We start from the raw sequence: 57671 nt of genomic DNA, 5'->3' as shown, positions 1-57671 counted from the left end.
TTGGTATTGTGTATGGGGTATTAGGATATGTATCACAAGGAGATAATTTTAATTGATTAATTGCTGTAGCATATACAAACGGTTTAAACGTAGAACCCACTTGTCTTGATTGTTGTGCTACTGCATCATATTTAAAATGTTTGTTATCTATACCACCAACCCAAGCTTTTATGTGTCCAGATTGTGGAGCTATAGACAATAACCCAGATCGTAAAAAATGTTTGTAGTATTTTATAGAATCGTAAGGTGTAAGTAAGGTGTCTTTGTCTCCTTTCCAAGAAAAAACACGCATTTGTACCTTTGTTTTAAAAATGTTTTCAATTTCTTTTTCAGATTTTCCTGCGTTTTTTAGCCTTTTATAACGCACAGAATTTTTCTTAGCACGTTGATAGATATTATTAATTTGTTCTTTTTTAAGATCATAAAAAGGTGCTGTTTTGTTTTTTGCTTGCTCTTTAAAAAAATAAGATTGCAAGTTGGCCATGTGTTCTTGTACAGCTTCTTCTGCATATTTTTGCATGCGCGAATCTATAGTTACATAGATTTTTAGTCCGTCTCTAAAAATGTTGTATTGCTCTCCATTTGGTTTTGGATTGTTTTGCACCCATTTTCTTAAATATTTCTGTAAATACATTCTAAAATAAGTTGCATACCCATCTGAATGACTTTCTGGTGTATAATTAATTTTTAAAGGCAATTGCTGAAGCGAGTCTTTTTCTTTACTCGTAATTAGGTTATTTTTATGCATCTGGGCAAAAACAACGTTTCTTCTAAGAAATGATTTTTTCTTTGAAATACTTCTGTTTGGATTGTATTGTCTTGGATTTTTTAACATTGCTACCAAAATTGCCGATTCTTGAAGATCTAAATCTTTGGCTTCTTTACCAAAGTAAATTCTTGCTGCAGAACGAATACCAACCGCATTAAAAATAAAGTCTTGGGTATTTAAGTACATTGCAATAATTTCTTGCTTAGTGTACTGTCTTTCTAATTTTATAGCCACAATCCATTCTTTTGCTTTTTGTAATACCCTTTTAAAAATATTACTTGAAGCTCTTTTGGTAAATAAATTTTTTGCCAATTGCTGCGTTATGGTGCTTGCACCCCCACTTCCTGGTTTTAAAATTGCTCTGGCAGTACCTCTAAAATCTATCCCAGAATGTTCATAAAAACGTTCATCTTCTGTAGCTATTAAAGCATCTACAATATTTTGTGGTAGCTCTTTATAGTTAATTGGTGTTCTGTTTTCTGTAGCGTACTTACCAATGGTTTTACCATCTGCAGAAATTACCTCTGTAGCTAAATTTGTTTGTGGGTTTTCTAGTTCTTCAAAAGTTGGTAAAGTTCCAAAAACACCTACTGATGCTAAAAAAAATAACAGTAATACTGCCCCAAAGCCTCCTAAGACGACTCCCCAAAACCATTTGATGTATGTTTTAAAACTAGTGGTTTTTTTCTTTTTTGTCATGATAAAACTATATTCTATTCTATTTTTTCAATACTTAATCCCACGTCTTGAATTCCTTTCAAAAATTCTATAGGATTTATTGCTCCGTTTTTTCGCATTGCGTGACGCACGGAAAACTTATATTTTCCTGCAACAGAAAACGTTTTTTTTTCTTTATAAAATAACTTGTTGTCTTTAATTTCTGTGATACCAGTGCCCAAATATTGACCTGTTTCGTCTGCCATTTGATATTGCAAAGTATCAATAACAACAGTAGCATCTGGAAAATTTAATGCTGTAATAAGGTATAAGTTACTAAATTCATAATCACTATTATTTCTAATATTTATAAATAGATTTTTTTGAGAAATTGTGTCTGTTACTTCAAACTCGAAAAAAACGTTTTCATTTGCTTTCCAACCTTTAGCATTAATGGGTTTATATTGATTAAAATCTATTTTATCGTCACAAGAAAAGATTAAAAAAAGAAATCCGAAAAAAATAAAAAAGAGATTATTTTTCTGAACTGTTGCCATTTTTAGGATTGTTATTTTTACGGTTTCGGTTATTTCTTCTTGGTTTGGTGTTTTTTTTCACCTCTCCTTTTGGTACATTTTGGTTTTGTTGTTGTTTCTGTTGCGGGTTATGCTGTTTTTTTGCTGGTGGTTTTCTTTTCTGGTTTCTATTTGGTTGCTTTGTGTTTGTATCTGTACTTGCCGCTGCAGGTTTTTTCTTGTGTCTATTTCGGTTGTTTCTGTTTCTTTTACTCTTTTTTGGTGCATCAAAACGCGTTAAACTGTCTTGACCCACAGCGTCTTCAAAATCTACTTTTTCTGGAATAACTACATCAGACTCGTACTCTTCTAACGTTGCTGATTTCTCATTATTTTTATTGAGTTCTATTATTTCTAAAACTTGTTCTAATGTTAATCTAAACCATTTAAAACGTTCTTCTTTGTAGGTATACCAAAGATGTTGTTTAAAAATATCCATCTTTACAAAAACAGCGTCTCCTTTTTCGGTTTTTAAAACTACATCTTGTTTAGGAAAAGATTTTAGTGCATCTAAATACGTATCTAACTCAAAATTTAAACAACATTTTAATTTGCCACATTGACCCGCTAATTTTAGTGGATTTAAAGACAATTGCTGATAACGCGCTGCAGACGTAGTTACTTTTCTAAAATCTGTTAACCATGTAGAGCAACACAACTCTCTACCACAAGAACCTACCCCGCCTAAACGTGCAGCTTCTTGTCTTGCACCTACTTGTTTCATTTCTACACGAATAGAAAAAGCACTTGCCAAATCTCTAATTAATTGTCTAAAATCTACTCTAGCATCTGCAGTATAATAAAAAGTAGCTTTATTGCCATCTCCTTGATATTCTACATCAGAGAGTTTCATTTTAAGACCTAATTTTCCTAAAATTTCTCTACCTCTACGTTGCGTTTCTTCTTCTTTTGCTCTGGCCTGTTGCCAAATGTCAATATCTTTTTGGGTTGCTTTTCTATAGATTTTTTTAATCTCTTCGCTGTCTTGTGCAACTTTGTGCTTTTTCATTTGCACTTTCACCAATTCTCCTGCTAGAGAAACGGTACCAATATCGTGTCCTGGATTTCCTTCAACAGCAACAATATCTCCCATGGTTATGGGTAAATTATCTGGATTTTTAAAAAAATGCTTTCTTCCGTTTTTAAAACGAACTTCAAAAATATTGAACCGTTCTTGTCCGCTAGGTAGTGTCATGTTAGACAACCAATCAAAAACGGCTAATTTTTGACTACCGCTTCCGCAAGTTCCTGATCCACAATTACCGTTACTTTTACAACCTCTTGGTACACCATTTTCTGTTGTACCACAACTACCACATGCCATATATATCTAGACTTTAGTTATTGCAAACTTGTTTGTATACTACAAACTATGTGTTACTAAAGTTTTATTTAAAATTGATAATCAAATATTTACAATAAAAATAGATTTTATTGCTTAATCAGTAAATATATGAAATCTAGTTGAGCAATAAAATTTAAATTTTTGACAAAAAAAGTAATTCTTATTAGAAACTTGTAAAAACTTTCTTTTTAGGTTTAAGTGTAAAAAGAAAACAATCTTTTAAATTGCGAAATAAAGTTACCTTCTTTAAATTATATGAATAGGTATTATCTCATAATCATTTTTTTCTTGTTGTCTTGTTCAGAAAAAGAACAAAGCTTAGTTGGTAATTATCAGAGTAAAAATATTACTATATGGCAAAAAATATACTATTTAAACAATAGTAATATTAGCAACTTAAGAATTAACTTTATCTAAGGATAGTACCTTTCATTATAATGCTTGCGGTTTAATTTACGATGGTAAATGGTCTGTAAAACAACAAAAACTGTATTTAACTGTTGAAAAACATCAATGGAAAAGTGCTGAAATACAAAAATTCAACAAACCTTTTAAACAAGAAAATAGTCCTGGTTTTTTTATTTATGAAATACAAGATGATAATTTATTATCATTCATTGAAAAAGAAAATCGCACAGATATTATTCAACTAGTAAAACAGTAATAAAAAAGGTTCAAATAATTTTAAATTAATTTAAGCCTTTTCTACGAATAGTAATTGTAAATTTATAATTCGAAATTTAATTTTTAAACTTCAACTTTTCAGAACGTCCTTTTTTAAAGATTTTATTACTGTTGCCTTTTCCTTTGCGTAATGCTTTTTGCTCTTCATAAGACAAATGAATAATTTCTTGACAATCTGTAGAGCAAGTATTTTCCATTTTTTCTGCACAATCATCGCACTGAATAAACAATAAATGACATGCTTCATTAGCACAATTGGTATGTGTATCACAGGGCTTTCCGCATTGATGACAATTGGCGATTATATCATCAGAAATTTTTTCTGCCCTTCTATGGTCAAACACAAAATTTTTACCAATAAATTTATTTTCTATGCCTTCTTGTTTTACTTGACGTGTATATTCTATAATACCTCCTTCTAATTGAAAAACATTTTTAAACCCCTTGTGTTTGTAGTAAGCTGAGGCTTTTTCGCAACGGATTCCTCCTGTACAATACATCAACAAATTTTTATCTTCTTTATGGTCTTTTAAATCTTCTTCTATAATATCTAAAGAATCTCTAAAGGTATCTACATCTGGAGTTATAGCGCCATCAAAATGACCAATTTCACTTTCATAATGGTTACGCATATCTACACAAACTGTATCTGGGTTTGCCAACATTGCATTAAACTCTGCCGCATTTAAATGTACTCCTTTGTCTGTAACATCAAAAGTATCGTCATTTAAACCATCTGCTACAATTTTATTTCTAACCTTAACTTTTAGTTTTAAAAAAGATTTGTTGTCATGTTCTATGGCTACGTTTAATCGGATTCCTTCTAAAAAAGAAATACTATCTAATTGATTTTTTAGTGCCAAAAAATTTTCTGAGGGTACAGAAATTTGAGCATTTATGCCTTCGTAAGAAACATAAGTTCTTCCAAGAACTTCTAAATCATTCCATTCTAAGAATAATTTATCTCTAAAAATTTGTGGATTTTTTATACGATGGTACTGGTAAAAAGAAATTGTTATACGGTCTTTACCAGCCTCATCTATTAATGCAGCGCGTTCTTTTGCGCTTAACTTATTGTACAGTTGCATGCTATACCAATTAGGTTAAACTTATTTTTTGCAAAGCTAAAAAAATATAGCAAATCAGCTATGATTTCTTTATTTCTATCAAGTAAAATAAAATTTATATCAAGTTGTTATAAATTAAACAATACGAATTATTTTGGTAAATAATTCTAAAAATGATGTATACAATTATTTTTGTCTGCATCTTTGCACCTAGATTAAAATCATTAAATAATAAACTGATGAAAATAGCAGTAGTTGGTGCAACTGGAATGGTTGGCACAGTAATGTTAAAAGTATTAGAAGAGCGTAATTTACCTATCACAGAATTAATTCCTGTGGCGTCAGAAAGATCTGCAGGTAAAAAACTATCATATAAAGGAAAAGACTATACTGTAGTTACTTTACAAGATGCCGTAAATTTAAAACCAGACATAGCTTTGTTTTCTGCTGGAGGAGGAACTTCTTTAGAATGGGCTCCAAAATTTGCCGAAGTAGGCACAACTGTTATTGACAACTCTTCTGCTTGGAGGATGGATCCTGATAAAAAATTAGTGGTTCCTGAAATTAATGGTGATGTATTGACTGCTGATGATAAAATTATAGCTAACCCTAATTGTTCTACCATTCAATTGGTCATGGCTTTGGCTCCTTTACATGCTAAATACAAAATGAAACGTGTAGTAATTTCTACCTATCAATCTGTTTCTGGTACTGGTGTAAAAGCGGTACAACAATTAGATAATGAAGAGGCAGGTATTGAAGGTGAAATGGCATATCCTCATAAAATTGGTAGAAATGCATTGCCTCATTGTGATATTTTCTTAGAAAACGGATACACTAAAGAAGAGATGAAATTGGTTAAAGAACCAAAGAAAATTTTAAGAGATCAATCTTTTTCTGTAACTGCAACTGCAGTTCGTATTCCTACTGCTGGCGGACATTCTGAAGCCGTTAACGTTCAGTTTGAAAACGATTTTGATTTGGCAGAAGTACGTCAAATTTTAAGTGACACTCCAGGAGTTGTTGTACAAGATGATTTGGCTAACAACGTATATCCAATGCCAATACATGCAAATGATAAAGATGAAGTATTTGTGGGTAGAATTAGAAGAGACGAGTCTCAAGAAAATACCTTAAATTTGTGGATTGTTGCAGATAACTTACGTAAAGGTGCAGCTACAAACACAGTTCAAATAGCCGAATATTTAGTAGAAAATAATTTGGTATAAAATATTCTTAATGGCAACATTTCATAACGTTACAATTAAAGAAATACAACAAGAAACCGCAGATGCGGTTTCTGTTGTATTTGAGATTCCTGAAAACTTAAAATCAGATTTTCATTTTACAGCAGGTCAATACATAACTTTACAAAAAGAATTGAATGGTGAAGAAGTTAGAAGAGCATACTCCATTTGTTCTACACCTAAAAGCGGCGAAATTAGAGTAGCTATAAAAGCTGTAGAAAACGGAACTTTTTCTGTATATGCTACCTCTAAATTAAAGGTTGGTGATGCTATTGAAATTGCTGCTCCTGAAGGCCGTTTTTTACTAGAACCAGAGCCTCAAAAAAATTATATTGGTTTTGCTGCTGGTTCTGGTATTACACCTATTTTAGCCATGGTAAAAACGGTTTTAGAAAATGAACCTTCTTCTACTTTTACCTTGGTTTATGGTAACAAATCTGTTGCAGACACTATTTTTTATGACCAATTGTTAAGTTTACATGCTCAATACAAAAATTTTAACTTAGAATTTGTTTGCAGTAGAGAACGTCAAGAAAACATGTTATTTGGAAGAATTGATGGTTCTTATACCAATTTTTTCATCAAAAATAAATACAAAGACATTACTTTTGATGCTGCTTTTTTGTGTGGTCCTGAGACTATGATTGATATTGTTTCTAATACATTAAAAGAAACAGGATTTTTAGAAAAAAATATTCATTTCGAATTGTTTACTACTGCTGAGGATGAAGAGGCTCTATCAACAATTAAAGAAGGTACTACAGCAATTACTGTGCTTTTAGACGATGAGGAAACTACCTTTACTATGTCTCAAACAGATACTATTTTGGCAGCTACTTTGCGCAACGACTTGGATGCTCCATACTCATGTCAAGGTGGTGTATGTAGCTCTTGCATGGGTAAAGTAACCGAAGGTAAGGCAGTAATGACAAAAAATTCTATTTTAACAGATAGTGAGATAGCAGAAGGATTGATTTTAACCTGTCAAGCACATCCTGTAACTCCTAAAATTATGTTAGATTTTGATGATGTATAGGTAACTGTAAAGCCTGTATTAAGTTACATTCCTAATTCGTTTTTTCTTTTTTGTAAAAGATCCGCTATTGTTGGGTTTTGTGGACAGCTTTTAACTTGGGTAAATTGGCTACCTACATTTACATTTCCTGTTTGTAATACTTTAAAATAAACACCACAAAAGCTTGTGTTCCAAAATTGCTTTACAATTTTCATATCGTTAAAGCGAATACCTAATTTCATACAAGGACTTCTTTGCAAAGTAGCCTCTAAAATAGTTTCTCCTACTATAAAGGTATCGCCTACATGCGTAGTAGTTTCATCTATATGATCTAGCGTTAAATTTTCTCCAAAAATTCCGAATTGCCAATCTACATCAGGATATAAATTTTTCCAATATGAGTAATGCTTTAAAGAATAAGCATACACAGCTTGATCTATACCTCCATGATATTTTAAATCGCAAATAGCATCTCCTGTTACATTTTTAACATCCAAAAAAATGGGATGTTTTACTGGATATTTAAAAATTCCTGTAGCTACTTTTTTTCCTTTCCAATCTATTTCTTTACGTTCTCCTATGTTGGTAGAAATAATTTTCATAGTCTATTTTTTAAATTTTACCAATGCATTTTTGGTAAAATCAGACAATACCAATTCTCCAGTAATTGCAGCTCTTTCTGCTAGTAAGTCGTTCCAATTTTCAGTTCCTTTCCACAATACTTTTTTCATTTCCGATAATGCCTCTGGATTGTATGAGGCTAATTTTTCTGCAAAAATTTCAACTTCTTTATTCAACTCTTTTTGCGTTTCATAAACCTTTGCAAACAATCCTTTTTCTTTTGCCCAATATGCAGTTTTCCAAGAAGTTGCTTCTAAAGTTAGTGCTGCTGTTGCGGCAATTCCAACTTTTCTACTCACAGCAGGCTCTATAACAAAAGGTCCTATACCTATGGTAAATTCAGATAATTTGATGGATGCATGTTCTGTTGCCAAAACATAATCGCAGGCTGCAGCTAAGCCTACTCCGCCACCTACAGCTTTTCCTTGCACTTTACCAATAATCAATTTTCCACAAGTTCGCATTGCATTAATTACATTAGCAAAACCAGAAAAAAACCGTTTACCTTCTTCTAAATTAGAAATGGCTACCAATTCATCAAAAGAAGCACCTGCACAAAATGCTCTGTCTCCTTCCGACTTTAAAACAATAACAGCCACTTCTTTCTTCTTACCTACAAGAAGCAATTCTTTTTGTAACCTCTCTAACAATTCACTAGGAAAAGAATTGCTTGCAGGATGACCAAATTCTATGGTTGCAATTTTATTTTCTATATGCGTATATAAACTTCCGTTTTGTCTTGCTGTCATAAACGTTCTTTTTGTAAAAATAAAGTTTTCTGTGCTATATCTTGTTTCGCTTGTAGTTATTTATAACTATACATCCAAAAAACCTTGTACAATGCACATAAAAAGTAATTTAATTATTTTTTACAAGCGGTAAAAAATCGCTTCTAAACTTGAAAACCAGTGGTAAACCTCTAGCTAAAATCCAAAGAGTAAAGGCTATCCAAATTGCTACAAGTTTAAGATTATAATAATCAAATAATAATAAAGTAGGTATAAAAACCAATCCTGTAGAAAGAATAAGTAAATTTCTTAAATACTTCATTTTTCCCATCCCTTTAAACATTCCATCAAAAATAAATGTAATAGCACTAATAGGTTGTGTTAGTAAGACAATCCAAAAAACATGATTAAACTGTGCCAAAACATCTACTTCTTTGGTGAAAATTTGCCCAATAACATCATAAAAAACAAATCCGACAGTAGCAATTATACTTCCTGTAACTATTCCGTACTTAAACAATTTAGAGCTTAATTTGACTAAAGAATTATAATCTTTGGCTCCTAACAATTTTCCTGATAAAATATTGCCTGCACTAGAATATCCATCAATCATAAAAGCACCTAGCAACCAAATATTTACTCCTATCGTATAGGCGGCAATATACGCTGCTCCGTACTCTGTAGCATACGCTGTTGCAAAATACAATGCAGTATTTAGTGCTAAAGTTCTTACAAAAAGATTTGCTATCATACCTAAAAGTCTTGGGATTTCGTGATGAAAAGGCATTGTTAATTTTAAAGAAATAGCTGTCTTTTTAAGAAGTAAAATCACCGAAATTATTGCCATTGTAATTTGAGCTATAACACTTGCGTAAGCGGCTCCTTCTATATTCATTGCAGGTATAACACCTTCAATTCCATAAACAAAAATAAAGTCTAACACTATATTTAGTAAAGCTCCAATAATAGCAATAATCATAGGGTAGTATGTATTTTGTAACCCTCTAAAGGTGCCAAAAATTGCAAATACTAATAAGGAAAAAGGAAATCCAAAAATTCTGATTCTAAAATAAACAATGCACAATTCTAAAACATTACCAGAGGCATTGTAAAACTTAAAAATTTGTGCTGCAAACGGATATGAAATGAGTAAAACCAATACACTACCTACTACTATAATTGCAATGGCTTGTGCTGGTAAAGTTTTGATATTATCTAACTTATTTGCCCCTAAATATTGTGAAATAATTGAAGAGATTGCACTTCTTACTTGACCAAAAACCCAAACCAACATAGAAATAAAAGCACCTACAATACCCACAGCTGCTAAATTTTCTGTGGCGTTTTCATCAATATTTCCAATAATAGCAGTATCTGTAATAGATAATAAGGGTTCTGCAATACCCGCAATTAATGCAGGTATTGCTAACTTATTAATGCTTTTAAGACTTATATCTGTACTCAAAAAATATTTTTTACAAAGGTACATATCTAAAAACAGTAAAAAGAGTGGAATCTTTTAAAAATAACTAACTTTGCAGTATCTAAAACAAGTTGAAATGAAAAATATTTTAGTACCTATTGGATCTACAGAAACTGCACAAAACACATTGCAATATGCTATTGATTTTGCTTCAGATATTAACGCTAATGTTTTTGTTTTTAGAGCCTACAAAGCAAAATCTAAAGCAGGTACAATGATTAATGTAGATGCTATTATAGAGCGCGAAACCAACTTGTATTTGCGTACTATGGTAAATGCTGTAGATACAAAAAATGTTACTGTAAAATTGATTTCTGCTAGAGGTGGCGTTTTAGAGAGTGTAGAAGCTATTGATGAAGAGTTAGGTGTAGATTTAATTATTGTAAACACAAAAAGTAATTCTATTAAAGAAGAAATTTTTTTAGGAGCAACTGCGGGTAGTTTGGTTAAAAAAACCAACATAGCAGTATTAACTGTACCCCCTAGTTACCAATACAAAACTATTACAAATGTTTTGCTTGCTTTTAAATCTGGTATTGTTAGAAGTAAAACAGCACTTTTTCCTTTACAAGCCATTGCAAAACAATTTTCTCCAGAAGTAAATATGCTTTTGGTTAAAACTCCAAATCATAACGATAGTGATTTGGTTTTAGATAAAGATTTAGAAAATCTTAAAACCTCTTTAACTATTACAGAAAATGCAACTACTTTTCAAGGAGTTTTAGAACACTTTAAAACCTACGAGCCAGATTTATTGTGTGTTTTTAGACGTAAGCGTGGTTTTTTTACTAAACTTTGGGAAAAGAATACAGTTTTGAAGCAAGAGTTTCATACCTCTAGACCTTTATTGATTTTAAAAGGAGAATAAATTCTAGTACTTTAAATCTGCAGGTTCTGTAAACGGAACATTGTCATTGTAAATTTCTTTGATGTATTTTTTAATTTCATCAATAAAATCGGTTAATCTTTCTTGATTAATTGCTACATCTGGCTTTCTGTAATTAGCAGAAAAATTTACGGGTAAAAAACCACTATTTAGATTTTTGAAAGAGTAAATTCCGGCTTCTAAAGGTTGCTTAAAGTTATGTTGTTTACTTTCTGTGTATAAATATGCATATAACAATACTTGTATTGCTTTATGATGTTTTTCTTCTTTTAGATTTTCAAAATCTGTTACTTTTAAATTAGTACTATCAACCATACCTGTTTTGTAATCTATAATTCTGAGTATTCCGTTAAGTTCATCTACCCTATCTACTTGACCATGTATCTTTACAGGAAAATCTAACTCATCAACCTGAAGTTGTACTCCTAGCGTTTCTTCTGTCGCTATAATTTTTAACCTATTGTTTTCATCTTTTAATAACTTTTTTTCTTGAGTTAAGAAATTCTGAACAAAACGATTGGCAACCTCAAAAATTAATCGATTTCTACCTTTGGTAATGTCTCCATTTTTAAACTCTTTTTTAAAATGTTTGGTTATCAAATCTTTGCTTTTGGTTTCCATCCATTTTATGTTTTCTAAAGATAAATAGCAACCCACAAAAGGTGTATACAGCTCATCTAAGGTTTCATGAACTACAGTACCTAGGGTATTATAAGCTACTGTTTCTTCTACATCATCAAACTCTTTTATTCTTAAAACTTTTTGTTTGTAAAATGCTACAGGGTTGTATAGATAATTGGTTAATGCAGACGGAGAAATTCCTTTTTTAGCCAAATCTCTTAAAGTCTCTGCAATAATGTTATCTTTTTTAATTTCTTTTAATTCTATTTGTTGAGGTAATACTTTTGGAGAGATTATTTTATGTGTAATATCTGTTCTCATCATTTCTAACTGCGTAACAAACCTACTTTTTTCTCCACTTCCAAAAACATCATGTTCTGTATTGTAAATGATAAAAACATTTTTAGCTCTTTGCAACAATCTAAAAAAATGATACGAAAAAATAGCATCTTTTTCTCTATAGGTAGGCAATTCAAATTCTAATTTTACATCAAAAGGAATAAAAGAATTTTGCTGACTATTAACAGGTAACACGCCTTCATTTGTAGAAATTAAGATTATGTTTTCAAAATCTAAAACACGCGTTTCTAGCATACCCATTAGCTGTAAGCCTCTTAAAGGTTCTCCTTGAAACGATAAATTTTCTGATGCTATAAGTTGTCTAAAAAACTGTGCTAAAGTTCTTAAATCTGGAAAATATTGATATTCTTCTTGGAGCGATTTTAATTGAGTAAATGCGGTGTAAAAGCGAAACAATTGCTCTTTTTCTATCTCTGTAACTTCTTCTTTTAAAACAGCTATCAGATTTAAAATTCGGGTAATAAACTCACCTACAGAAGTAATTGGTTTAAAAATTGAAAAAATACTTTGTGTTATCTTTTTATCAACTTCTTGAAAAAAAGATAATAAGTATTCTTGATTTATAAATGTTTGATTTTGTTCTGCTACTTGTGTAGAAAAAGCATCTATATTGGGTAGTAATTTGTATATGGATTTATGTTTTATAAAGGAAATTACATCTTTATAATAGAATTGATTGGTCTCTTTTTTTTGTAATTTTTCTTGAGAAATAAATAACTTAAAAATAGTAAATAACAAGCTTGTAGTGGGTACATCTTTTAAAGGATACCCCATTGTTATATTAATAGCATTGATATTTTTAGGCAATGAATTTAATGTAATTGGCAACAATGTTTCATCTGCTAAAACCAGTGCTGTATTGGTAAAATCTTTAAAATTTGACAAAATTTCTCCTGCATATTTTACTTGTGTAGTATTCTTTGGAGCGCCAATTACGGTAATATTTTTCGTATTGGTAAAGGAATTTCCTATCGTTTTTAATGCTTTCTTTTCATAGTATTTCCATTCTTGAGCATACTTTCTTATGAATTTACCTGCTTGATGATTGCTGTTAAAAAAAACAGTATCTATATCCCAATAAATTTCGGAACTTCCTGTTGCTAATACTTTCTGAAACAAGAATTCTTCTGCTTTGTTTAAGGCGTTAAACCCTATAAAAAAGAATTTTGTGTTTTTGTTTTTATTTAAATATTTATCTATTTTAAAACATGCTTCTCTATAAATTAATCCTTGATAACCACTATTTTTTTCTTTTAAAAAACTATACAAAACAGTGTAGTACGTGTTCAGTTTTTCTAAAAAAAAGTAATGGTCTTGAATTAATTTTGTTTCTTTGAATTCTCCTTTAACAGACCATTTTCGCAATCTTTGAATATCTCTTAGGTAAATAAAAATATCTTTGGTGTTAACCAAATGCTGGTCTATTTCATTAAAATCTTGTAAAACAGTTACTGCCCAAGAAGCAAAAACATCAAAAGCAACTGGTTCTTTTTCTGTTTTTTTGTATACTGTATAAAAGTAAAACAACAATTGCAAGCTATCTGCTTTTTCTACTTCTGAAATTTGATTGATAAACTGCTCTACATTTAAAATTTCAGGTAAAAACCCAACATTTATTTTGTCTTTAAATGTTTGTTTTACAAAGATTTTTGCTCTTTGTGATGGTAAAACAAAAACTACATCTTTAAAACTAGTAGTTGTTTTTAAGATATCGTTTATAGTATCAGAAATAAAGGATTGCATCAATTTTTTGTCATCTATTTGGTTTTCTAAATTACAAAAACTTACCTTTAAACTTCTTTAATCTTAAAATTATTTTTGATGCAGAATGAATTGAACGTAGTTGGAATTCAGACAGATTTGGTATGGGAAAATCCTGAACAAAATCGTATTGTTTTTGAAGATAAAATACATACGTTACATAACATCGATTTGGTGATTTTACCAGAAATGTTTACCACTGGTTTTACCATGCATCCTGAAAAAATTGCAGAAAGTATGCAAGGAATTACCATTTCATGGATGCAAAAAATGGCTAAAAAACATGATTTTGCTATTTGTGGAAGTATTGTAATTGCTGATGATAAAAACTACTACAATCGGTTTGTTTTTGTGCATCCTTCAGGTAAAATCAATACTTACGATAAAAGACATTCTTTTACCTTAGCTGGTGAAGATAAAGTGTATACTTCTGGAAATAGTAAATTGATTGTAGACTATAAAGGATGGAAAATTTGTCCATTAATTTGTTATGATTTGCGTTTTCCTGTTTGGGCTAGAAATACTGAGAACTACGATTTATTGATTTATATGGCCAATTGGCCTGTTACCAGAATTAAAGCTTGGGATACGCTTTTAAAAGCAAGAGCTATTGAAAATATAAGCTACACTGTGGGCGTAAATAGAATTGGAAAAGATGCCAATGATTACGTGTATTCTGGTAATTCTTTAGTGGTTGATTACCTAGGTAATGAACTTTCTAGTTTAGCAAGCAATGAAATTGGTTTGGTAAAAGCTACTCTAGAGAAGGTTGCCCAAAATACCGTTCGTAAAAAGTTGGGATTTTTAAATGATAGGGATTCTTTTGATATTCAATAATGAGTGATTTAAAGTACGATCCAAAAAAAAGCTATCAAATTGAGTTGTTTTTAGAAGTGAAAAAGGATAAAAATTGTATCAAAATTACTCTTTTGTCTAAAAATTCATTCATTTTTAATAAAACTTTCTACTAAAAATTAACCTGACTTATGTCAATTTTCTCAAGTCCAACTTATGTATTTTATAAAAACAAAACAGACCTCATTACTATTTAGTATCTATGAAGTCTGTATTTTTTATACTATTTTGAGGCACAAAAAAATGCGAGTAGCAAAAGCAGAAAATAACTTTATATACTAACTTGGTTGTAGCATCCATTTGAATTTGAAATCTGTATCTGGTACTACAATTCTTTCTGTAATTCTGTACATTCTGTCAGGTAATTTCATTAAGAAATCTCGTGCTTTTTCTGCTTCTGGAGTTAAGTTATTAATTTTGTCTATTTCCCAGGCTTCATTAAGTTTTCTTAGAATATCTACATAATCAAACCCAGTGTATACGCCTACTCTTTGAGCTACTGTAGAGAAATCATCAAACAAAGTTCCTTTGGCATTAAAAGACTCTCTTAAATGCATTGCAGGCATTACAATTTTGTGTTTCATCATGTGATGAAAAGCTAGCATCATTTCACTAGGGTCTATCTTAAAAATTTCTCTTACAAACTCTGTGTATGCTTTGTGATGACGCATTTCATCTCCTGCAATAATTTTAGACATTTTAGCCAATGCCTTGTGTCCTTTTTTTCGTGCTATTTTGGCCACATTGTTATGAGAAATGTAGGTTGCTAGTTCTTGAAAACTGGTATATACAAAGTTTTTATAAGGATCTGTAGAGGTACCAATATCAAAACCGTCTGCAATTAAGTGTTGTGTAGAAATTTCTACTTCGCGCATGTTTACACGTCCTGATAAATATAAATATTTGTTTAAAACATCTCCGTGTCTATTTTCTTCTGCAGTCCAGGTTCTTACCCATCTTGCCCAAGAGTTGTCTGGGTCTTGAGAAACACCATCTAAATCTAATAACCATGATTCATAAGTTGGTAAAGCTTCTTCCGTAATGGTATCTCCTACTAAAACAATCCAGAAATCATCATGCAGTTCTTTAGATAATTCTCTAATTTCTTCTACTTCTGAGATGAAAGAATCTTTCTGAGAATTGGGTAAAAAATCTGTAGGTTGCCAAACTTTTTCTGGTGTAATTAAGTATTTATCTACAAAGTGTTGCATGTTCTTTTCTAGCGTCTGCATCACTTCGATTCTTATGTTTTTTATAGACATAATTGTTATTTTATATGTTCTTTAATGACTTTTTCTGTCTTTTCTAATAATTCTTCAAAGGGGAGACTGTCTATTTTTATGGGTTTGTGTGTTGTAATTGTCATTGGACTACCAATGCCTAAAGGAAATTTTCCATATTTAAATACTTTCCAAGAATTATTAATTGTTAAAGGTACAACGTAACCTTCTTTATTAAATTTTGCAATTACCTTTAATCCGTTAGAAGAAAAACGTTTTGGTGTGCCGTTTCTACTTCTTGTTCCTTCAGGAAAAATAATAGCTCCCCATTTGTTTTTATTAATATTTTTAGAAAATTTAACCAATTCACTAATAGCTTGTTTTGGGTCTTTTCTATCTATTAATGCTGCTCCTCCTTTTTTTAAATTGAAAGAAACACTAGGTATGCCTTTTCCTAACTCAATTTTTGCTACAAATTTTGGTTTGTGTTTTCTAAAAAACCATCCTATTGGAGCAATATCAAAAGTAGATTGATGATTGGATACAAAAATTAAAGAAGTATTTTCTGGCAATTTGTGTTTGTTGATTAAACGAACAGGTACTCCTATAATCAACATTGATTTTACTAAACAATAATTTAATGCATTAATTACTTTTTGATGTGCCTCTCTACCAAAGACATTAAAGCTAATCCATTGTAATGGATGAAAAATGACTAAAAATAAAAAAAACACCAATGCAAAGATTGGTGATAATATGTAGCTAAATATTTTCATATAGTTTAGAACCAGTTACTCCAAGGTATTCTAGAAAGTACTAAAAATAAGGCTGCTCCATAAAAAATTGCAAAAGTTTTAAATTTTGCAGCAGCTTCTGCTTTCTTTTTGTGTTTAGACCAACCAATTGTAATTAATACTATTGCTATAATCATTACTAAAGGATGTTCTAAAGCTAATAATCTTGCTTCACTAACCTTCATTGTTTCTGCTATATTAGCATATCTACCTTCATAAATATATAAAGCTACTCCTATTAAAAGTTGTATGTGAGATACAATTAAGGTAAATAAACCTAGTCTTAAATCTTTGTCTGTAAATTGTTTCTTTTTGCTTAACCCAATAATTGCATTAACAACTGTAAAAATTAAAATTGCTAAAACAATATATGCCCAATACGAGTGAATTTCTTTCATAATTCTAAATATATTTATACGTACAAAGTTACGTATTTTAAACCAAAAAAAACCACCTCAAATGAGGTGGTTTATAGATATTTATTTTTATATCCTTTTAAACGTATTAGTTAAAAGTATATCTGATTCCTAATTGAGCTTGCCATCTAGAAGATTGAATTCCTAAATCATCAATTAAGTTATCTGTTCTACTTACATCATTTGGATCAAAAATAAATTCTGGGTCTGCTGTACCGCCACCATTTTCTACTTGTAGAACACTAATGTCATCTGCAAAATATCTTACTCCCCAGTTTTTATTTAACAAGTTGGTAAAGTTAAAAACGTCTGCTGTTAATTGAAGTGTGTGGTTGTTTTTACCTGATTTTAATTTGATGTCTTGTACAACTCTTAAATCCACGATATGACTCCATCTTGCTCTATCTGCATTACGCTCTGCATACTGACCTCTTCTTGAACTTAAATAATCATTACCATCAATAAAGGCATCTAACGCAGCTTCTTGTTCTGCAACAGTAGAAGTTACAACGCCATTCCTATCGGTTATTGGAACCAAGTTTACATCTGAAGCACTTTCTGGAACAAAGAATAATGCATTATCTCTAGAATCATCATTTAAAAGTGTTCCATCATAGATATAAGAAAATGGTTGTCCTTGAAAACCGTCATAGAATAAACCTATTGTAGTTTTTAAAACATCATTCCATTTAAAATCTATGCTTGCATTAGCCAAAGCTCTATGCCCTTGAGCAAAATCTGATGTTGATAATCTTGGGCTATTTTTTCCATCTCTGGTAATAATATTTCTCCATTGAGAACTGTTTTGAGAGCTTGTACCATCAAAAATAGATGTTGCATCTCCGTAAGAATAACTCGCAGTAGAGAACACGTTTATAAATTCACTTCTGTAGTTTTTACGTAATGTAAATGTGGTATTCCAAGACTCTCCTTGACTAGTATTAGAAGCCAAAATAATTCTATCGTAAGTTCTATCTATTGGGTTTCTTCTATTATAAAATGGTCTATTATCTGCACCATTTAAGTTTCCTACAGGACCTCTAACATTTAAGTTTTCATAAAACACTTGGTTTATTGTGTTTTGGTACGTTGCATCTACTGTAAAAGAGAAACCGTTTTCTAACTTTTGATCCCAAATAAGATTGTATTTTGCTATTTGAGGTAATTTAAAATCTGGTGCAAACAAATCTACGTTTCCTCCTGTTTCTCCTGTTCCTGGAACAGCACCTACAGGTTGATTGTTGATATCTGGATTAAATGTAATACCATTAGTTCCTGAAAAGAAACCTCCTGTAACACCATTATTATTATAAGTAGCACCTGGCCAAACAAATGGTAGTCTAGAAGTAAATACACCTATACCACCTCTAATTTGTGTTTTAGACTCTCCATTAACGTTCCAGTTAAAACCTAATCTAGGAGAAAAATGAATTTGTGTATCTACACCTTTACCTACTCTAGCTCCTTGTAAATCTTTTCCTTCTGCTTCTAAACCAGCAATTGCTCTAGTATTAAAATCATCATTAGCTAAACCACCTTCCCAAACAGGAACATCAAAACGTAAACCTGCAGAAAGTTTAAAATTGTCTGTAACTTCATAATCATCTTGTACATAAAAACCTAATTGCATTGTATTAAATTCTGCTGCACCAGAAGAAGTATCTCCAACACCAGGAGCAAGTAAAGAATATCCTCTATCAAAATCTCTTAAATTTGTATTATTGATAAAATCGTCTATAGAATCATATCTATATTGGCCGAAGTTAAATGCAAAGAATAAGTTTTTAATACTTGCAAATTCGTTATGAGTTCCAAAAGTAAATGTGTGTTTACCAGAGTACACTTGAAAGTTATTTGTGATTGTTAAAATATCTGTATTTAATAAGTTTGCTGTAGAAAATGGTTCTGCACCAAATGTAATACCATCACTTCTAAATACGTTAAAACCATCTCCTATTTGTACAGAAGGAAAAGGATCTCCTGCAGGGTCTCTATCATCTCTAACACTTGTGTATCCTACTAATAAGCTATTAGATGTTTTGTCTCCTTGGTAGTTCCATTCTAAAGATAAAGAATTTGTTGTTGTTTTAAACAATTCTGCTCCGTTAGAAAAACCTAAGTCATTAAAATCTGAAGTTCTAGCCTCTAGGTTGTCTCCTGTTACTAAGCTATATCTTCCTGTAAACTTATGTTGTTGGTTAAGGTTGTAATCTAATCTTGTTGTAAATTTTTGACCTTCTAAACTACTTAGCGCATTGTCAAATCTACCAATATCGTAATTAAACGTATTTAGTACATGGTTTCTTAATCTGTCTATGTCTGCTGCATTAGAGTTACCCCCATAGCTTGCCAAATCAAAAGGAGCAGGAATTTCATCATTTTGTCTTTCGTAGTTTACAAAGAAAAATAATTTATCTTCTATAATAGGGCCTCCTACTCTTACTCCATAAGTTAGTGCAGAAAAATCATCTAATTTTTCTCTAGTATCTGTATTTAAATCTACAGGTGTTCTACCTGCTAAAGATTCATTTCTTAAAAAAGAATATACAGAAGCTTCTATGTTATTAGTACCTGATCTTGTAATTGCACTAATTGCACCACCAGTAAAACCTGATATTTTTACATCAAAAGGAGCAATGTTAACTTGAAACTGCTCTATAGCATCTACAGAAAAAGGGCTAATACCTGTTTGACCACCGTTTGTACCTGAACCTGCTAAACCAAAAACATCATTATTTACAGCTCCATCAATATAAATGGCATTATACCTATTGTTTTGACCTCCTATAGAAATAGAAAAACCATCATTTCCTTCAGAAATTTGAGTTTGTGGAGTTAGTCTTACAAAATCTGCAATAGATCTAGATGCTGCTGGCGTAGAATTTATTTGTCTAAGATTAATTGTTGTTTCTGATCCTGTTTTATTACCGTCTATGATACCATCTGAAGGTGCAGTTATTACAATTTCATCTAGTTGACTTGCAGATTCTTGCAATACAACATTGATTTTTTGTGTTTGCCCTAATGTTAAAAAGATATTCGATTTTTCAAAACTTTTAAATCCTACATAAGAAACGGTAATACTATAAGGACCACCTACTCTCATGTTAGAAATTCTGTAAAAACCATCGAAATCTGTAGAAATTCCGTACTTAGTTCCTGTAGGAGTATGAATTGCTAAAACAGAAGCTTGAGGAAGTGATTCTCCAGATTTGTCTACAACTTTACCACTAATTGAGGATGTTGTAACCCCTTGCGCAAAAACGGAAGCAGCAACAAAGAATATTGCAACTACCAATAAATTTTTAAAATTTTTCATTAATTTGAATTGAGTTATTAGATCTTTTGCAAAATTCTAATATTTAACAATCTCAAATGTTAATTCAATGTTAAGTTTCGAAAAACTAATTAACATATAATTAACTGATTAACAGTTAATTAAAAAAATTTAATTATTAAGAAAAAGAATAAAAAAAAGTTAAAATTTTAGTATTTTAACAATTCCGTTACTTACTGTTGTTTATTTAACAATTTCTTCGCTAATTCTTTTCCTAATTCTACACCAAATTGGTCATAACTATAAATATTCCATAAAATTCCTTGCGTGAAAATTTTATGCTCGTACAACGCTATGAGTTTTCCTAAAGAGTGAGGTGTTAATTTATCAAAAAGGATAGCATTACTTGGTCTGTTACCTTCAAACACCTTAAATGGTAGTAATTGATTGATTTTATCTTCGTCTCCAGAAAACTTAAGTTCTAAATGAACTTCTTCTTTTGTTTTACCAAAAGCTAAAGCATCTATTTGCCCATAATAATTTGCCATTAATTTTTTGTGATGCTCTGTTAAACCGTACAAGGACTCTTTATAACCAATAAAATCTGCAGGAATTAACTTTGTACCTTGATGTACTAACTGCATAAAGGCATGTTGCATATTTGTACCTGTACTACCCCAAACAATTGTTCCTGTTTGGTACGCTATTGTATTGCCATTTCTATCTACACCTTTACCATTACTTTCCATAATAGCTTGTTGTAAATATGCAGGAAGCTTAGATAAATATTGAGAATAGGGTAAAACAGCTTCTGTTTCTGCTTTGTAAAAATTGTTATACCAAACACTTAATAGAGCTAAAATAACAGGAATGTTGTGCTCAAAATCTTCATTTCTAAAATGATTATCCATTTCTTCTGCACCTGCTAACAATGCCTTATAATTTTCAAAACCTACAGACAAAGAGATTGATAAACCTACTGCAGACCAGAGTGAAAAACGTCCTCCAACCCAATTCCACATAGGAAAAACGTTATTTTTATCTATCCCAAAACGATCTACAGCCTCTAAATTGGTAGATACTGCAACAAAATGTTTAGGAATATCAAAAATAGTAGCTGATTTTAAAAACCAATTTTTAATGGTTTCTGCATTACTAATGGTTTCTTGTGTGGTAAATGTTTTAGAAACAATAACAAATAATGTTGTTTCTGGGTTTAGGTTTTTTATAATCTCAGAAACATGGTCTCCATCTACATTAGAAACAAAGTGCGTTGTCAATTGGTTTTTATAAAACTTAAGCGATTCTACTACCATATCTGGCCCTAAATCTGAACCTCCAATACCAATATTAACAATATCTGTAATCGCTTTACCTGTATATCCCTTCCATTTCCCTGAAATTACTTTATTAGAAAAACTTTTAATTTTTCTAAGCGCTGTTTGAATTTTAGGTTTGATGTTTTTACCGTCTACTAAAACAGGTTCTTCAGAAGTACTTCTTAAAGCTGTATGCAAAACAGCTCTTCCTTCTGTTGCGTTGATAATTTCTCCTGTAAATTGTTTTTCAATAGCGTCTTTTAAATCTACTTCTTCAGCCAATTTCACAAGTAAACTTAAGGTTTCTTTTGTAATTCTATTTTTAGAAAAATCAACCAATAAATCGTTAAATTGAATAGAAAAATTTTCTTTTCTATGCTCTTCTTTAGACAAATTTTTAATAGTTATGTCTTTGGTTTCATTAAAATGATTTGCTAATGCAGACCATGCTTCTGTTTGAGTTGGGTTGATGTTTTTAAGAGCCATTTTTTTAGTTTTGAGCGATATCTATTACTTCTGGTTCTTCCACCGGAAGTATATTATGATCTAGTTGATATTTTAATGGTTTTATAAAAGTTAAATACCTTGGCTTTACACTTTTTTGAAGAGGTTTAGCAGAAGGTAATTTTTGCTTAAAAGGATCTACTTGCTTGCCGTGTTTCCAAAAACGATAACATACGTGTGGGCCACCTGTGTTTCCTGTCATTCCTACCCAACCAATAACTTCTCCTTGTTTTACGTAATCTCCTTTGTTTACTTTGCGTCTTTGCATGTGTAAGTATTGAGTAGAATAGGTACTATTGTGTTTTATTTTTACATAGTTGCCATTACCTCCTTTTTTTCTAGATTCTGTTACTGTACCGCTTGCTGTTGCAATAATAGGCGTACCTACATTAGCAGCAAAGTCTGTACCTCTGTGAGGTCTTATTTTGTTACCATAATACGCAATTCTTCTTCTAAGGTTGTAACGAGAAGACACTCTATATCTAAATTTTATGGGTGCTTTTAAAAATTGACTACGTAGCATATTCCCTTCTTCATCGTAATACTCTGGAATTCCTTTACTACTATCTGCAACAAATCTAAAGGCATATAAGTTTTTTCCTTTATGCGTAAAAACTGCCGATTTTATATCTCCATAACCTGCAAATAAAGAGTCTTTGATAAATTTTTCTTCAAAAATTAATTTAAATGTATCTCCTTTTTGGAGCTTGTAAAAATCTAAAGTCCATGCATATATATCTGCAACAGCCCATGTTAAATTGGGGTTCAAATGCAAACTATCCATGGTATTAGAAAGGTTAGAGTAGATTTTACCTTCTACAATTCTTTCTACAGTTTTTATGGGTTCTTTAAATCGTTGTGCTGTAATTGTAGAATCTTTAAAATCTACGATTGTAGCATTTATCCTATCGTGCTTATAAATAAACACTTGTGCTTTTTCTAAAGAATCTTTGCTTGCTAAAATGGTATAAGGTCTTCCTGCTCGTACTCTTCTAACGTCAAAGGTATTTTTAACTTTGCTTGCTATCTTATTAATTTTTGGATAAAACACATGGTGTCTGTCTAAGATAATCCCGAAACTTTCTCCGTTTTTTATAGTATCATGAATTACTGTAAAGTTGTCTAAATTGTAACCATACTTTATTATGGGTTTGGGTTTCTCTACAATTTTTGCAGTCTCTTTAACAACCTCTTTTTTACAAGAAGAAAAGGACGCTATTAAAATAAAAAGAAAGAATACTTTTTTCAAAAAAATTAGCATTAGGTTAAACTTCTCAAAAGTACAAATAAAAATGATTTTTTATCGATTGTAATCTATGAAGTTTCTATATAAATTTTGCTACTTTTTTAAAAATGGATTTGCCAAACCTTTGTAAGCTTCTAGTTCTGCTCGTAGAGATCCTACAGCTAAATCAGCTTTTAATTTTACGGGTATTTTATTACTATCATCAGTAATCCAAATGGTAACACTTTCTTGCTCTTTAAAGATTCTACCAGACTGCACTAAAGGTCTAAATATCAGTGTTTTTATTTTACCAAATTTAGTTTTTAAAATTTGCCTACCCATAAACCTTAGTTTAAAGTTATAAGTTTGAGCGTCTAAAAACATGTCTAAAATAATTTCTTCTCCTTTTTTCATTTGAGAAACATCTCTATTTCTTAAAAAATAAAAAGAAGATAGCATGTCTTGAACATTTTGGAAAGCTATAGAAGAATCTTTTTGTTTTAAAAAGTCTTGAACGTAAGCAGTATTGGTATTGTAATCAAAAGAGGTTATGGTGTGTTTCTTATACCCACCTTCGTTTATTTTTCTTTTAAACACGTATGGTTTTATGGTATCTAAATCAAAATAAGATTCGTAAGTGTCATCTACTTCAAAAAACCAACTTATCATTCCTGAAGTCCATCCTTTTCCTTTGGTATAGAACACTTTTTTACCATTTAAATCTACTTCTTTAAGTTCTAAGACAGCAGATCCAGCTCTTAAAAAGCCACTGTAGCTCATTTTATAACGTAACCACTCTCCGTCTTTAAATGCTTGTGGTTTTTCTTGACCAAAAGCAGTTGTCAAAAAAAATAAAGTGAATATAAATGGTATTATTCTTTTCATAAAAATCAAACTTATAAAAAAGGAATGACAATTACTGTTCCAAAACATAAAAAAGTCATTTACTAACTTTTTGTAAATGACTTTTTAACGTTTTCTTTATATAAGTATCTTTAATCTTGTTCAGGTTTCTTATTTTAAAAAGCACCCCAGTTGTTCAATTCATCTTCACTCCATAAATAAGGATAAAAAATTCTTCTTTGGTATTTTGGGTGCATATATTTACGCCAATTACTACCACCTGTTGCTTCTAAATCTGTCTCTTTGCCTCCTATATATTTTGCTGCAGCTTTGTAGTGTTGCATTACCCATTTTACGTTAACAGTGTAATCATAATGACGCATTGCTTTAATTAAATCTTCATCTTCTTGAACTTCTTTTGGAAGTTGTTTAAATTTTAAAGACAAATTGATATCATTATAATCTTCCATAAAATCTATAAAATCTCCCATATATTTTTTTTCAAAAAGATTTAATAAGGTAGATTTTTGACCAGTAGTATAATTTTTACCCGCTGCTTGCCAGTACAAATGATTGTATGCGTTTTTAAAAGATGAACTTCTGTTAATTGTATTTCTAAACCTAACGTCTATGAGATTAATGAGTTCTGTAGAAGCAAATTCTATTTTTCTGTATTGTGCTGATTGAAAACCACTTGCTGGTGTTAATGTATTTCTGAATTTTAAGTACTGTTCGCGCTCCATACCTTCTGTCATTACAGAAAAGGAGTTGCATAACATATCAAAATAACGACTAATTCTGTTTAAATGCATTGTAAATTTAGTTGCAGAAATTTTTATGAGTTTTGCAATCTGATCTATTTCCCAAAGTATCATTTTAAAAATTAGTTCGTTTACTTGATGATACATGATAAACACCATTTCATCAGGCTGATTGGTTCTTGGTGTTTGTAAGCCTAAAAGTGCATCTGTTTGAATATAATCCCAATAGGTAATAGGTGTACTGTGCAATAACCCTTGCAGCATAGCATCTACAGGAACACCTAATTTATCGTATTTTTCTTCTATAGCTTTTAAAATTTCTTCTCTGTTCATTATTGATTATTGTTAAACAAAGATAAAATAGTTTCATAAATAAAACCTTTCAGGATTTTGAAACCTAAAAGGTCAAGAAACATGACTTTTTTTGAAAATCTAATTTACTTATAAAAATTAATACCTATTGGTATGATTAAAAGCATAAAGAAAACTACTAGAATAGCATAAATTAGTAATTTGAGAATAGGATTTCTTATCGTTTTTTTCTCAAGTATATTCAAAAATAGTTTTAGGGTTTTACTCATTTTTATCTCATATCTCTTTTATTACTTTTTAGAGTTCTTTTCTCTATTTAAAGAGTTCCTCTTTTTTGTTGTTCTCTTTCTATAGATTCAAACAGTGCTTTAAAGTTACCGGCTCCAAAACCTTTGGCTCCCATTCTTTGAATAATTTCAAAAAATAAGGTAGGTCTGTCTTCTACTGGTTTTGTAAAAATTTGTAATAAATAACCCTCTTCATCTGCATCTATCATAATTCCTAAAGCTTTTAGCTTTTCAATATCCTCTCTTAATTCATGGCTATGTTCTTCTAAACGACCAGGTACTGCTCTGTAATATTCTTCTGGTGGTGTAGATAAAAATTCTACTCCGTTAGAACGTAGTTGCGAAACTGTTTTTATAATGTCATCTGTTGCTACAGCTATATGCTGCACTCCTGCACCTTCATAAAAATCTAAATATTCTTCTATCTGCGATCGTTTTTTACCTTCTGCGGGTTCATTTATTGGGAATTTGATTCGTCCATTTCCATTAGACATCACCTTACTCATTAAAGCAGAATATTCTGTGTGAATTTGTTTATCATCAAACGATAAAAAGTTTTCGAAACCCATAACCTTTTCATACCATTTTACCCAAATATCCATTTGGTTCCAGCCTACATTGCCTACCATATGGTCTATGTATTTTAATCCTGCTGTTGGTGGGTTATAATCAGATTCCCATTTTTGAAAACCTGGTAAAAAGGGTCCGTTATAGTTTTTACGTTCTACAAACATGTGTATTGTTTCTCCGTATGTGTAGATTCCTGATCTTACAACTTCGCCAAATTCGTCTTTTTCTACTGTTGGTTCTAAATACGACTTTGCCCCTCTTGAGGTAGTTTCTTTATACGCTTGTTTTGCATCTTCTACCCAAAGTGCTACTACTTTTACACCATCTCCATGTTTTACAATATGGTTATTTATAGGAGACTTACTACTTAGTGGTGTAGTTAGCATTAACTTAATTTTATCTTGTGTTAAGACATAACTTACCGAATCTTTTGACCCTGTTTCTAAACCACGGTATGCATGAGATTGAAAACCAAATGCTGTTTTGTAAAAATGGGCTGCTTGTTTTGCATTACCTACATAAAACTCTACATAATCTGTACCCAATAGCGGAAGGAAATCTTGAGCGCCTTCAAATATTTTTTCTAAACCGTAGTTTACTGATTTTATTTCTTTTTTACTCATTTTTTATGTTTTATAGAAAAGAGAATCAAGAAGCAAGAATAGAGACTTTTAGAGCTTATTTTGAAAGCCCATTGTCATTTTTTGAAATTCTTGAATTTTTAATTCAATCTTTGTTAATTGTTCTTTATCAATGTACTTCCTTTTAAATGCAATTATTAATTGTGTTTCCAGTTCGAAAGAAGAACCTAAAGCAATGTCAATATAGTGAGAAAAAGATTTATCCGTTCTTGATGAACCTTCTGCAATGTTACTAGGAATTGAGATAGAACATCTATTAATTTGAGAAATTAGTCCAAATCTTTCATCTTTAGGAAAATTTTCAATTATAGAATAGACGTCATCAACAATTTCGATTCCAATTTTCCAAATCTTTAAATTCTTATAATTGTGCCTTTGCCTTTTCACCATTCTCTTTGTTCTTTACTCTTTGCTCTCTTCTCTTTTTTACTCCAACCAACTCTTATAATAATCTTCGTCTGCAATTTTCATTGCTTCTTCTGTAACTTGTAAAGGCTTAAAGGTATCTACCATTACTGCCAACTCTTCTGTTTTGGTTTTACCTATACTTTTTTCTGTTGTACCTGGGTGTGGACCATGTGGTATGCCTGCTGGATGTAAGGAAATATGACCTGCTTCTATATCGTTTCTACTCATAAAATCGCCATCTACGTAATACAAAACCTCATCTGAATCTATGTTGCTATGATTGTAGGGAGCTGGAATTGAGTTTGGATGATAGTCATACAAACGCGGAACAAAACTGCAAATTACAAAGGCATTGGTTTCAAAAGTTTGATGCACTGGTGGCGGTTGATGAATGCGCCCTGTAATGGGTTCGAAATCATGAATAGAAAAGGCATACGGGTAATTATAACCATCATAACCAACAACATCAAAGGGGTGTGAGGCATACACCATTTCTATGATTTCATTTTGTTTTTTTACTTTTATTAAAAAGTCTCCTAATTCATTGTGAGTTTCTAATTCTTCTGGTCTGCGTATATCTCTTTCACAAAAAGGCGAGTGTTCTAGCAATTGACCAAACCAATTGCGGTAGCGTTTGGGTGTATAAACGGGTGAATAGGATTCTACGATAAAGAGCCTGTTGTCTTGTGAAGCGAAATCTAATTTGTAAATAACTCCTCTAGGAATTACCAAGTAGTCTCCGTATTTGAAATTGATATTTCCTAAATGTGTTCTTAATTTGCCTGTTCCTTTATGAATAAAAACAACTTCGTCTGCATCTGTGTTTTTGTAAAAATATTCTGTTGTAGATTGTTTGGGTGCAGCTAAAATGATGTTACAATCAGAATTTGTAAGTACAATTTTTCTACTTTTTAAATAGTCATTTTCTGAGGGTATTTGAAATCCTCTTAATCTATATGATTGAATATTATTTGCTTTGGCAATTTTAGGTTTTATAGCATATTGCTTTCGTATTTCTTTGACCATTGTTGGTCTGTGCTCATGATATGAGTTTGTATACATTCCGTCAAAACCAATAGTACCAAAAAGCTGTTCAGCATAGAGGCTTCCGTCTTTTTTACGAAACTGAGTGTGTCTTTTGGGGGGTATTTTTCCTAATTTATGGTAAAAAGGCATAATTTTATTAATTTATCATTTCTGTAAAAACAGAAATCTTGTTAATAGTTGTTCTTTTGTATATTGAGGTTCCTAGCTATACAGGAATGACAGAAAAAAAGCCTTATTCTGGATTGCGTTTTAGTAAGAACTTTAAGTAAGAAAGTAAACATAAAAACATCTCAATCGATTTCGTTAATGTAACAAATATACAAAAAGTACATCAGAAAGTTTTGTTAAGAATTGCATGTAAACTCGTGTAATATATTGCATTAAAAATAGTTGAGTAGCGTTCATAAAAAAACCGAAACAAATTGTTTCGGTTTTTCATACTTTTTAAAAAAAAGATTATTCTGTTGGTAATCTTTCGTCTATCATCTTTAAAGGCATGTCTCCCATTAAATCAAACACGTCTATAATACTTCTTACGGTATCTTCTTCTTCTACTTGCTCATTAACAAACCATTGTAAAAATACTTCTGATGCGTAATCATTAGTACTTCTGGCTTTGCTAAAGCATTTGTAAATAGATTGTGTTACGTGAATTTCTTGATCTAAAGAGGTTTCATAAATTGCTCGTAAACTCTCAAATTCATTGTTTACAGTGGGTATTGCAGGTGAAATTGCTGCTCCTCCAGCATCGTTTATGAAATTGAAAATCTTCATTCCGTGTTCTCTTTCTTCTTCTGCTTGTTTGTAGAAAAAAGCTTTACTATTTACTAGTTCTCGCTGATCACACCAAGAAGCCATAGCTAGGTATGAAGCAGATGCATGCATTTCTAATTCTATTTGTTGGTTTAAGACATCCATCACTTCTGGATTGATTGTCATTTGTCTTCTAATTGCCGTCTTCATAATAATAGTTATTTACTATCAAATATACGATAAAAAGAGTTTATTCTTATGGTAACTATCAAAATTTAAAGGTAATCTAAATAAAGGCTATTTCCTTATCGTGCTATAACTAATAGCTATAAAAACAAAGTTCTATTTCTTCCTTTAAGTCTAGAAGTTTAGGAATTTCAAGAAAAACCAAATGTTGTCTGTCAGCAACAGACAATAACACAAAGTTCTCATTATCTATAATACGTTCTAAATTTTCTGGTGCAGTGTAGTTATTTATTTTATGACGAAGTTGCAATAATTGCGGAAAAGTAAGAAACATAAGCTTGTCATCTATCGTTAATTGATATTGACAAAAGGTTACTTTTTGCAGCTGTATGCTAAATTGTATGTCTCTAAAGATATTCATGCTGCAAAAATACCTATTTATTTAGAATAAATAAAAATAAACTTTGTAAAAAAACGTGAAGTATTTTAACAATAATGCAAATCTGTTAAGTAACAGCCATTTTTACGAAGCATATGAAACTGAATTCCTTTATTTTAGAAACAAAAAAAGCGCAAGTTTTTCAACTGCGCTTTGTCATTTTTAAGCTATTAAATACTATGCAACGTTAATCACTTCTTCTATATGCGGTGCATATTTTTTTATAGTAGCTTCTACTCCGTTTTTTAACGTCATTTGGTTTACAGAACATCCTGTACAGGCACCCTCTAGTTGTACTTTTACCAAAGTATCTTCTATAGATAATAGTTTTATATTACCTCCATCACTCATTAAAAATGGACGAATTTCATCTAATGCCTTTTCTACGTTATGCAATGTTTCTTGTGCTGTCATAATTCTACTTTTTAACGACACTACAACCACTCATAGTTGTAATTCTAACAACTTCTGTTGGTGGTAAATTAGCGTTTCTTTTTAACAATTGAGCAACCATTTCTTTCGTAATATTTTGAAATGCTTCTTCTAAAACTGTGCCTTCTTGCAATGCTACTGGATGACCAACGTCTCCTGCTTCTCTAATACTCTGTACCAAAGGAACTTCTCCTAAAAATTGAGTACTGATATCTTCTGCTAAATTTTTGGCCCCATCTTGTCCAAAGATATAATATTTATTGTTTGGTAACTCTTCTGGCGTAAAATATGCCATATTTTCTATAATTCCTAAGACAGGAACATTTATACTTTCTTGCTGAAACATTGCTACTCCTTTTTTAGCATCTGCTAATGCAATATTTTGTGGTGTACTGACTACTACTGCACCATTAATTGGTAAAGATTGTACTATAGATAAATGTACATCACCTGTACCTGGAGGTAAATCTATCAATAGAAAATCGATATCTCCCCAATCTGCATCAAAAATTAATTGCTTTAAAGCTTTAGATGCCATTGGCCCTCTCCAAATTACAGCTTGATCTGGGTTTGTAAAGAAACCTAGTGACAATAATTTTACTCCGTAATTTTCTATTGGCTTCATTTTAGAGCGTCCGTCTACATTTACAGAAAGCGGTTTTTCTTTTGCTACATCAAACATAATATGTTGTGATGGGCCGTAAATATCTGCATCTAACACACCTACCTTAAATCCCATTTTAGCCAATGATATAGCTGTATTTGCCGTTATTGTAGATTTACCTACGCCTCCTTTACCAGAAGCTATAGCAATAATATTTTTTATATTAGGTATTTCTTTACCTCTAATTAAATTTGGATTTTCTTTTGGTGCTGGCTTTTCTACTTTTACAGCTACCTTTACATCTATATTTTTAGCAACATTTGTCTGTATTGCTTTTATAATTTCTGTCTCTATTTTCTTTTTTGCTTGTAAAGTAGGGTTGCTAATGGCAACATCTACATTTACTTCATTTCCAAAAATTACAACATTAGTCACGTTCTTATTTTCAACCAAACTTTTTCCTTCTCCAGGAGCTGTTATGGTTTCTAAAGCATTGTATATATCTTGTTTTGTAAAACTCATTTTACGATTTTCTTGTTCAAATTTAATCTAAGATACAAAGATACTTTTAAAAAAATTCTTAAAGAAATAATGTGGTAACTACTACTATTAAAATAGTCTTAAAAGTTTATTTACAGTGATTTAGTTTTTATTTATAAAAAAAAATCTTATATTTATGTCATAATTAATCCCTTAAACAATTATGAAAAACACTATTCCCCCAAAGTGTGTATTTCTTTTTTTAGTATTCACTTTTAGTTTTCAAACTTTATTTTCTCAAGATTTAGCACAAAGTACATCCTTAAGGCCATTTGCAAAAATGTATCGTCTTTCTAATAACGTGGTTATTAAAAATGCAATATTAATGGATGGTAAATACACCTACAAATTTAAAGAAAGAGACATTTTAGTTGAAATTAAAGGTGATACATACTATGAATATCACCCTGAAAAAGAGTTCATAAAAGCTAAAATTGACTGGTTGTCTGAGTATGAATATGAACTTACCATTATTGATATGGAAAAAAGAGGTGTTCCATTTAAAATTGGAAGTAAGTTAAGCGCAACAATTACAAAAATTGAAGGTGACAAATTTTTTTATACTTCTAGATTGAAAGATAAAACAGCTAAAGGAAGTTTCATAAAATTGAAACAATAAATTATTTGTTCTAAACCTTTATAGCATAGAGTTAAATTTAAAGAACTCATCAAAAAAAATTGATGAGTTTTTATTTCCTGTTTTTAAAAAAATACGAAAATTATACGTTATAACTCCTCTGCGGGATTCCAAAAAATTGTATCAAAATCTTGAATTTGATTTTCAATTACAGCCACACCTTCATTTTCTAACAACTGTTGCATAAGGTTTGTACCTTCAAAATGATGCTTTCCTGTAAGTATTCCTTTTCGATTCACAACTCTATGCGCTGGCACTTCTGGATGTTGATTTGCAGAATTGTTCATAGCCCATCCCACCATTCTTGCTGATCTTGCTGCGCCTAAATATTTAGCAATTGCACCATAACTTGTTACTCGTCCGTAAGGAATTAAGCGTGCTATTTGGTATACTTTATCAAAAAAATTTTCAGTTGTACTCATGTTTATGAAAATATGAAAAACAAATATAACCTGTTATATATTTTAATAAAACTCTTTTAATTGTAGTAAATTTTATCTTTTTATATAGTGCTACGTACAGTTTTGTAGCTCAAAATCAATGAAGCTAACAGTTTTGTCAGAAATAACACAAAAGTGAAATTTTTTAATACTTAAGTTTAAATTGTATGTACGTAATGGGTTTTCCTACTGATAAGTATTGTTTCTCATAAAACGTTTGAGTTTCTGTTACTTCTTTAGGAGAACCTTCATTTTTATACACATTATGGTTGGCATTTAGGATCTCATGGCCTTCACCATGCAGCAAACCTAACGTATAACCATGCATAAATTCACTATCTGTCTTTAAGTTTACCAAACCTTCTTCCTTTAAAATTTGGTGATATTTTTTAAGAAAAGAAGTATTGGTCATTCTATGCTTTGTTCTCTTATATTTTATCTGAGGATCTGGAAATGTTATCCAAATTTCTGAAACTTCATTTCTATCAAAAATATGATGAACCAATTCTATTTGAGTTCTTACAAAAGCAACATTATCTAAATTTTCTTCTAATGCAGTTTTTGCGCCTCTCCAAAAACGAGCGCCTTTAATATCTATACCAATAAAATTTTTGTTTGGGTTTTTACGAGCCAATGCAATGGTATACTCTCCTTTACCACAACCCAACTCTACAACAACAGGATTATTGTTGCCAAAAAAAGAATGCCATTTACCTTTAAGAGAAAAGTTAGTAACTACTTCTTCTCTTGTAGGTTGAATGACATTTTTAAACGTTTCATTCTCTTTAAAACGTTTTAGTTTGTTTTTACTTCCCAATTTTTCTGAAGTAAATTAAGCTCTATCTTCAGTTCCTTCGTCTAAAAACTTCTTAGACTGTTTCATCCAGTAAGCAAATAAAACCAACAGAATTAATAAAAACCCCCAATTAATTGCGTTAGAAGTCCACCATCCAAAATCAGACAATGCTACATCTAAACGTAATGCTTTAAAGGGTAAGAATAAAAAATCTGTAAATAAACTTCCTATCCATCTAAAAATATTGCTTGCTATCATAACTTAATTATCTTTACACTGCAAAAATAACAAAAGAAACAATGTTAGCCAATTTTTTAGAGAAATCTAAACCTATAAATTTTATAGTGTATTTAAGTGTGTTTTTTTGTTTCTTTTTATTATCACTAATTACACATTTTTTTAATGATGGTTTTAGTTGGAGTAAGACTTTTGAAAGTGTTGTATTCTTCTTCTTATTTTTAATCATTTTTTTCTTTTACAACTTTATTGTTACTAAGAACAAGTTGACTTTTGATCATTCATACGCATTTTTTATTTTTACTCTTATTGCTATTCTTCACTTTTCTTTTCTTTTTGAATTTAAACCACTGATAACATTTATATTACATCTACTTTATTTAAGAAAAATATACAGCTTACGCTCTTCTAAAAGTATAATTCAAAAACTGTTTGATAGTGGGTTTTGGCTTGGTGTTTTATTCATTTTAGAGCCTTATTGTTTTGTGTTTTTTTTGGTAACACTTACTGCAATACTGTTATATCAAAAACTTACAATCCAAAATTTAATAGCACCTATTATTGGATACATAACTCCATTAATTATATATTTTACCTATCTATTTTGGGTAGATACTACTAATAATTTTATAAAACTTTTTACTGTAGATTTCATATTTGACTTATCAACATACACAAAAAACTCCACTACTTGGAGCACTCTTGTACTTCTTTTATTTACTTTAATTGCACTTATTTTGAAATCTCCAAAAGCTATGTCTGTAAATAATAGTTTTAAAAAAAGCTGGCAATTACTAATTATAAACTTACTTGTAAGTCTTTTTTTTGCTATACTTACCAATACGAACCAAGGTTATGAAACGTTATTCTTATATGTACCTGCTTCTATAATAATAGCCAATGGTTTTGAGGTACTTCAAAAGAGAATGGTAAAAAACATATTGATTTTTATCTTTATGATGGGAACAATTATTGGTTTTTGCTACCTATAACTTTTTTCCGTATGCCAGATCTCCTGCATCACCTAACCCTTGCACAATATATCCTTTATAGTTCAATTTTTCATCGATAGCGGCTATCTATAAATGCGTATTTTTTGAAAATTTATTTTATTCCGTCTTTAGCACCAATTACAGATACAATATCAATTTCTTTAAGAGTACCTTTTTTACTGTATGGCTTCTAAAACAGCTACTAAAGATTTTCTTGTAGCCAACATTGGGTCTGCTAAAAGCAAAACTTTATTTTCTATAGATGGGCTGCAAAATACGCTACCACAATTTCTAAATTTTTATCTTGGTTTGGGTGATGACGATATGCAGATATAAACGCATTTTCTGCATCATCAAAATAATTAAACAAACCCTAATACAAGGGTAAACTTGCTCTTAGTACAAGAAAATTGTTTACTTAGTTCATATCCTAGAATTTCTCCTATTATTTCTATATTTCTCCTAAATCTGAGTTAATCTTTTCGTGGGCTAACATTTCTAATTTCTGTTATAAATGTATTAAGAATAACCTGTTGTGTATTTTGAAAAATTCTGTCAATTTGAGTAGATTTTATGATTGAAATGAGTAAAATTTATATCGAGAATAAGAATTTTTAGCTTATAAATAGTTCTCGATACAATTTTTCGTTCCTCAAAATCACTCGAACTGACAGTTATCTAGCTTCTGCGCCAAAATGCACAACGGGTTAAGAATAGAATTGTATTCTTGTAGATGGTGGATGATCATTTTTTAATTTTATACAAAGAAATTTACTTAAAATAGCCATTATTTGTATATTGCAGTAACTTAATTTCCATCTCCTGTTGGAACAACTAAAAGTTAACAACCCAACTTAAAAGAGTTTTAGCTAATTACTGAAACTCTTTTTTTGTTCATCAAATAAAGTATCTTTGCCATTCATCTAAAACGTTGATTTTATGATTCAATCTATGACAGGTTACGGTAAATCTGTATTGCAATTACCTACCAAAAAAGTTACCATAGAAATTAAATCGCTAAACAGTAAAAATCTTGACTTAAATGTCAGAATTCCTTCTTATTATAAAGAAAAAGAACTGGCTGTTCGTAAAAAATTAGCAAGTGCATTACTTAGAGGAAAAGTAGATTTTTCAATTTTTGTAGAAATGACTGCAGATGAAACCTCTACCACTGTAAACCCTGGAGTAGTAAAAGAATACATGCAACAACTTAGAAAAATGATTGAAGCTGATACTTCTACTGATATTGAACTTTTAAAAATGGCTGTAAAAATGCCTGATGCACTTAAAACAGAACGTGAAGAATTAGATGAAACTGAGTGGTCTACCATAGCGAAAGGAATAGAACTAGCAATTAAAGATATTGTACAATATAGAATTGATGAAGCAGCTTCTTTAGAGATAGATTTTAAACAAAGAATTGTTAATATTAAGGCATTTTTAGAAGAGGTCAACGATTTGGATGGTGATAGAATAGACAATGTAAAAACAAGATTACAAAAAGCTATAGATGAATTAAAAGTAGAAACGGATGAAAATCGTTTTGAGCAAGAATTGATTTATTACTTAGAAAAATTAGATATTAATGAAGAAAAAGTACGTTTAGCAAATCATTTAGATTACTTTTTAGAAACCTTAGCTTCTCCAGAATCCAACGGAAAAAAATTAGGCTTTATCGTACAAGAAATGGGAAGAGAAATTAACACTACAGGTTCTAAAGCCAATTTTGCCCCTATGCAAAAAGCGGTTATTCAAATGAAAAACGAATTAGAGCAAATTAAAGAACAAATTTTAAACGTTTTGTAGGTAAAACGTATTTTTAAACTTGTTTCAGAATCATATTTACCTTGTAAGGTTTTGACAACCTTAAAGGGAAAAATTATAAAGTATATGTCAGATTTTCAAGGAAAGTTATTTGTGTTTTCTGCCCCATCTGGGTCTGGTAAAACAACTATTGTCCGTCATTTATTACAACAAGATAAATTTGGTTTAGAATTTTCTATTTCTGCAACGTCTAGAGCACCTAGAGGTACAGAAAAAGACGGAGAAGATTATTATTTTATTTCTTTAAAAGAGTTTAAAAATAAGATTAAAAATGACGAATTTTTAGAATGGGAAGAAGTCTATAGAGATAACTTTTACGGTACCTTAAAAACTGAAGTAGAACGTATTTGGGCAGAAAAAAAACATGTTATTTTTGACATTGATGTTGCTGGCGGATTACGAATTAAAAGCAAATTCCCAGAAAAAACCTTAGCTGTTTTTGTAAAACCTCCTAGTATAGACGAGCTAAAAATTCGTTTAAAAAAACGCTCTACAGAAAGTGATGATAAAATAAATATGCGCATTGCAAAAGCATCTGTAGAATTGGCTACTGCACCTCAGTTTGATAAAATCATCAAAAACTATATCTTAGAAGATGCTTTGCAAGAGGCTGAAGATTTGGTGGGCTCGTTTTTAGAATTATAAAATAATAAGTAATACGATTTCTTGATACAATTGTTCCATGAATCTGCCCTTTGCAGCTAAACTCGTAAATCACTCAAAATGACAAACTCATTTTTACCCTTAATTTAAAAGCTGTCAGTTTCAGTGAATTTGTAAAGAATGAGCAAATTTGTATCGAGAACATTTAAGAATTGAAATGAAAATAGGTTTATATTTTGGTACATTCAATCCAATTCATATTGGGCATTTAATTATTGCCAATCATATGGTTGAACATTCTGATTTGGATGAAATTTGGATGGTTGTCACACCTCACAATCCGTTTAAAAAGAAAAGTTCACTATTAGAAAATCATCATCGTTTTGAGTTGGTGTACAGAGCTACAGAAAACTACTCAAAAATTAAACCCTCAGATATAGAGTTTAAATTACCGCAGCCTAATTATACTGTACATACCTTAGCACACATTTCCGATACATATCCTAACAATGAGTTTTGTTTAATTATGGGAGAAGATAACTTAAAAGGGTTTCATAAATGGAAAAATTATGAAACTATTTTAGAACATCATCATATTTATGTGTATCCTAGAATTGCTGAGGGTGTTGTAGCGCATCAATTTAAAAATCACCCAAAAATTCATAAAGTATCGGCACCTATTGTTCAAATCTCTTCTACAATGATTAGAAATGGTATTAAAAACAAAAAAAATGTACAACCTTTACTTACCAATGAAGTATGGCAATATGTAGATGAAATGAACTTTTATAGAAAATAATTTATTTATTTTTACAACGTTACTTGACCAAATACCCTCTGTATGGGTTTGTTGTATATTTGTAAAACATCAACTACTTATTTGTGGCAAAAAAGAAGAAAAAAAAAGGAAAACTCAAACGTAAACTAACTGACAAGTACAGACTAGTGGTTTTGAATGAAAATACGTTTGAAGAACGTTTTTCTTTAAAATTATCTAGACTTAATGTTTTTGTTCTTGGTGGTGTATTTTCTATTTTATTAATAGCCGTGACCACAGTTTTAATAGCCTTTACGCCAATTAAAGAATACATACCAGGCTATTCCTCTACAAACTTGAAAATAAAAGCAGCTAAATTAAATTTTGAAGCAGATTCTTTAAAAACAAAATTAGCTGTTTTAGAAAATTACACAAAAGCTTTACGCCCAGTACTAACTGGAGAAATTGCTCCTGAGAGCATAGATTCTATTCAGGTAGAAGCAAGACAACGTCTTGTGGATGAACGTAAATTAAACGCTACTAAAGAAGATTCTCTTTTTAGAGAAAAAGTAGAGCGTAAAACCCGTTTTGCTTTGACAAATAGCACCCAAAATAGAGTAAATGTTATCTTTTTTGCACCTTTATCAGGTAATATCTCTCAAAATTTTGATAGTAGCGCTAATCACTTTGCTGTAGATATTGTTGCAAAAGCTGGCACTCCAGTAAAAGCAACTGCAGACGGAACAGTAATTTTTTCTGGTTGGACTACAGAAACAGGGTATGTTATCCTTTTAAAACATGCAAACAATTATATATCTGTTTACAAACACAATGGAAATTTGTTAAAAGAACAAGGAGATTTTGTAAAATCTGGTGAAGTTATAGCCACAGTTGGCTCTACAGGAGAACTTACAACAGGACCTCACCTGCATTTTGAACTTTGGAGTGGTGGTTATGCCGTCAATCCAACCAATTTTATCGACTTTAAATAACTATGAGCATCAAATCTATTCTTGCTATTCCGTTTGCTAAAATAGCTACAAAAAAAGTATACAAGTGGACAAATAAACCCCATGAAACTCAAGAAAAAGTGTTTAAACACTTAATTTCTGCTGCTAAAAATACCGCTTTTGGTAAAGATCATAATTTTGAGACTATACAGAATTACGATGATTTTAAAAAACAAGTAAAAGTTCAAGATTATGAAGGTTTAAGAAAATATGTAGATCGAATTATTGCTGGCGAATCTGACGTACTCTGGAAAGGTAAACCTCTGTATTTTGCAAAAACCTCTGGCACTACTTCTGGAGCAAAATACATTCCTATAACCAAAGAGTCTATGCCAACTCACATCAAAGCAGCTAGAAACGCTTTGCTATTTTATATTGTAGCAAAAAATAATGCCAGTTTTGTAGATGGTAAGATGATTTTTTTACAAGGCAGCCCTATTTTAAGCGATAAAAAAGGAGTAAAATTAGGCCGCCTAAGCGGAATCGTAGCACACTATGTGCCAAAATATTTGCAAAAAAATAGATTACCAAGCTGGGAAACCAACTGTATAGAAGATTGGGACACTAAAGTAAATGCTGTTGTTGAAGAAACCATACATGAAGACATGACAGTTATTAGTGGCATACCTTCTTGGGTACAGATGTATTTTGAAAAATTAATTGAAAAAACAGGTAAAAAGGTAGCAGAACTCTTTCCTAATTTTAACTTCTTCATTTACGGTGGTGTTAATTTTGAACCTTATAAAAACAAGTTTGAGACTTTAATTGGTAAAAAAATAGACTATATAGAATTGTATCCTGCCTCAGAAGGTTTTATTGCATATCAAGATTCTCAAACAGAAAAAGGCATGTTATTGCAATTAGATTCTGGTATATTTTATGAATTTATTCCGGCTTCAGAATTTTTTGATGAAAACCCTACTAGAATTTCTCTAAAAGATGTAAAAATTGGAGTTAACTATGTTATCATTTTAAATACGACTGCTGGTTTATGGGGATATAATATTGGAGATACAGTAGAGTTTACAGCAACAAAACCCTATAGAATAAAAGTTACAGGCCGTATAAAACATTTTATTTCTGCCTTTGGCGAACATGTAATTGGTAAAGAAGTTGAAAAAGCTTTAAATGATGCCATAAAAGGAACAGATATTAATATTAGTGAGTTTACTGTGGCACCTCAAGTAAACCCTGAAAGTGGTTTACCCTATCATGAATGGTTTATAGAGTTTGAAAATGAGCCAGAAGATATAAATGATTTTGCCCAAAAAGTTGATGCTTCTATGAGAGCACAAAATATTTATTATTTTGATTTGATTGAGGGTAAAATTTTACGAACACTTGTAATTAGAAAAGTTAAAAAAGGCGGATTTCATGAATATATGAAATCTATTGGTAAATTTGGCGGACAAAATAAGATTCCGCAACTATCTGATAACAGAAAAATTGCTGATGTATTAACAAATTTTTTAATTGAAGAGTAATAAAAGATAAAACAATGGGAGGAGATTTTTTATTTATTGGATTAGCAATAGCTTTAGTTATTGTTTATTTTTATAACAAATACAGAAACAGACGTTAATGAGTACAATTAGAATTACAAAACAATTCAGTTTTGAAACAGGACACGCATTATATGGCTATGACGGAAAATGCAAAAACGTTCATGGGCATTCTTATAAACTTTCTGTAACCGTTTCTGGAAAACCAATAAAAGACAATACCAATGTAAAATTTGGAATGGTGATTGATTTTGGAGACCTTAAAAAAATTGTAAATGAAGAAGTTGTAGATCTTTTTGACCACGCAACTGTGTTTAATAAAAACACACCACATGTAGATTTGGCTAAAGAATTACAAGTTAGAGGGCATCATGTTTTGTTGGTAGATTACCAACCAACAAGTGAAATGATGGTGATTGATTTTGCTAAAAAAATTAAAAAAAGATTGCCTAAAAATATCAAACTACATGCTATAAAACTACAAGAAACAGATACTAGTTTTGCAGAATGGTTTGCTAGTGATAATTAAACTTTATAAAAAATATTAAAAATGAAAACTGTCAAATTTATAATGGTTTTATTGGTTGCCTTTAGCTTGTTTAACTGTAATAGTAATAATGAAGAAAGACCTATTTTTGTATTATCTAAATCTAATTTGGTTGGTATACATGAAATAGAAAGCTTTATTTTAGATACAAAGACAACCACAGAAGTTTCTGGATTTCCTGTTGTAATTAATTCTAATAGCGTTGGAAACCTTTTTCAAGTAGAGCTTATTTTTAATGCTGATGATACTTATTCTCTAAAAGGAGAATATGCGGTTACCACAACAATTACCTCTGCTGGCAGCCAACCTGTAGTTAATGAAGAAATTCTTATTGTAAACGAATCTGGAACATTTTCTGTGAACAACACAGAAAATACAATTTCATTTATAAGTCCAGAAGCAGAGTTTTTAACAGGTACACTAACCGTTTCTGGTCTTAGTGAAGAAAAATTATCTTTATTACAAACAGTAGAAGAAACTATTTCTTTAAGAAATACGTTAATTGAGGCTGACTTAAAAATAAGTTTTCTTAGAAAAGAGTAGTTTTACTTGCCATTAAAAGTATTCATAGTGTTTGCCAAACCAGCTGTACCAAAAGAAGTTACTACTTTTACAGCAGTTGGTAAGCGCTCTATAAATTTACTTTCTTCTTCTTTATTCCATTCTCCTAGCACGTAGTCTACTTGACGTCCTTTAGAATAATTGCTACCTACTCCAAAACGAAAACGTGGGTATTTGTTGGTTCCTAATTTTTCTTGAATATCTTTAAGTCCGTTATGGCCACCATCACTTCCTTTTCCTTTAACTCTTATTGTACCAAAATCTATATTTAAATCATCTGTGATAACTAATGTGTTTTCTATAGCAATTTTCTCTTTCTGCATCCAAAACTTTACTGCTTTTCCGCTTAAATTCATAAAAGTACTTGGTTTTAATAACATAAAAGTTCTGCCTTTGTACCTATAGCTAGCAACATCACCTAACTTATCTGTTTCAAAAGAAGTGTCATAAGTAGCTGCAACTTCGTCAAGAATTTTAAACCCTATATTATGACGTGTATTTTCGTATTTTTCACCAATATTTCCTAACCCTACAATTAAAAATTTCTTCATCAATTCTTCTTTGTTTGTCTTTTTTATACAAAGCAATTTATAAAAAAAACGTTTTAATTTCATGTTGTAAAAGTACTATCTTATTCTCAAAAAATAAGCGTAAAAAAAAGCGTTACTAAATTTGTAACGCTTTTTTAATATAATTTGTTTGCAACATTTATTCTGCTGCTGCCTCTTCTTCTTCATCCGAAGTTTTAACTGCATTACGAGATGTTCTTACTTGAACAACAACAGTGTTATCTGGATGCATAAAAGTATAATCATCATTAAATAAAGAAGTGATGAATAATTTATTACCGATTTTTAATTTTGAAATATCTGCTTCAATAAAATCTGGCAAGTTAGCAGGTAACGCTTTTACCTTTAATTTACGGTTTGTAAAACGTAAAGCACCACCATTTAAAACTCCAGGAGAGGTTCCAACTAGGTTTACAGGAATATTCATTGTAACTTCTTTATCATCAAATAACTGATAAAAATCTACGTGTAAGATTTTGTCTGTTACTGGGTGAAATTGAATGTCTTGTAAAATTGCTGGTATTTTTTGCCCATCAACTTCAATACTTGCCGTATATACGTTTGGAGTGTATACCAAGTTTTTAAACGCTTTTTCTTCTGCTGAAAAGTGTATTGGTGTTTTTCCTCCGTATATAACGCAAGGAACCAATCCAGCATTACGTAAGGCTTTGGTAGCTACCTTGCCCACGCTTTCTCTTTTTGATCCTTTAATTGTAATTGATTTCATTACTTTTTATTAAAAATTTACATTAAAAATTGTCCACTAATTGAGTTGTTATCTTGTACTTTATGCATAACAGCTGCAAATAATGGCGCGCAAGATACTACTTTTATTTTAGATGTATCCTTTTTTAGCGGAATTGTATCAGAAACAATTAATTCTGTTAATGCAGAAGCTTCTATTTTTTCATAGGCATCTCCAGAAAGTATAGGGTGTGTACAAATTGCGCGAACACTTTTTGCTCCTCTTTCTTTCATTAAATTTGCCGCATGTGTTAAAGTACCACCTGTATCAATCATATCGTCTACAAGAATTACGTCTTTACCTTCTACTTCACCAATTACCTCCATATGCCCAATCACATTGGCTTTTTTACGTTGTTTATAACAGATAACTACATCTGAATGTAAATGTTTTGAATATGCGTAGGCTCTTTTTGAACCTCCCATGTCTGGTGAAGCTATAGTTAAATTTTGTAATTCTAAACTTTTTATATAGGGCATAAATATTGTTGAAGCAAATAAATGGTCTACAGGTCTTTCAAAAAAGCCTTGAATTTGATCTGCATGCAAATCCATAGTCATAATTCTTGTAGCTCCTGCAGCTTCTAATAATTTTGCTACCAATTTTGCACCAATAGCAACTCTTGGTTGATCTTTTCTATCTTGTCTTGCCCATCCAAAATATGGCATTACTGCTGTAATATGTCTTGCAGATGCTCTTTTGGCTGCATCTAAAATTAGCAACATTTCCATTAAATTGTCTGCATTTGGAAAGGTAGAGCCGATAATAAAAACTCTTCTTCCACGAACAGATTCTTCAAAAGCAGGTTGAAATTCACCATCACTAAAGTAAGTTATCTTAATATTTCCTAACTCTGTACTGTATTCTTTTGCAATTCTTTCTGCCAAAACTCTACTTTGCCTACAGGCAAAAAGTTTTGGTGCTAATTGATTATTAAGCATTTAGTTATATTTTGTAGTGTTGTTGTTGTTGCACAAAAGTAGAAATTATTTACTGAGTTTGAAATTAATTTTATGCTCAATAAAATAAAATATTTTAATACATTTGCAATCCAAAATATATTTTGCTCAAGTGGCGGAATTGGTAGACGCGCTGGATTCAAAATCCAGTTCTTTCGGGAGTGTGGGTTCGATTCCCACCTTGAGTACTAAAAACCCTTTAAAAACGTTGTTTTTAAAGGGTTTTTTAATTTTTGGGTGGCGAATTGGGTGACAATACTGTCCTTAATTACTATAATACGCTTATAACTTCCCACCAACACCTTTAAACTTCTCTACAAAAGAAGCTATCTTTTGAAAGACACATTGTTTTTTAGTTAAGTACTTAGGATTTAATGGACTCATTTTGGGTAATATAGAATTTAGTTCAGTTCCATTTTCACTAGCATATTCCCGTTTTAAAGATGCAATTATATAGCGTTTCGCTGCTTCCTCATTTAGTTCTTCATCTTCAATTAATTCTGAAGCTTCTTTTTTCTGTTTTTCTTGTGCATACCCAAAAAAAGCATCTATAATAGTAGCTTTTTCCTTTATGTTATCTATATCTGTTTCATTGATAAAATCTACTACTAAACTTTCTTTTGCCCTATTCCCTATACTGGCACGTATTACACGTCTTATTTCCTCTATTAAATCTTCTTTACTCTTAGTTTTCTTATTACTATCAAATATTAATTCTAAAATATAGTCTAAATTTATTTCTTGAGATTTTAATAAATCTACTTCAAATACTACATCATCCCAATCAATATCTGAATCTTCTGCTTCATTTCCTTGTTTCTCTCTTCTTAACCAATCACGAATATCATTATACGTAGAGCGATAATCTTGTATTATTCTTTCTGCAGGTACTTCAATAGCTTGCATACTTACAATATCTTCATCTGTTAAGAAGTTTTCTTCTTTAAATGCTTCTATAGCTTCTCCATCTGTATAGTCAATACTTTGCAATTCTTTAAGATGATTAAACTCATCATAATTTTGCAATATATTTTCTACGCATAAATATTCACCGAAGAGTTTAGAGAATTCTTTTTTATCCTTTTCTGTTTCTATTTCATCTGGATTAGGGAATTTTTCTTTTAATTCTGCTACCACTTCAATGTATCCTCTTCGTGCGTTACCTGTTGCTATATCCGTAAAACCTTCTAAATATTCTTTATAGCTTTTTTCTAATACTACATTTTTAGTACTGCTATCTCCAAAAAGTGTTATTGCATCTATTGTTGCTTGTTCTAAATCTCTAAACGTAACAATATTACCAAAGGTTTTAGTAGCATCGTAAATACGATTTGTACGTGAAAAGGCTTGCATTAATCCGTGATAACGTAAATTTTTATCTACAAACAACGTATTTAAGGTAGGTGCATCAAAACCTGTTAAGAACATACCTACTACAATTAATAAATCTACCTCTTTGTTTTTTACACGTTTGGCAAGATCTTTATAATAGTCTTTAAATCCTTTACTATCAATACTATAGTTCATTTTAAAAGCAGTATTATAATCATCAATAGCCTTGGATAAAAACTCTTTAGCACTACTATTCATTGCTGTTGGCTCAAAGGTTTCGTCCTGTATTTCTCCAATTGCCCCTTGTTCTTCATTTGCTGCAAAAGAAAAAATAGTTGCTATTTTTAAAGGCTTATCGCTATCTTTTTGTAGCTTGTTTAGCTCTTCATAATAACATTTAGCTGCATCTACACTACTTACTGCAAACATTGCATTAAAACCACTATTACTCCATTTTGTACGGTGTGTTTTTTGTCTAAAATGTTGTAATACATATTGCGAAATCTCTTTAATACGCAAAGGATGAAGCAACGCTTTTTTATTTTCTGCTGATGATAACTTCTTTAAATCTTGTTCTGTTTCAAACCCCTTAAATGTTGGGCGCACATCATTATAATCTACTTTAAACTTTAATACTTTTTCATCTCTAATAGCATCTGTAATTACATAAGAATGTAATTCTGTGCCAAATACGCTTTGTGTAGTTTCTGAACCTAAAGCATTTTCAGGAAAAATAGGTGTTCCTGTAAAACCAAATTGATAGTATTTTTTAAAATTCTTTTTTAAATTCTTTTGTGCTTCACCAAATTGCGAACGGTGTGCTTCATCAAAAATAAAGACCACTTGCTTTTGATAAATTGCTAAATCATTTTCACCTTTCATTAAGTTATTTAATTTCTGAATGGTGGTAACAATAATTTTATTATCGGTTTTATCTATGTTTCTTTTTAAACCCGCAGTACTGTCTGAACCATTTACGCTATCAGGTGAAAAGCGTTGGTATTCTTTCATTGTTTGAAAATCCAAATCTTTACGATCTACCACAAAAAAAACTTTATCTATAAAATCTAGTTTTGTGGCTAAACGTGCTGCTTTAAAACTGGTTAATGTTTTACCAGAACCTGTAGTATGCCATATAAAACCACCACTTTCTGTGGTAGCCCATTTTTTAGCATTGTAAGAGCTTTTTATTTTCCATAAAATACGTTCTGAAGCTGCAATTTGATACGGACGCATTACTAATAATACATCACTTACATCAAAAACGGAATAGGTTAGTAATACGTTTAAAAGTGTATGCTTTTGAAAAAATGTAACTGTAAAGTCTTTTAAATCTTTAATTGACTTATTTTTAACAGTTGCCCAATTCATTGTAAAATCGAAACTATTCTTATTCCGCTCTACTGTATTGGCAAAATAACGACTGTCTGTACCATTAGATATAATAAATATTTGTAAATATTTAAACAAAGAGTTTTTTGTATTAAAACTCTCTTTTGTATAGCGATGTACTTGATTAAAAGCCTCACGAATAGCAACACCACGCTTTTTTAATTCTATTTGTACTAATGGTAAACCGTTTACTAAAATGGTAACATCGTAACGATTGGCATTTGTACCTGTTTGCTCGAATTGAGATATAACTTGTACTTTATTACGTACAATATTATTTTTATCTACTAAATAAATGTTTTGGATATGACCATCATCAAAAACAAAATCATAGATATAATTATTGTGTAACTTTCTTGTTTTATCTACTAAATTATCGTTTGGTTTGTCTAAATACTCTTCTACAAAACGCACCCATTCTTTATCTGTAAATTGCATATCGTTAAGATTTTGCAATTGCACGCGCACATTAGCTAACATTGCTACTGGTGTGGTTAAGCTTTTTACATACTCATAGCCTTGATTAGTTAAATCTTTTACGAGTTCTTTCTCTAAATCTGCTTCGGTTTGGTAGCTTGCAGGTGCTTCATTTAATTCTGAAAACTTTTTGTATTTATCTAAAACAATAAAATTGTTAGATTCTGCTATAGTATTATAATTTGCCATTTTTTAACTATTTAATTCAAAACGATAGGTTTCTTTAATTGTATTTACAAGAAAGCCTAATACTCTTTTGTCGCTCTCTTGCATTACAGAGACTTCTTCTCCATGATGATAGGAATGACTAGAAAGATTAATAATACGTCTGTAATAAGCATCTCTTGCACCTTCTGTCTCTTCAGGTAAAAGTTCCTGCCATTTTGCGTATCCTAAAAAAGTTGATGTTTTTTCTAATATATTTCTTAGAAAGTTAAAATGATATTTTTGAATTTCGCCTGATTCTATTACTCTATCTAACTCATTTAAAAGATACAAATGATAAGAAAAAGGAGAATCATCTGGTTGAGAAAGCAACGAAAAAGTACCATCTTCAAATTTTTCTAAACGTTTTTTATCTGCTTTGTTAAACTCATTATATAGCACATTATAAAATAAAGGATTATGTGTAGTAATAACAAATTTTAAACTTGATTCACTAGATCTTATTAAAGCAGCTATATTAACAGCCAATTCAATTAAATGAGTGTCATCTAATGAACTAACTGGGTCATCGATAAATACATACTCTAAATGATTAAATTGTTCCGTATCACGTTCATTTTCTTCCGAAATATTCAAGGTACTTATAGCTTGCTCTAACAAACTATAGAAAATACTCCAAATAAAACAACTTTCTTCTCCCTTAGATATTTTTACATATTCTGAAGCGGAATCATCACCACGCTCAAAAGAAAAACGAACCTCAGAAAATTCTACATTAAAATTAGGCGTTAACTTATCGTTTGTATAACGCTGGAAATGAGCTGTTATATTTGGTTCTTGACCTTGATCTTGAAGTACCCATTTTGTATATCCATTAGACTGAATTACTAATTTTCTATCTAAATCGTTATCCAAATCATTATTCCAATAAAACAAATCTTCGGTAAAAGCATTGTAATAAAGCACTTTTGATTGGTAGTCTGCTTCTGTTTCAACATCTTTGGGAGATATTAAATCTTTTAACTCACGTGACAAACGTGTTTTACCCGTACCGTTAAAAGCGTAGATTAACTGTACTTTTTTATTGGCATCCCTTAACTCTTCTGCAATTTTATTTAAAGTCTTACTCATATTATACTTCTACGGTATCTTTAGAAAATGTTAATAGTTTTTCTCTGTAATACTCGTATTGTTTTTTACGCAGTTCTATTTCTTTTGGCAAACCTTCACTTATCGAAGTAGTTAATGCATCAAATTTATCAAGGATGTTTACGATACGCTCCTTATCTTCAAATGAAGGATTGGGGATTTTTATACTATTTAGATTTCTCTTATTCAATTTTGGTTGTGCTGCTCCTGATATATATGGCGTTAAATCAATACTGCTTAAGTAGTATTCTACAAATCTTCTTTCTACATATGTTTCGAATTTAAGAATGTGAGCGTGATTATTAACCCAACTTTTTCCACTTATACTGAAAGCTATAGGTGTTTTTCTTGCCAATAAATTTGCCCCATCTTCTGAAATCAATAAATAATCTCCGTCAAAAATGTAATTTTTAACATAGTCAACTATACCTGATGCACCATAATAAGGTATGTCTCCTGACTCTCTCAATCCACTCGCAATTGGTCTCCTCTTCGAATCAAGATTTTCTGCTAATTTTTCTAAACTATCAAAACCAATTTTTTCATCAAAAGTTAGTAATTGCTCACGATAATACTTGTATTGTTTTTTACGTGCAGTAAGTTCTGTAGTAAGTTCTGTAGTAAGTTCTGTAGTAAGTTCTGTAAAGGTATCTAAAATACGGACAATTTCTTTTTGGATTTTGAGAGGTGGAATTGGGATTTGTAGTTTTTTAAACCTTTTTTTAGACACATTAAAACGTGTAACACCACTTGCTGTTTTAGATATTTCTTTACGCATAAAATGACTTCTAAATAAATATTTAGAAAATTCTGGCAATATTTCTATATCTGAATTAAACCTTAGCCCAAATGAAAAACTATTTAAAAACAATTTAATATTCGAATTATTAGTAACAGCGGAAGACATTCCTGCCTCTGTAGCTACTTCTGATGAACCAGTAAATAGTACATCTCCATACTTTACTTCATATTGATTTTCGTCAGATTCGACTTTTACGCCATCAAGATTATTAAAATCAACTTCAATGTTGTAAAATATATTTTTATACGAAACATATTTTGCATTACCATCTGTAAAATCTCCTTTGCTTTTACCTTTTAAACCTCCATAAATTTCAGATATATCTCCTAAAATTTTCCATTTCACAGCAACACCTTCCAATAATTTTTCTAACTCGCTCATCCTTCAATCTCCTTTACAATACTATCAATATTAGCACGTAGTTTATCTATTTTTTTTATTGTAATAGCTACTTCTTTATTTAGCACTTCAATATTTATTTTTTCTCTGGTGTCTTTAGGTTCTACATAACTGTTTACAGAAAGGTTATAATCATTTGTAGCTATTTTGGTATTGTCAATAGTAGTAGCTACATACTCTACTTCTTCTTTGTTATCAAATATCTCCATAACTTTCGCTATGTGAGTATCTGTCATCTCATTGTTATTGGTTACCTTTTTAAAGAACTCTTCACCTGTAGCATCTATGAATTGTGTTTTGGTGTCTGTTTTATTTTTTGATAATACTAAAAGTGTAACCGCTATAGTAGTACCGTAAAATAAATTAGGAGCTAAATCAATAATGGTTTCGATATAGTTATTATCTACTAAAAATTTTCTTATTTTTTGCTCTGCACCACCACGATAAAAAACACCAGGAAAACACACTAACGCTGCTCTACCTTTAGGAGATAAGTAACTTAACGAATGTAACACAAAAGCAAAATCTGCTTTAGATTTTGGTGCTAATACACCTGCAGGTGCGAAACGATCGTCATTAATTAATGTTGGGTCATCACTACCTTTCCATTTAATAGAATATGGCGGATTAGATACTATGGCATCAAACGGTTTATCATCACCTAATTGAGGATTCATTAATGTATTACCCAGCACTATATGAAACTTATCGTAGTTTATGTTATGTAAAAACATGTTCATACGAGCCAAGTTATAGGTAGTATGGTTTATTTCTTGCCCGTAAAAACCTTCTTCTATAATATGATTATCGAAGTGTTTTTTAGCTTGTAAAAGTAAAGACCCAGAACCTGCAGCAGGATCATAAATTTTATTGATTTTTTCCTGCTTATGCATTGCCAATTGGGCAATTAATTGCGATACGTTTGTTGGTGTGAAAAATTCACCACCAGACTTACCAGCATTAGCTGCGTATTTATGAATAAGAAATTCATAGGCATCACCAAAGAAGTCAATATTACTATCTTTAAAATCTCCTTCAAGTTTTAAGCCTTCTACTCCTTTTAAAACATCTCTTAACCTGTAGTTTTTATTTTCAACAGTATTACCTAGTCGGTTACTGGTAGTATCAAAATCTGCGAATAATCCTTTTATGTCTTCTTCTGATGGATAGCCATTTGCAGAACTTTCAATAGCTGTGAAAATTGCTGCTAAATCTGTATTTAGGTTTTCATTATCGTTAGCATTTTCTACTACATTTACAAACAACTGACTTGGGTAGATAAAGTAGCCTTTTGTTTTGATAGCATCTTCTTTTATTTCAGGTGTGATTATATCGTCTGATAGTTTTGCATAATTGATACTATCATCACCACCTTCAATGTATTCTGTGAAATTCTCACTTATGAAGCGATAGAATAATGCTCCTAAAACGAAGTGTTTAAAATCCCATCCATCTACAGAACCACGTACATCATTAGCTATTTTCCAAATTTGATTTTGTAATTCGGCTCTTTGGTTGTTGCTTGTCATTCTTTTTATATCTTATTTATCAATTCACTCCTAAGCCAATTAAAAGCCTCTTCTTGATTATATTTTACTCCTGTTCTTAATAAAGCTTCCATATCTCCTGTAAAATCTGGGTCTTGCTCTTTTTCTTCTATGTTTTGTAAAAACTCTTTTTTACTTGGGTGTTTATTTTCTGTTCCAAATTGTATGTACTCTTTAAAGCATTGAATGATTTCGTCTGTATTCAGTTCCATATTTAACCTAGAATATTCTAAATCGAATAAATCTCTTCCTTTGCTACGTTGGTACAAGGCACGTAATTTTGTACCTAACAATTCATTAATGCTATAGGTTTTTATTTTGGCTTTTCCGGAAAACCATTCGTTTTCAACTTCAAAAGGAAAATCTACCCAATCCAAAACATTAAAATGCTCTTTACAGTTAATTTCTAATTTTAAACGCAGTCTAATATCTTCGTATTCCGAGTTAAAACGATACAATGCTTTTGCTCCATGACCTCTTACTTGAGTTTTTCTAGGTTCTTCAAAAAAAGTAACAACTTCTTTAATTCGTTCCATTATTGGTTTTATGGGGCCTGGTTTAATTTGCACCAGATCAATATCTTCTGAATATCTAGGAGCAGGGTTTAAGTATAGTTTATGCAAAGCTGTACCACCTCTAAATGCTAAATTTTCATGCAGAAAATCATCAGAAAAAATTTCTACTAAAGCACGACTAATTACAAGGTCTTGTTCTACTTGATAAAACTGTTTCCAAGGTGCTTTTTCTTGCCATTTTGCTATGTAAGGCTTTGGAATCATAAATCGTTTTCTAATTGTATGTTTATATCGACTTTCCAGTTATTGGATGTTGCTCCTGGTTTCTCTTTTGATTTAGGACTTAATAATACTGGAAAAAAATTTGATGCTTTTAAATGTTTTATAATAGGCATATATAATTCAGATTCTACTTGTAATTCTTGTTCTAACAAAAACCCAAAACGTTGTAAAGTACTTTTATGCGGATACCAACTCAACAAATCTTCGATATCATTTTTAGTAATTTCTTCGGATAATTCTTCTAAAATGGCTAACATTCTACTAATTCCGCCTAATTTATTGTGATGATGAATTAAATCTACTGCTGTAAGTGCTGGACTTGAAATTTTAAAAATTCCTGCATCAGATTTTTTTTCTACAATGTTTTTTGATGGCCATTTTGAAGTTGTGAAAAAATGAATATCTAGAGACGATTTTCTAATGTTAGAAAATGCTTTATCAGTCATTACATAATCTCTTTGCACTTGCTGATGCCCAGCTCCGTGAAACTTGGCTGCAGAATAAAAACCTAAGTAATAATTACTTTTTAAATGTTTGAAAAGCTTTTCTACAAATAATTGTATGGGTATTTGCTCTTGTTTGGAGTATCTTGGAGGGATGATAAGGTAGTATCCCTTCCTTAGATTTGTGATTTCTTTTTTTGTTACTAATCTAGATAATTCTCTTTTAATAGCTATTTCTGTTTTATTACATTTTTTTAAAACTTCTTCTAAAGAAAAGGAGTACTCTTCAACAGATTGTAATTCTTTTATGTAACTAGAAACGTCCAATTTTTAATAGTAAATTTTTGAGAAAGATACCAATTTAAGGTAATAATCTCGTTGTTTTACTAAATTTTTTTAAATTATATGGAAATTTGAGTGTTATTAAGAGATGTAAAGATACTTTTTAGATGAAAAATTGAAAAGCATGTATTCTAAAAAGTATATAAAACTCTTTAAACTAAAGAAAACTATCAACGAATATAAAGCTTGTAACTAGTTCTAAATATGCTAAGAAATTAGTATATTTCATAAATGTAAAAGCAATATAGAATGAATAATAATTTGGAATACAGAGGTTTTAATGGTTCTATAGAATATAGTAAGAGCGATAATATATTTTTTGGTAAAGTAAAGAACACAGATGACTTGATTTCTTATGAATCAACAAATAAAGAGTCACTTGAAAAAGAATTTCAAATAGCTGTAGATAGTTACATAGAAACAGTAAATTGGAAAGGAAATTATTAAAGGTAAAGTGGTAATATTTTGTATTACCACTTTCTTTTTTAAAAGAATTCTTGAGGTAAGCCCAAGTTACTTGTGTTTACCCCCATCCCTAAAACACTTTGCATTTGTTTATTAACGTATTGACATTTGTGGCAAAGAATGTATTCTGAGTTTAAGTAGTTATTTAAATGCTCTCTATTAAGTATCACAATATCATTTTCTTTTAAGCATAAATCGCAGTTTTCAACTGTAAATGTTGCATGAAATACTCTTTTTAAAAGTAAATTTTTAATAGCTGTATTACCGTATTTTTCGTCAATTTCTTTCTCGGTAAATGTAAACCCTTCTATATGATTTTCTTTTCGGGTTAAGAAATATTCAAACGCGAGTATTTTCTCTTCTCTGGTTACGTTCTTATCAAATATGATATCTTTTAAATACATAAAATAGTGTAATTAAAAAAGCGTGGAACTGAATCTTATAAGTTTTAGAGGTCTCGCCAGAAACCCATCCACCATCATAGGAACAGCCCACGCAGAACGTGGGCGTCTCATCTTTTGAAAGTGGTGGAATATAAAACCTGGCGAGTTTCTAAAACCAAATCAAAAGCTAAACGCTTTATATGTTAATATGTCTTTTTTTCTAATTCAAATATACAATTTATAAGAAATCTTTTTATGCATTTGTTCCTTAAAGCTAAAGAAAAAACCAATTATTTTGGGAACATTTTAAGTTCTAAGTTTCAAAAATTATTGTAATCTATCCAATAGATATTATCATGTTTATTCTTTGAACATAATGTATATGATTGAATACATTTGTTTTTATACGCTAGAAAAACTTTTCAAAAGATAGTACTACAGTGTCAACGCTAAATACATAATGCAACTAATACCTATTCAAATAAATAAAAATAAATAGTATACACAATATATTTTAATTATTATATAAATAGCAGTAGAGTAGACTTTAGATGTAGTTTTATTTTGTGTATGTTTATTATTTTAGATTAAACCTATTTCAAACTCAGCAGAATTATAAGGAAATTCAACAATAGATTTGTTACTAATAATAAGGATTTTATATTAAAAAAATAGTTTTTTATTTAGGTAATCATTAAACTAAGTGAAGCTTTTGTTAAAACCTAATTTATGCTTTTTGAGATTTGCACATATGAGATTAGATCTTATAACTGTTTCTTTAATCTATCAAGATAATAAACTAGTTCCTTTTTTTTTATAGTTAATTCTATTAGTGTTTTTTCTAGCTTTACTAAAGTTTCTTTCTCTGGTAAAACGGAATTTTTATGTAATACGTGGAAATGATACGCCATTTGATTAATATTGTTACCTATTCTACTAATTTCATTTTTAAGCCTTCTGATTTCCTTGAAAGATTCTAAAGGGCTTAATCCTGTATTTTTTTTATCAAAAAGTTTACTTTTAGCATAAGTACTTAAGTTAGAGAATTTACATCTTTCGGCATCACTCTTAAAGCGATTCATTTGATCAGGTGTTAATTGGACGTTCAACGATTCTGTCTTTTTTGTACTATCACATTTAACGTATTTGTTAATCCACATATAAATAGCGCTTTTAGATATTCCATTCTTACTTGCATAATCAAGAATCGATTTACTGCTTAACGCCTTTTCGGCATGTTGTTTTTTCTGTTCAATAGAGTATTTCATTTTACGAATAAATATGATTATTTTTTTTAAAAAAACAAGTTGCGGAGTTTTTCAACATTTTTAAGATTTAATAAAATCTATGAAGCAAGTAGTTTTCCTCTTAGGAAAGCACAACTTGCAGTACCCTACCGTAACTCTAGTTTATTTTGTTTATCCTTTTAAAAGTTCATTTAGATCCTTGTAGTTTTTATAGTGCTTTCTGTAATCAGTAATTATACATTTTGAGTTTTTATTTAAAAAATCAAATGCTTTATTTCCAGCTTCATCATTATCTAAAAAACATTTAACTTGAGAAAATTTGTCTATAGATTCAATTACTTTTTTTATTAATGAAGTTGAATTTAATATTATAAAATTTTCATCAGGTATATTGTTTTTCAAAGTAAGATAAGAGAGAAAATCGGACCATGACTCAAATAAAGAAATAGTGTTTGAATTATTATTTATTGTGGTAATCATTTTTTTACCTAAACAACCCTTAAAATATATATTTCTAATTTCATAACCTCCAAAATCATTCATGAAGCCAATACCGTAAAATTCCTTTTTAGGCTTAAAAGAATAATGAACTTGGCATAAAAACTTCTTAGCAAATTCAATATTTATTTTACGAGAATTTAAATATTGAATTAAATTTAAATTAGAGAGTTCTTTAACTTTAGTGATAGAATACTTTGGTTTTGATAAAATCAACTTGTTTTCTTTTTGCTCGTGAAAGAAAAAATTATCCTTACTTAAAATTTCCAACGCATTTTTAGCAGAGCAATTATTTAATTTAATAATAAAATCGATAACACTCCCACCTGATCCTTCCCCAAAATCAAACCAGATATTCTTTATTCGATTTACTCTAAAAGAAGGGGTTTTCTCGTTTCTAAATGGCGACAAGAACCAAACTGAAGTTGGGGTGTTTTTTATTGGTTTATAACCCTGTTTTTTTAAATACAAAACGAGGTCTATTTTATTTGCTTTTTTGCAGTTCATATTTTTTTCTTTCATTAGCAAATCTTTCAAATTCCACTATACTTGTATTATTTATTGTAGGTACCTTATTGTACGTGCTCTGTATCCCTTATGGATAAAGGGATAGCTATGTCTAAATCACACTAATTGACGACGTTTTCATTTTGAACTCACACTAATTGACGAACTTAATCACACCAATTAACGAAGTAGCCTATTAGAATCGCACTTGACTCAATTTGAGTGTGATTTGGTTTTTATCAAAAGTAGAGATCCCAAATTCTGGTAATATTGACTTTAACAATATGTTTTTTATATCTCTTTTTGTTTTATATCTGGCCTCTAACTGGTTTTCTAATTTTACGAAACGATAGTATGCTTTTTCTGTATAACCTTCATTAGCGATGATCTCTGTATAGTTTCTTGCCTTGTTGTCATCATGATTAGGAAAAAAACGAGAAAGAAAATTGTAGATATAGATAAAATGCTCTTCTCTAATTCCATAATACTCTTCATTTGCTTGTATATTTCTATGAATTTTAAAAGATATTTTAGAGTATTTCCTTCCTACTTTTATTAAGCTATATGTATAAAATAAATCTGCTTTTCTCTTTAATTCCTCTTTAGACTTTTCTAACACTTTAACCCGTAAATGTGCTAATTGATTATACTTATCTGTTATTGATAAGTAGATTTTTAACTCTTCAATAGTGCAAGAATACCCTCCTTTATCTTCCCAACGACAACATAATTCATATAATTGTTTTGAATAGATTGAACTTAAACTAATAGCAATAGTTTTTTGAAATGATGTAAAACCACCACCTATATAACAAAAGAATCTACAAGCATCTTCTGGAATATTTAATGTTATAAATTTTGAGTTATACTCGTGGCGAAGTCCACTTATTAATGATGTTGAAAAACCTGTTATTTTACCTGTTTTTGGAATAGTAAAATCAAATTCTACGTGTTTAGAGCCTAATTTTTTTATAGCATTTTTAATTCGACCATAATTTCTATTTTGTTCCAAAGTTTTTAATTCTACAGTAATTCGTTGATTCATATATTTTTGATTCAAATCTCTACTCATTATTTTTTGTAGCTCGTCAATAATCGTATAAATTATATTTTTCTCTAGTACGGTCAAACTAAAATTAAACCTCGCAGTTGAAACGTGATTTGGTTGCTTTATTTTATTCGAGTTTTCCAAAATGGACTACTTTGAATTCTTGCTAATATTTCTATTGTTTCTTGCGTATTCGAGTAGTTTCTTTTTTGAATAAAAAATAGGTCTTCCAATACGCATATATGCGTCTCTTGGAATTTTACCAGATTTTCGCCAATCAATAATGGTGGTTACACTAATACCTAAAAGTAATGAAGCTGCTTTTTGAGAAAGTTTTTCATCATCGTCAGGGATAGATGAGTCTACTAATTCTGTTTGTCTTATTTCATTTATTACGAGTCGAACCGCTCTTACTAAATCGTCTTTACTGTGTGTGTAGAATAATACGTTTGCCATCTTAATTTGTTTATAATTTAATTCAATTTCGATGGGTGCAAGTTGGCTTCAGGTTGGGGTAAAAAAAAGTTGACAATTTAATTTGTCAACTATTAAAAACAATAAATTTTTGATAATCAATTTATTAATACTCTTTTTATTTCTGCTAGTGTTTTTAATCTTGTTAACTTTAAAAGATGATCTTTTGACAAATTGTTAAGATCTCCAGATATGATGTTCCTTAAATTATTACTTAAACCAATATTTGCTTTATTTATTTCTCTTAAATCTAAAACCAAAATTCTTTGAATCGGAAGAGCGTCTATTTCTTTAATATATTTTAACTTTTTAAGAAGAATTAATAAAGCAATAAATGATTTGAAATTTTCTCTATTTAAAAAATCAATTGATTCTAATTCATTATTCTTTGTATTTGCAATTGCAGAATACTTGCTATTTGTGATGAAACAATTTGAAATAAATTGATTTATTTTTTTTATTCTTTCCTCATCAATTTCTGTCTTATTATTCTTAAAAAAGAGAACAAGTAACTTACTAAATTTTTGTGGGCTGACTTCTAAATTGAATTTTTCTTTTGTATTATTAGACTTGTCAAACAGTACATTTAGCCTAAGTATCAATTTTTCGATTTTTTTAATTGAAAAATCTAAGTAATAATGTTGATATTTTTCCTTCAATAATTCCAGTCTAATAACTTCACGATGCAGGTCTTGTATATTAACAGAATTGAAATTCTCTTTTAGTTGAATCATTACTTTACCAAAGTAATTTTCAAAAAGGTAGAATTCTTT

56 protein-coding genes, 1 tRNA gene and 1 pseudogene (2 of these 58 cut by a window edge) are annotated in these 57671 nt (G+C 30.4%); 15 read left to right on the top strand and 43 right to left on the bottom strand.

The genetic code is table 11. The features are described 5' to 3' along the window. The 4 genes from DUT90_RS10545 to DUT90_RS10530 all read right to left on the bottom strand — a co-directional run. Positions 1-1468: the 5' portion of a transglycosylase domain-containing protein gene (locus tag DUT90_RS10545; protein WP_114427151.1), read on the bottom strand. Its footprint begins 818 nt before the window's first position; the window shows 1468 of its 2286 coding nt (coding positions 1-1468); it begins with the start codon at positions 1466-1468; its stop codon lies off the left edge, out of view. Positions 1469-1482: 14 nt separating this feature from the next. After that, positions 1483-1983, bottom strand: a complete 501-nt coding sequence (locus DUT90_RS10540) for a gliding motility lipoprotein GldH (RefSeq protein WP_114427150.1) — start codon at positions 1981-1983, stop codon at positions 1483-1485. Beyond that, positions 1961-3325, bottom strand: a complete 1365-nt coding sequence (locus tag DUT90_RS10535; protein ID WP_114427149.1) for a regulatory iron-sulfur-containing complex subunit RicT — start codon at positions 3323-3325, stop codon at positions 1961-1963. The genes DUT90_RS10540 and DUT90_RS10535 overlap by 23 nt, the downstream gene beginning before the upstream one ends. A 761-nt stretch (positions 3326-4086) precedes the next feature. After that, positions 4087-5118, bottom strand: a complete 1032-nt coding sequence (locus DUT90_RS10530; protein WP_114427148.1) for a rhodanese-related sulfurtransferase — start codon at positions 5116-5118, stop codon at positions 4087-4089. Between the two features lie 218 nt (positions 5119-5336). Here DUT90_RS10530 and DUT90_RS10525 point away from each other — a divergent pair, with 218 nt between their 5' ends. Together DUT90_RS10525 and DUT90_RS10520 are read left to right on the top strand one after the other, a co-directional pair. After that, a complete protein-coding gene (locus DUT90_RS10525; protein ID WP_114427147.1) occupies positions 5337-6326 on the top strand; it encodes an aspartate-semialdehyde dehydrogenase in 990 nt (329 codons plus the stop codon). Between the two features lie 10 nt (positions 6327-6336). Continuing rightward, entirely contained in the window at positions 6337-7380 is a 1044-nt protein-coding gene (locus DUT90_RS10520) for a ferredoxin--NADP reductase (RefSeq protein WP_114427146.1), read from the top strand. A 23-nt stretch (positions 7381-7403) separates the two neighbouring features. On the opposite strand, the gene DUT90_RS10515 is transcribed toward DUT90_RS10520, so the two are convergent. The 3 genes from DUT90_RS10515 to DUT90_RS10505 form a co-directional block, all read right to left on the bottom strand. Continuing rightward, a complete protein-coding gene (locus DUT90_RS10515) occupies positions 7404-7961 on the bottom strand; it encodes an MOSC domain-containing protein (protein ID WP_114427145.1) in 558 nt (185 codons plus the stop codon). A gap of 3 nt (positions 7962-7964) precedes the next feature. Further along, positions 7965-8729, bottom strand: coding sequence for an enoyl-CoA hydratase/isomerase family protein (locus DUT90_RS10510; protein WP_114427144.1), 765 nt, complete (start codon positions 8727-8729; stop codon positions 7965-7967). A 109-nt stretch (positions 8730-8838) separates the two neighbouring features. Continuing rightward, on the bottom strand, positions 8839-10173 hold the full coding sequence (locus tag DUT90_RS10505; protein ID WP_181858188.1) for an MATE family efflux transporter: 1335 nt from the start codon (positions 10171-10173) through the stop codon (positions 8839-8841). A 94-nt stretch (positions 10174-10267) separates the two neighbouring features. Between DUT90_RS10505 and DUT90_RS10500 the strand changes: the two genes are divergently transcribed. Beyond that, a complete protein-coding gene (locus DUT90_RS10500) occupies positions 10268-11059 on the top strand; it encodes a universal stress protein (RefSeq protein WP_114427142.1) in 792 nt (263 codons plus the stop codon). 3 nt (positions 11060-11062) lie between these two features. Here the strand turns inward: DUT90_RS10500 and DUT90_RS10495 are convergent, their stop codons facing one another. Next, a complete protein-coding gene (locus DUT90_RS10495) occupies positions 11063-13801 on the bottom strand; it encodes a PD-(D/E)XK nuclease family protein (RefSeq protein WP_114427141.1) in 2739 nt (912 codons plus the stop codon). Between the two features lie 78 nt (positions 13802-13879). On the opposite strand from DUT90_RS10495, the gene DUT90_RS10490 reads away from it, so the two are divergent. Further along, on the top strand, positions 13880-14656 hold the full coding sequence (locus tag DUT90_RS10490; protein WP_114427140.1) for an amidohydrolase: 777 nt from the start codon (positions 13880-13882) through the stop codon (positions 14654-14656). A 296-nt stretch (positions 14657-14952) separates the two neighbouring features. Here the strand turns inward: DUT90_RS10490 and DUT90_RS10485 are convergent, their stop codons facing one another. From DUT90_RS10485 to DUT90_RS10415, 15 genes are all read right to left on the bottom strand, one after another. Beyond that, positions 14953-15936: an acyl-ACP desaturase gene (locus DUT90_RS10485; RefSeq protein WP_114427139.1), complete on the bottom strand. Its 984-nt coding sequence runs from the start codon at positions 15934-15936 to the stop codon at positions 14953-14955. A 5-nt stretch (positions 15937-15941) separates the two neighbouring features. After that, positions 15942-16670 (bottom strand): 1-acyl-sn-glycerol-3-phosphate acyltransferase, encoded by a 729-nt coding sequence (locus tag DUT90_RS10480; protein ID WP_114427138.1) that lies wholly within the window; start codon positions 16668-16670, stop codon positions 15942-15944. Positions 16671-16675: 5 nt separating this feature from the next. Then, positions 16676-17086, bottom strand: a complete 411-nt coding sequence (locus DUT90_RS10475) for a hypothetical protein (protein ID WP_114427137.1) — start codon at positions 17084-17086, stop codon at positions 16676-16678. A 106-nt stretch (positions 17087-17192) separates the two neighbouring features. Next, positions 17193-20423: a TonB-dependent receptor gene (locus tag DUT90_RS10470; RefSeq protein ID WP_114427136.1), complete on the bottom strand. Its 3231-nt coding sequence runs from the start codon at positions 20421-20423 to the stop codon at positions 17193-17195. Between the two features lie 191 nt (positions 20424-20614). Continuing rightward, positions 20615-22186: a glucose-6-phosphate isomerase gene (gene pgi, locus DUT90_RS10465; protein WP_114427135.1), complete on the bottom strand. Its 1572-nt coding sequence runs from the start codon at positions 22184-22186 to the stop codon at positions 20615-20617. 4 nt (positions 22187-22190) lie between these two features. Beyond that, a complete protein-coding gene (locus DUT90_RS10460; RefSeq protein WP_114427659.1) occupies positions 22191-23453 on the bottom strand; it encodes a peptidoglycan DD-metalloendopeptidase family protein in 1263 nt (420 codons plus the stop codon). Between the two features lie 90 nt (positions 23454-23543). Further along, entirely contained in the window at positions 23544-24314 is a 771-nt protein-coding gene (locus tag DUT90_RS10455) for a DUF3108 domain-containing protein (protein ID WP_114427134.1), read from the bottom strand. A 134-nt stretch (positions 24315-24448) separates the two neighbouring features. Further along, entirely contained in the window at positions 24449-25366 is a 918-nt protein-coding gene (locus DUT90_RS10450; protein ID WP_114427133.1) for a tryptophan 2,3-dioxygenase family protein, read from the bottom strand. 295 nt (positions 25367-25661) lie between these two features. Further along, on the bottom strand, positions 25662-26825 hold the full coding sequence (hppD, locus tag DUT90_RS10445; protein ID WP_114427132.1) for a 4-hydroxyphenylpyruvate dioxygenase: 1164 nt from the start codon (positions 26823-26825) through the stop codon (positions 25662-25664). Positions 26826-26873: 48 nt separating this feature from the next. After that, positions 26874-27233, bottom strand: a complete 360-nt coding sequence (locus DUT90_RS10440) for a four helix bundle protein (RefSeq protein ID WP_114427131.1) — start codon at positions 27231-27233, stop codon at positions 26874-26876. 36 nt (positions 27234-27269) lie between these two features. Beyond that, positions 27270-28427: a homogentisate 1,2-dioxygenase gene (locus tag DUT90_RS10435; RefSeq protein WP_114427130.1), complete on the bottom strand. Its 1158-nt coding sequence runs from the start codon at positions 28425-28427 to the stop codon at positions 27270-27272. Positions 28428-28754: 327 nt separating this feature from the next. Next, the gene (locus DUT90_RS10430; protein WP_114427129.1) at positions 28755-29261 is read right to left on the bottom strand and encodes a ferritin; all 507 of its coding nucleotides are present in this window, start codon (positions 29259-29261) and stop codon (positions 28755-28757) included. 109 nt (positions 29262-29370) lie between these two features. Continuing rightward, positions 29371-29658: a hypothetical protein gene (locus DUT90_RS10425; protein WP_114427128.1), complete on the bottom strand. Its 288-nt coding sequence runs from the start codon at positions 29656-29658 to the stop codon at positions 29371-29373. 195 nt (positions 29659-29853) lie between these two features. Then, positions 29854-30090 carry a NifU family protein gene (locus DUT90_RS10420; protein WP_114427127.1) on the bottom strand — a complete coding sequence of 79 codons (237 nt, stop codon included), beginning with the start codon at positions 30088-30090 and terminating at the stop codon, positions 29854-29856. Between the two features lie 4 nt (positions 30091-30094). Next, positions 30095-31234, bottom strand: a complete 1140-nt coding sequence (locus tag DUT90_RS10415; RefSeq protein WP_114427126.1) for an Mrp/NBP35 family ATP-binding protein — start codon at positions 31232-31234, stop codon at positions 30095-30097. Positions 31235-31415: 181 nt separating this feature from the next. Between DUT90_RS10415 and DUT90_RS10410 the strand changes: the two genes are divergently transcribed. Further along, complete coding sequence (locus tag DUT90_RS10410) at positions 31416-31871, top strand: hypothetical protein (protein ID WP_114427125.1); 456 nt, start codon at positions 31416-31418, stop codon at positions 31869-31871. Positions 31872-31978: 107 nt separating this feature from the next. Here DUT90_RS10410 and DUT90_RS10405 read toward each other — a convergent pair whose 3' ends face one another. From DUT90_RS10405 to DUT90_RS13580, 4 genes are all read right to left on the bottom strand, one after another. Continuing rightward, complete coding sequence (locus DUT90_RS10405) at positions 31979-32311, bottom strand: MGMT family protein (RefSeq protein ID WP_114427124.1); 333 nt, start codon at positions 32309-32311, stop codon at positions 31979-31981. A 163-nt stretch (positions 32312-32474) separates the two neighbouring features. Continuing rightward, entirely contained in the window at positions 32475-33146 is a 672-nt protein-coding gene (trmB, locus tag DUT90_RS10400) for a tRNA (guanosine(46)-N7)-methyltransferase TrmB (protein WP_114427123.1), read from the bottom strand. Between the two features lie 15 nt (positions 33147-33161). Beyond that, a complete protein-coding gene (locus DUT90_RS10395; protein ID WP_114427122.1) occupies positions 33162-33383 on the bottom strand; it encodes a DUF6341 family protein in 222 nt (73 codons plus the stop codon). Between the two features lie 13 nt (positions 33384-33396). After that, positions 33397-33591, bottom strand: a complete 195-nt coding sequence (locus DUT90_RS13580; RefSeq protein ID WP_114427121.1) for a hypothetical protein — start codon at positions 33589-33591, stop codon at positions 33397-33399. Between the two features lie 265 nt (positions 33592-33856). On the opposite strand from DUT90_RS13580, the gene DUT90_RS13575 reads away from it, so the two are divergent. Beyond that, positions 33857-34354: a hypothetical protein gene (locus DUT90_RS13575; protein WP_147266210.1), complete on the top strand. Its 498-nt coding sequence runs from the start codon at positions 33857-33859 to the stop codon at positions 34352-34354. Here DUT90_RS13575 and upp read toward each other — a convergent pair. Next, positions 34349-34914, bottom strand: a pseudogene (gene upp, locus DUT90_RS13525) (uracil phosphoribosyltransferase). The gene DUT90_RS13575 and the pseudogene upp sit on opposite strands and share 6 nt — an antisense overlap. A gap of 379 nt (positions 34915-35293) precedes the next feature. Between upp and DUT90_RS10375 the strand changes: the two are divergent. The 7 genes from DUT90_RS10375 to DUT90_RS10345 all read left to right on the top strand — a co-directional run bounded on the left by DUT90_RS10375 (position 35294) and on the right by DUT90_RS10345 (position 41140). Continuing rightward, a complete protein-coding gene (locus DUT90_RS10375; protein ID WP_258848544.1) occupies positions 35294-36160 on the top strand; it encodes a YicC/YloC family endoribonuclease in 867 nt (288 codons plus the stop codon). Between the two features lie 84 nt (positions 36161-36244). Then, entirely contained in the window at positions 36245-36823 is a 579-nt protein-coding gene (gene gmk, locus DUT90_RS10370) for a guanylate kinase (protein WP_114427119.1), read from the top strand. Positions 36824-36998: 175 nt separating this feature from the next. Further along, positions 36999-37580 (top strand): nicotinate (nicotinamide) nucleotide adenylyltransferase, encoded by a 582-nt coding sequence (nadD, locus tag DUT90_RS10365; protein WP_114427118.1) that lies wholly within the window; start codon positions 36999-37001, stop codon positions 37578-37580. An 83-nt stretch (positions 37581-37663) separates the two neighbouring features. Further along, on the top strand, positions 37664-38530 hold the full coding sequence (locus DUT90_RS10360; RefSeq protein ID WP_114427117.1) for a M23 family metallopeptidase: 867 nt from the start codon (positions 37664-37666) through the stop codon (positions 38528-38530). 2 nt (positions 38531-38532) lie between these two features. Then, a complete protein-coding gene (locus DUT90_RS10355) occupies positions 38533-40032 on the top strand; it encodes a GH3 auxin-responsive promoter family protein (protein ID WP_114427116.1) in 1500 nt (499 codons plus the stop codon). A 97-nt stretch (positions 40033-40129) separates the two neighbouring features. Beyond that, entirely contained in the window at positions 40130-40579 is a 450-nt protein-coding gene (locus DUT90_RS10350) for a 6-carboxytetrahydropterin synthase (RefSeq protein ID WP_114427115.1), read from the top strand. A 21-nt stretch (positions 40580-40600) separates the two neighbouring features. Then, the gene (locus DUT90_RS10345; RefSeq protein ID WP_114427114.1) at positions 40601-41140 is read left to right on the top strand and encodes a hypothetical protein; all 540 of its coding nucleotides are present in this window, start codon (positions 40601-40603) and stop codon (positions 41138-41140) included. Positions 41141-41142: 2 nt separating this feature from the next. On the opposite strand, the gene pth is transcribed toward DUT90_RS10345, so the two are convergent. From pth to DUT90_RS10330, 3 genes are all read right to left on the bottom strand, one after another. Next, on the bottom strand, positions 41143-41709 hold the full coding sequence (gene pth / locus DUT90_RS10340; RefSeq protein WP_258848543.1) for an aminoacyl-tRNA hydrolase: 567 nt from the start codon (positions 41707-41709) through the stop codon (positions 41143-41145). Positions 41710-41866: 157 nt separating this feature from the next. After that, positions 41867-42454 (bottom strand): 50S ribosomal protein L25/general stress protein Ctc, encoded by a 588-nt coding sequence (locus DUT90_RS10335; protein WP_114427112.1) that lies wholly within the window; start codon positions 42452-42454, stop codon positions 41867-41869. A gap of 17 nt (positions 42455-42471) precedes the next feature. Beyond that, entirely contained in the window at positions 42472-43413 is a 942-nt protein-coding gene (locus tag DUT90_RS10330) for a ribose-phosphate pyrophosphokinase (protein ID WP_114427111.1), read from the bottom strand. 124 nt (positions 43414-43537) lie between these two features. Between DUT90_RS10330 and DUT90_RS10325 the strand changes: the two genes are divergently transcribed. Continuing rightward, positions 43538-43619, top strand: a tRNA-Leu gene (locus tag DUT90_RS10325). Between the two features lie 94 nt (positions 43620-43713). Here DUT90_RS10325 and DUT90_RS10320 read toward each other — a convergent pair. Genes DUT90_RS10320 through DUT90_RS10295 form a run of 6 tightly spaced genes read right to left on the bottom strand, consistent with a single transcriptional unit; the run spans position 43714 to position 52261 of the window. Beyond that, positions 43714-46821 (bottom strand): type I restriction endonuclease subunit R, encoded by a 3108-nt coding sequence (locus tag DUT90_RS10320; protein WP_114427110.1) that lies wholly within the window; start codon positions 46819-46821, stop codon positions 43714-43716. Between the two features lie 3 nt (positions 46822-46824). Beyond that, entirely contained in the window at positions 46825-47928 is a 1104-nt protein-coding gene (locus DUT90_RS10315; RefSeq protein WP_114427109.1) for an AAA family ATPase, read from the bottom strand. A gap of 1 nt (position 47929) precedes the next feature. Continuing rightward, positions 47930-49129 (bottom strand): restriction endonuclease subunit S, encoded by a 1200-nt coding sequence (locus tag DUT90_RS10310; RefSeq protein ID WP_114427108.1) that lies wholly within the window; start codon positions 49127-49129, stop codon positions 47930-47932. Then, complete coding sequence (locus tag DUT90_RS10305; RefSeq protein ID WP_114427107.1) at positions 49126-50676, bottom strand: type I restriction-modification system subunit M; 1551 nt, start codon at positions 50674-50676, stop codon at positions 49126-49128. The genes DUT90_RS10310 and DUT90_RS10305 overlap by 4 nt, the downstream gene beginning before the upstream one ends. A gap of 5 nt (positions 50677-50681) precedes the next feature. Further along, entirely contained in the window at positions 50682-51473 is a 792-nt protein-coding gene (locus tag DUT90_RS10300) for a nucleotidyl transferase AbiEii/AbiGii toxin family protein (protein ID WP_114427106.1), read from the bottom strand. Beyond that, positions 51470-52261 carry a type IV toxin-antitoxin system AbiEi family antitoxin gene (locus tag DUT90_RS10295; protein WP_114427105.1) on the bottom strand — a complete coding sequence of 264 codons (792 nt, stop codon included), beginning with the start codon at positions 52259-52261 and terminating at the stop codon, positions 51470-51472. Before DUT90_RS10295 ends, DUT90_RS10300 begins: the two co-directional genes overlap by 4 nt. 264 nt (positions 52262-52525) lie before the next feature. Here DUT90_RS10295 and DUT90_RS10290 point away from each other — a divergent pair, with 264 nt between their 5' ends. Next, positions 52526-52723 carry an antitoxin HicB gene (locus tag DUT90_RS10290; RefSeq protein ID WP_114427104.1) on the top strand — a complete coding sequence of 66 codons (198 nt, stop codon included), beginning with the start codon at positions 52526-52528 and terminating at the stop codon, positions 52721-52723. Positions 52724-52761: 38 nt separating this feature from the next. Here DUT90_RS10290 and DUT90_RS10285 read toward each other — a convergent pair whose 3' ends face one another. The 6 genes from DUT90_RS10285 to DUT90_RS10260 form a co-directional block, all read right to left on the bottom strand. Next, positions 52762-53145, bottom strand: coding sequence for a hypothetical protein (locus tag DUT90_RS10285; RefSeq protein ID WP_114427103.1), 384 nt, complete (start codon positions 53143-53145; stop codon positions 52762-52764). Between the two features lie 743 nt (positions 53146-53888). Beyond that, the gene (locus DUT90_RS10280) at positions 53889-54392 is read right to left on the bottom strand and encodes a plasmid mobilization protein (protein WP_114427102.1); all 504 of its coding nucleotides are present in this window, start codon (positions 54390-54392) and stop codon (positions 53889-53891) included. Between the two features lie 150 nt (positions 54393-54542). Next, positions 54543-55391 carry a toprim domain-containing protein gene (locus DUT90_RS10275; RefSeq protein WP_114427101.1) on the bottom strand — a complete coding sequence of 283 codons (849 nt, stop codon included), beginning with the start codon at positions 55389-55391 and terminating at the stop codon, positions 54543-54545. 181 nt (positions 55392-55572) lie between these two features. Beyond that, positions 55573-56568: a replication initiation protein gene (locus DUT90_RS10270; protein ID WP_181858186.1), complete on the bottom strand. Its 996-nt coding sequence runs from the start codon at positions 56566-56568 to the stop codon at positions 55573-55575. 6 nt (positions 56569-56574) lie between these two features. Beyond that, positions 56575-56880 carry a helix-turn-helix domain-containing protein gene (locus DUT90_RS10265; RefSeq protein WP_258848542.1) on the bottom strand — a complete coding sequence of 102 codons (306 nt, stop codon included), beginning with the start codon at positions 56878-56880 and terminating at the stop codon, positions 56575-56577. Between the two features lie 116 nt (positions 56881-56996). Continuing rightward, positions 56997-57671: the 3' portion of a hypothetical protein gene (locus DUT90_RS10260; protein ID WP_147266209.1), read on the bottom strand. Its footprint extends 525 nt past the window's final position; only the last 675 of its 1200 coding nucleotides appear in the window; its start codon lies beyond the right edge, outside the window — the gene reads right to left on this strand; its stop codon occupies positions 56997-56999.

The organism is Polaribacter sp. WD7 (genome assembly GCF_003335085.1).
Taxonomy (GTDB): Bacteria; Bacteroidota; Bacteroidia; order Flavobacteriales; family Flavobacteriaceae; genus Polaribacter.
This window is presented reverse-complemented; position numbering and strand designations above follow the sequence as displayed.

Coding starts and splice junctions, on each gene's coding strand:
- DUT90_RS10410 (WP_114427125.1), top strand. CDS start 31,416: ATGAAAAACACTATTCCCCCAAAGTGTGTATTTCTTTTTTTAGTATTC.
- DUT90_RS10330 (WP_114427111.1), bottom strand. CDS start 43,413: ATGCTTAATAATCAATTAGCACCAAAACTTTTTGCCTGTAGGCAAAGT.
- DUT90_RS10405 (WP_114427124.1), bottom strand. CDS start 32,311: ATGAGTACAACTGAAAATTTTTTTGATAAAGTATACCAAATAGCACGC.
- DUT90_RS10285 (WP_114427103.1), bottom strand. CDS start 53,145: ATGTATTTAAAAGATATCATATTTGATAAGAACGTAACCAGAGAAGAG.
- DUT90_RS10310 (WP_114427108.1), bottom strand. CDS start 49,129: ATGAGCGAGTTAGAAAAATTATTGGAAGGTGTTGCTGTGAAATGGAAA.
- DUT90_RS10450 (WP_114427133.1), bottom strand. CDS start 25,366: ATGAACAGAGAAGAAATTTTAAAAGCTATAGAAGAAAAATACGATAAA.
- DUT90_RS10275 (WP_114427101.1), bottom strand. CDS start 55,391: ATGAAAGAAAAAAATATGAACTGCAAAAAAGCAAATAAAATAGACCTC.
- DUT90_RS10470 (WP_114427136.1), bottom strand. CDS start 20,423: ATGAAAAATTTTAAAAATTTATTGGTAGTTGCAATATTCTTTGTTGCT.
- pth (WP_258848543.1), bottom strand. CDS start 41,709: ATGAAGAAATTTTTAATTGTAGGGTTAGGAAATATTGGTGAAAAATAC.
- DUT90_RS10540 (WP_114427150.1), bottom strand. CDS start 1,983: ATGGCAACAGTTCAGAAAAATAATCTCTTTTTTATTTTTTTCGGATTT.
- DUT90_RS10490 (WP_114427140.1), top strand. CDS start 13,880: ATGCAGAATGAATTGAACGTAGTTGGAATTCAGACAGATTTGGTATGG.
- DUT90_RS10485 (WP_114427139.1), bottom strand. CDS start 15,936: ATGTCTATAAAAAACATAAGAATCGAAGTGATGCAGACGCTAGAAAAG.
- DUT90_RS10375 (WP_258848544.1), top strand. CDS start 35,294: ATGATTCAATCTATGACAGGTTACGGTAAATCTGTATTGCAATTACCT.
- DUT90_RS10305 (WP_114427107.1), bottom strand. CDS start 50,676: ATGACAAGCAACAACCAAAGAGCCGAATTACAAAATCAAATTTGGAAA.
- DUT90_RS10395 (WP_114427122.1), bottom strand. CDS start 33,383: ATGATAGCAAGCAATATTTTTAGATGGATAGGAAGTTTATTTACAGAT.
- DUT90_RS10350 (WP_114427115.1), top strand. CDS start 40,130: ATGAGTACAATTAGAATTACAAAACAATTCAGTTTTGAAACAGGACAC.
- DUT90_RS10415 (WP_114427126.1), bottom strand. CDS start 31,234: ATGAGTTTTACAAAACAAGATATATACAATGCTTTAGAAACCATAACA.
- DUT90_RS10455 (WP_114427134.1), bottom strand. CDS start 24,314: ATGAAAAGAATAATACCATTTATATTCACTTTATTTTTTTTGACAACT.
- DUT90_RS10345 (WP_114427114.1), top strand. CDS start 40,601: ATGAAAACTGTCAAATTTATAATGGTTTTATTGGTTGCCTTTAGCTTG.
- DUT90_RS10280 (WP_114427102.1), bottom strand. CDS start 54,392: ATGAAATACTCTATTGAACAGAAAAAACAACATGCCGAAAAGGCGTTA.
- DUT90_RS10320 (WP_114427110.1), bottom strand. CDS start 46,821: ATGGCAAATTATAATACTATAGCAGAATCTAACAATTTTATTGTTTTA.
- DUT90_RS10480 (WP_114427138.1), bottom strand. CDS start 16,670: ATGAAAATATTTAGCTACATATTATCACCAATCTTTGCATTGGTGTTT.
- DUT90_RS10500 (WP_114427142.1), top strand. CDS start 10,268: ATGAAAAATATTTTAGTACCTATTGGATCTACAGAAACTGCACAAAAC.
- DUT90_RS10535 (WP_114427149.1), bottom strand. CDS start 3,325: ATGGCATGTGGTAGTTGTGGTACAACAGAAAATGGTGTACCAAGAGGT.
- DUT90_RS10440 (WP_114427131.1), bottom strand. CDS start 27,233: ATGGTGAAAAGGCAAAGGCACAATTATAAGAATTTAAAGATTTGGAAA.
- DUT90_RS10475 (WP_114427137.1), bottom strand. CDS start 17,086: ATGAAAGAAATTCACTCGTATTGGGCATATATTGTTTTAGCAATTTTA.
- DUT90_RS10530 (WP_114427148.1), bottom strand. CDS start 5,118: ATGCAACTGTACAATAAGTTAAGCGCAAAAGAACGCGCTGCATTAATA.
- DUT90_RS10315 (WP_114427109.1), bottom strand. CDS start 47,928: ATGAGTAAGACTTTAAATAAAATTGCAGAAGAGTTAAGGGATGCCAAT.
- nadD (WP_114427118.1), top strand. CDS start 36,999: ATGAAAATAGGTTTATATTTTGGTACATTCAATCCAATTCATATTGGG.
- DUT90_RS10430 (WP_114427129.1), bottom strand. CDS start 29,261: ATGAAGACGGCAATTAGAAGACAAATGACAATCAATCCAGAAGTGATG.
- hppD (WP_114427132.1), bottom strand. CDS start 26,825: ATGAGTAAAAAAGAAATAAAATCAGTAAACTACGGTTTAGAAAAAATA.
- DUT90_RS10420 (WP_114427127.1), bottom strand. CDS start 30,090: ATGACAGCACAAGAAACATTGCATAACGTAGAAAAGGCATTAGATGAA.
- DUT90_RS10520 (WP_114427146.1), top strand. CDS start 6,337: ATGGCAACATTTCATAACGTTACAATTAAAGAAATACAACAAGAAACC.
- DUT90_RS10300 (WP_114427106.1), bottom strand. CDS start 51,473: ATGATTCCAAAGCCTTACATAGCAAAATGGCAAGAAAAAGCACCTTGG.
- DUT90_RS10435 (WP_114427130.1), bottom strand. CDS start 28,427: ATGCCTTTTTACCATAAATTAGGAAAAATACCCCCCAAAAGACACACT.
- DUT90_RS10265 (WP_258848542.1), bottom strand. CDS start 56,880: ATGGCAAACGTATTATTCTACACACACAGTAAAGACGATTTAGTAAGA.
- gmk (WP_114427119.1), top strand. CDS start 36,245: ATGTCAGATTTTCAAGGAAAGTTATTTGTGTTTTCTGCCCCATCTGGG.
- DUT90_RS10335 (WP_114427112.1), bottom strand. CDS start 42,454: ATGAAATCAATTACAATTAAAGGATCAAAAAGAGAAAGCGTGGGCAAG.
- DUT90_RS10510 (WP_114427144.1), bottom strand. CDS start 8,729: ATGACAGCAAGACAAAACGGAAGTTTATATACGCATATAGAAAATAAA.
- DUT90_RS10425 (WP_114427128.1), bottom strand. CDS start 29,658: ATGAATATCTTTAGAGACATACAATTTAGCATACAGCTGCAAAAAGTA.
- DUT90_RS10355 (WP_114427116.1), top strand. CDS start 38,533: ATGAGCATCAAATCTATTCTTGCTATTCCGTTTGCTAAAATAGCTACA.
- DUT90_RS10495 (WP_114427141.1), bottom strand. CDS start 13,801: ATGCAATCCTTTATTTCTGATACTATAAACGATATCTTAAAAACAACT.
- DUT90_RS10515 (WP_114427145.1), bottom strand. CDS start 7,961: ATGAAAATTATTTCTACCAACATAGGAGAACGTAAAGAAATAGATTGG.
- pgi (WP_114427135.1), bottom strand. CDS start 22,186: ATGGCTCTTAAAAACATCAACCCAACTCAAACAGAAGCATGGTCTGCA.
- DUT90_RS13580 (WP_114427121.1), bottom strand. CDS start 33,591: ATGATTAAAAATAAGAAGAAGAATACAACACTTTCAAAAGTCTTACTC.
- DUT90_RS10290 (WP_114427104.1), top strand. CDS start 52,526: ATGAATAATAATTTGGAATACAGAGGTTTTAATGGTTCTATAGAATAT.
- DUT90_RS10525 (WP_114427147.1), top strand. CDS start 5,337: ATGAAAATAGCAGTAGTTGGTGCAACTGGAATGGTTGGCACAGTAATG.